The sequence below is a fragment of the Microcoleus sp. D3_18_C2 genome, assembly GCF_036702395.1.
GTDB lineage: Bacteria > Cyanobacteriota > Cyanobacteriia > Cyanobacteriales > Microcoleaceae > Microcoleus.
This window is the reverse complement of the sequence record NZ_JAUBTG010000007.1, coordinates 77709-135379: the sequence shown is the minus strand read 5'-3', so window position 1 is coordinate 135379 and position 57671 is coordinate 77709. Positions and strand designations below refer to the sequence as shown.

At 46.9% G+C, this 57671-nt stretch carries 42 protein-coding genes and 2 pseudogenes (1 of these 44 only partly in view); 21 read left to right on the top strand and 23 right to left on the bottom strand.

The genetic code is table 11. The features are described 5' to 3' along the window. Positions 1–58: 58 nt before the first annotated feature. Positions 59–1138: a M23 family metallopeptidase gene (locus QUA88_RS07495; RefSeq protein ID WP_333057699.1), complete on the bottom strand. Its 1080-nt coding sequence runs from the start codon at positions 1136–1138 to the stop codon at positions 59–61. Between the two features lie 160 nt (positions 1139–1298). Between QUA88_RS07495 and QUA88_RS07490 the strand changes: the two genes are divergently transcribed. After that, positions 1299–2000 carry a phosphatase PAP2 family protein gene (locus QUA88_RS07490; RefSeq protein ID WP_333271057.1) on the top strand — a complete coding sequence of 234 codons (702 nt, stop codon included), beginning with the start codon at positions 1299–1301 and terminating at the stop codon, positions 1998–2000. An 11-nt stretch (positions 2001–2011) separates the two neighbouring features. Here QUA88_RS07490 and QUA88_RS07485 read toward each other — a convergent pair whose 3' ends face one another. Further along, on the bottom strand, positions 2012–2896 hold the full coding sequence (locus QUA88_RS07485; protein WP_333057695.1) for an aspartoacylase: 885 nt from the start codon (positions 2894–2896) through the stop codon (positions 2012–2014). Positions 2897–3022: 126 nt separating this feature from the next. Here QUA88_RS07485 and QUA88_RS07480 point away from each other — a divergent pair. The 4 genes and pseudogenes from QUA88_RS07480 to QUA88_RS07470 all read left to right on the top strand — a co-directional run. Continuing rightward, positions 3023–3424 (top strand): annotated as a pseudogene (locus QUA88_RS07480) (IS4 family transposase); the annotation flags it as partial. 944 nt (positions 3425–4368) lie between these two features. Then, positions 4369–4620, top strand: a pseudogene (locus tag QUA88_RS29475) (IS4 family transposase); the annotation flags it as partial. A 362-nt stretch (positions 4621–4982) separates the two neighbouring features. Then, positions 4983–5876, top strand: coding sequence for an isoaspartyl peptidase/L-asparaginase family protein (locus QUA88_RS07475; RefSeq protein WP_333208272.1), 894 nt, complete (start codon positions 4983–4985; stop codon positions 5874–5876). A gap of 329 nt (positions 5877–6205) precedes the next feature. Then, positions 6206–7534: a carbamoylphosphate synthase large subunit gene (locus tag QUA88_RS07470; protein ID WP_333208271.1), complete on the top strand. Its 1329-nt coding sequence runs from the start codon at positions 6206–6208 to the stop codon at positions 7532–7534. A gap of 439 nt (positions 7535–7973) precedes the next feature. On the opposite strand, the gene QUA88_RS07465 is transcribed toward QUA88_RS07470, so the two are convergent. The 3 genes from QUA88_RS07465 to hisD all read right to left on the bottom strand — a co-directional run bounded on the left by QUA88_RS07465 (position 7974) and on the right by hisD (position 13071). Further along, positions 7974–10013: an ATP-binding protein gene (locus tag QUA88_RS07465; RefSeq protein ID WP_333054825.1), complete on the bottom strand. Its 2040-nt coding sequence runs from the start codon at positions 10011–10013 to the stop codon at positions 7974–7976. A 991-nt stretch (positions 10014–11004) separates the two neighbouring features. Next, a complete protein-coding gene (locus tag QUA88_RS07460) occupies positions 11005–11433 on the bottom strand; it encodes a universal stress protein (protein ID WP_333054823.1) in 429 nt (142 codons plus the stop codon). Positions 11434–11757: 324 nt separating this feature from the next. Further along, a complete protein-coding gene (gene hisD, locus QUA88_RS07455) occupies positions 11758–13071 on the bottom strand; it encodes a histidinol dehydrogenase (RefSeq protein WP_333054821.1) in 1314 nt (437 codons plus the stop codon). Between the two features lie 921 nt (positions 13072–13992). On the opposite strand from hisD, the gene rpsT reads away from it, so the two are divergent. The 7 genes from rpsT to QUA88_RS07420 all read left to right on the top strand — a co-directional run bounded on the left by rpsT (position 13993) and on the right by QUA88_RS07420 (position 27047). Next, positions 13993–14295 (top strand): 30S ribosomal protein S20, encoded by a 303-nt coding sequence (gene rpsT, locus QUA88_RS07450; protein ID WP_333041544.1) that lies wholly within the window; start codon positions 13993–13995, stop codon positions 14293–14295. Between the two features lie 364 nt (positions 14296–14659). After that, positions 14660–15439 (top strand): TatD family hydrolase, encoded by a 780-nt coding sequence (locus tag QUA88_RS07445; RefSeq protein ID WP_333054820.1) that lies wholly within the window; start codon positions 14660–14662, stop codon positions 15437–15439. Next, positions 15408–15590 (top strand): hypothetical protein, encoded by a 183-nt coding sequence (locus tag QUA88_RS07440; RefSeq protein ID WP_333054818.1) that lies wholly within the window; start codon positions 15408–15410, stop codon positions 15588–15590. The genes QUA88_RS07445 and QUA88_RS07440 overlap by 32 nt, the downstream gene beginning before the upstream one ends. A 452-nt stretch (positions 15591–16042) precedes the next feature. Further along, positions 16043–19429 (top strand): DNA-directed RNA polymerase subunit beta, encoded by a 3387-nt coding sequence (gene rpoB, locus QUA88_RS07435; RefSeq protein ID WP_333054817.1) that lies wholly within the window; start codon positions 16043–16045, stop codon positions 19427–19429. A gap of 162 nt (positions 19430–19591) precedes the next feature. Beyond that, complete coding sequence (locus QUA88_RS07430; protein WP_333054816.1) at positions 19592–20680, top strand: HNH endonuclease; 1089 nt, start codon at positions 19592–19594, stop codon at positions 20678–20680. Positions 20681–20763: 83 nt separating this feature from the next. Continuing rightward, complete coding sequence (locus QUA88_RS07425) at positions 20764–22638, top strand: DNA-directed RNA polymerase subunit gamma (protein WP_333054814.1); 1875 nt, start codon at positions 20764–20766, stop codon at positions 22636–22638. A gap of 278 nt (positions 22639–22916) precedes the next feature. After that, on the top strand, positions 22917–27047 hold the full coding sequence (locus tag QUA88_RS07420; RefSeq protein ID WP_333054813.1) for a DNA-directed RNA polymerase subunit beta'': 4131 nt from the start codon (positions 22917–22919) through the stop codon (positions 27045–27047). 310 nt (positions 27048–27357) lie between these two features. Here QUA88_RS07420 and QUA88_RS07415 read toward each other — a convergent pair whose 3' ends face one another. Continuing rightward, positions 27358–27753, bottom strand: coding sequence for a response regulator (locus QUA88_RS07415; RefSeq protein WP_006632892.1), 396 nt, complete (start codon positions 27751–27753; stop codon positions 27358–27360). A gap of 2077 nt (positions 27754–29830) precedes the next feature. Between QUA88_RS07415 and QUA88_RS07410 the strand changes: the two genes are divergently transcribed. The 3 genes from QUA88_RS07410 to QUA88_RS07400 all read left to right on the top strand — a co-directional run bounded on the left by QUA88_RS07410 (position 29831) and on the right by QUA88_RS07400 (position 34301). Beyond that, positions 29831–32383: a DNA topoisomerase (ATP-hydrolyzing) gene (locus tag QUA88_RS07410; RefSeq protein ID WP_333054812.1), complete on the top strand. Its 2553-nt coding sequence runs from the start codon at positions 29831–29833 to the stop codon at positions 32381–32383. Positions 32384–32535: 152 nt separating this feature from the next. Beyond that, positions 32536–34023: an ATP-binding cassette domain-containing protein gene (locus QUA88_RS07405; RefSeq protein ID WP_333054811.1), complete on the top strand. Its 1488-nt coding sequence runs from the start codon at positions 32536–32538 to the stop codon at positions 34021–34023. Between the two features lie 125 nt (positions 34024–34148). After that, on the top strand, positions 34149–34301 hold the full coding sequence (locus QUA88_RS07400) for a chlorophyll A-B binding protein (RefSeq protein ID WP_333054810.1): 153 nt from the start codon (positions 34149–34151) through the stop codon (positions 34299–34301). A gap of 211 nt (positions 34302–34512) precedes the next feature. Here QUA88_RS07400 and rpoD read toward each other — a convergent pair whose 3' ends face one another. After that, on the bottom strand, positions 34513–35679 hold the full coding sequence (gene rpoD / locus QUA88_RS07395; protein ID WP_333054809.1) for an RNA polymerase sigma factor RpoD: 1167 nt from the start codon (positions 35677–35679) through the stop codon (positions 34513–34515). Between the two features lie 289 nt (positions 35680–35968). Between rpoD and QUA88_RS07390 the strand changes: the two genes are divergently transcribed. After that, positions 35969–36217, top strand: a complete 249-nt coding sequence (locus QUA88_RS07390) for a hypothetical protein (RefSeq protein ID WP_333054807.1) — start codon at positions 35969–35971, stop codon at positions 36215–36217. 148 nt (positions 36218–36365) lie between these two features. On the opposite strand, the gene QUA88_RS07385 is transcribed toward QUA88_RS07390, so the two are convergent. The 5 genes from QUA88_RS07385 to trxB all read right to left on the bottom strand — a co-directional run bounded on the left by QUA88_RS07385 (position 36366) and on the right by trxB (position 42025). Then, the gene (locus QUA88_RS07385) at positions 36366–36530 is read right to left on the bottom strand and encodes a hypothetical protein (protein ID WP_333054806.1); all 165 of its coding nucleotides are present in this window, start codon (positions 36528–36530) and stop codon (positions 36366–36368) included. Positions 36531–37328: 798 nt separating this feature from the next. Then, positions 37329–37934, bottom strand: a complete 606-nt coding sequence (locus tag QUA88_RS07380) for a DUF4276 family protein (protein WP_333054805.1) — start codon at positions 37932–37934, stop codon at positions 37329–37331. Positions 37935–37979: 45 nt separating this feature from the next. Then, positions 37980–39194, bottom strand: a complete 1215-nt coding sequence (locus QUA88_RS07375; RefSeq protein ID WP_333054803.1) for an AAA family ATPase — start codon at positions 39192–39194, stop codon at positions 37980–37982. A 169-nt stretch (positions 39195–39363) separates the two neighbouring features. After that, positions 39364–40248 (bottom strand): ABC transporter permease, encoded by an 885-nt coding sequence (locus tag QUA88_RS07370; protein ID WP_333054802.1) that lies wholly within the window; start codon positions 40246–40248, stop codon positions 39364–39366. Positions 40249–40654: 406 nt separating this feature from the next. Further along, positions 40655–42025 (bottom strand): thioredoxin-disulfide reductase, encoded by a 1371-nt coding sequence (trxB, locus tag QUA88_RS07365; protein WP_333054800.1) that lies wholly within the window; start codon positions 42023–42025, stop codon positions 40655–40657. 618 nt (positions 42026–42643) lie between these two features. On the opposite strand from trxB, the gene QUA88_RS07360 reads away from it, so the two are divergent. Continuing rightward, complete coding sequence (locus tag QUA88_RS07360; RefSeq protein WP_333271046.1) at positions 42644–43660, top strand: methyltransferase domain-containing protein; 1017 nt, start codon at positions 42644–42646, stop codon at positions 43658–43660. A gap of 43 nt (positions 43661–43703) precedes the next feature. On the opposite strand, the gene QUA88_RS07355 is transcribed toward QUA88_RS07360, so the two are convergent. The 3 genes from QUA88_RS07355 to QUA88_RS07345 all read right to left on the bottom strand — a co-directional run bounded on the left by QUA88_RS07355 (position 43704) and on the right by QUA88_RS07345 (position 44535). Then, positions 43704–44000 (bottom strand): type II toxin-antitoxin system RelE/ParE family toxin, encoded by a 297-nt coding sequence (locus QUA88_RS07355; protein ID WP_333054798.1) that lies wholly within the window; start codon positions 43998–44000, stop codon positions 43704–43706. Then, a complete protein-coding gene (locus QUA88_RS07350) occupies positions 43997–44227 on the bottom strand; it encodes an addiction module protein (RefSeq protein ID WP_333104998.1) in 231 nt (76 codons plus the stop codon). Before QUA88_RS07350 ends, QUA88_RS07355 begins: the two co-directional genes overlap by 4 nt. Before the next feature lie 128 nt (positions 44228–44355). Next, positions 44356–44535, bottom strand: a complete 180-nt coding sequence (locus tag QUA88_RS07345) for a hypothetical protein (protein WP_333203912.1) — start codon at positions 44533–44535, stop codon at positions 44356–44358. Between the two features lie 150 nt (positions 44536–44685). Between QUA88_RS07345 and QUA88_RS07340 the strand changes: the two genes are divergently transcribed. Continuing rightward, positions 44686–44925: a helix-turn-helix transcriptional regulator gene (locus QUA88_RS07340; RefSeq protein WP_172186452.1), complete on the top strand. Its 240-nt coding sequence runs from the start codon at positions 44686–44688 to the stop codon at positions 44923–44925. 59 nt (positions 44926–44984) lie between these two features. Here QUA88_RS07340 and QUA88_RS07335 read toward each other — a convergent pair whose 3' ends face one another. Both QUA88_RS07335 and QUA88_RS07330 read right to left on the bottom strand, forming a co-directional pair. After that, positions 44985–46094: a GGDEF domain-containing protein gene (locus QUA88_RS07335; protein WP_333208262.1), complete on the bottom strand. Its 1110-nt coding sequence runs from the start codon at positions 46092–46094 to the stop codon at positions 44985–44987. Positions 46095–46513: 419 nt separating this feature from the next. Continuing rightward, a complete protein-coding gene (locus QUA88_RS07330; protein WP_333203908.1) occupies positions 46514–47008 on the bottom strand; it encodes a DUF427 domain-containing protein in 495 nt (164 codons plus the stop codon). Positions 47009–47121: 113 nt separating this feature from the next. Between QUA88_RS07330 and QUA88_RS07325 the strand changes: the two genes are divergently transcribed. Continuing rightward, positions 47122–48402, top strand: a complete 1281-nt coding sequence (locus QUA88_RS07325) for a GH25 family lysozyme (RefSeq protein WP_333271041.1) — start codon at positions 47122–47124, stop codon at positions 48400–48402. 775 nt (positions 48403–49177) lie between these two features. Here the strand turns inward: QUA88_RS07325 and QUA88_RS07320 are convergent. Continuing rightward, positions 49178–49336 carry a hypothetical protein gene (locus QUA88_RS07320; protein WP_333234130.1) on the bottom strand — a complete coding sequence of 53 codons (159 nt, stop codon included), beginning with the start codon at positions 49334–49336 and terminating at the stop codon, positions 49178–49180. On the opposite strand from QUA88_RS07320, the gene QUA88_RS07315 reads away from it, so the two are divergent. Then, positions 49299–51257, top strand: a complete 1959-nt coding sequence (locus tag QUA88_RS07315; protein ID WP_333271038.1) for a cation:proton antiporter domain-containing protein — start codon at positions 49299–49301, stop codon at positions 51255–51257. The two genes, QUA88_RS07320 and QUA88_RS07315, sit on opposite strands and share 38 nt — an antisense overlap. 49 nt (positions 51258–51306) lie before the next feature. Here QUA88_RS07315 and QUA88_RS07310 read toward each other — a convergent pair whose 3' ends face one another. Then, positions 51307–53940 (bottom strand): CHAT domain-containing protein, encoded by a 2634-nt coding sequence (locus tag QUA88_RS07310; RefSeq protein WP_333271035.1) that lies wholly within the window; start codon positions 53938–53940, stop codon positions 51307–51309. Positions 53941–54045: 105 nt separating this feature from the next. Here QUA88_RS07310 and QUA88_RS07305 point away from each other — a divergent pair, with 105 nt between their 5' ends. After that, positions 54046–54183, top strand: a complete 138-nt coding sequence (locus QUA88_RS07305) for a hypothetical protein (protein WP_333054785.1) — start codon at positions 54046–54048, stop codon at positions 54181–54183. Between the two features lie 169 nt (positions 54184–54352). Here QUA88_RS07305 and QUA88_RS07300 read toward each other — a convergent pair whose 3' ends face one another. From QUA88_RS07300 to QUA88_RS07285, 4 genes are all read right to left on the bottom strand, one after another. Next, positions 54353–56074, bottom strand: coding sequence for a S8 family serine peptidase (locus tag QUA88_RS07300; RefSeq protein WP_333271032.1), 1722 nt, complete (start codon positions 56072–56074; stop codon positions 54353–54355). A 293-nt stretch (positions 56075–56367) separates the two neighbouring features. Then, complete coding sequence (locus QUA88_RS07295; protein WP_333271029.1) at positions 56368–56898, bottom strand: hypothetical protein; 531 nt, start codon at positions 56896–56898, stop codon at positions 56368–56370. A gap of 73 nt (positions 56899–56971) precedes the next feature. Then, complete coding sequence (locus QUA88_RS07290; protein ID WP_333271026.1) at positions 56972–57139, bottom strand: hypothetical protein; 168 nt, start codon at positions 57137–57139, stop codon at positions 56972–56974. Between the two features lie 398 nt (positions 57140–57537). Beyond that, positions 57538–57671: the 3' portion of a tetratricopeptide repeat protein gene (locus QUA88_RS07285; protein ID WP_333208254.1), read on the bottom strand. The gene runs 2686 nt beyond the window's last position; only the last 134 of its 2820 coding nucleotides appear in the window; its start codon lies beyond the right edge, outside the window; the stop codon is at positions 57538–57540.

Sequence of the window (57671 nt, the reverse complement as noted above, 5' to 3'; positions counted from 1 at the left end):
TATTTTTTACTTTTCCCTAGTGACAACAGTCAACAGTCAACAGTCAACAGTCAACGGACTAACGCAACTCAACTTCTCGCTTGACTTCTGTCAAAACTCGATCGCCTCGCATCAACCGGTATTCGGCCCGCCAAACTCCCGGAATCAGAGGAGAATTTGTACTGTTTCTTTTGCCGACATAACCCAACCAAGTACGGCTGGGGGCTTTAATTTCATTGGTCTGATCGGCGATGGTTGTGCCGTTGGGTGCAAATAATTTGTATTGTTCCCGATCGCCCTTGAGCACTCCGTAACTTTGCACCCAAAACAACAAAGCTGGACTGTTTACAGGGAGTTGAGTCTCTGAAAATTGTCCTTCCCAGACAGCGTTAATATCGGGTGGCTTATTGGCAAAACCAGCCCGAATTAAACCTGTGGAAATATAGTCTAGAGGCTTGTCCCAAATTGGATTGCGGGCGATGTTGCAGCCTACCTTCGCGTCGGGTCCGACAAAGGGATCTACGGCTTTGCCTTGATAGCGATAAGTTACGTGTACGTGGGGGAAAGATGCCATCCCAGAGTTTCCCACCATGCCCAAAACAGTGCCTTTTTCTACCTGCGTACCCGGTTTGACGGCAACGCTGCCTTGGCGGAGGTGGCAGTATTGGGCTTCCCAACCACCGCCGTGGTCAATTACCATGCCGTTGCCGCATTCTGTGCCTGCGAGATTGGCTTTTTCTGTATCGTTTTGTAAACGCCGATCGACCACACCATCTCGTGCTCGCAAAACTTTGCCTGCTGCGGAGGCAATAACTGGAACTCCTTTTGCCATTGCTTTGGCGTCGGGAATGGCAAAATCTGTGCCGTCGTGGCCGTCGTAGGTTTGGCGCCCGCAGCCAAAATCGACGGCGGTGGGGCCGGGTTCTCGATCGAAATACAGCAATACAAAACAGTCTTTGCCGAGGGTACAGTCGATCGGCTGACCGAATTGCGGGTTGTTGGGCTTTTGGGCGACTGCGGAAGAAACGAGACGCTGGGCGATCGTGTTGGCTTCGGCGATCGGGGCACTTACTCCGCTGTTAGTAGCACAGCTAGAAAGACTTGTCAACCCCAAGGTCAACAAAATTGCAGAAATGTATTTTGTGGAGAGTATAGTCATTCGCCGATTGGATGTAAAAGCTGAGGTGGGTAGTGAAAAATCAATTAATCATTCAGAATAGAGTTGCTCAAGAATCTAGACGATGGGTAAGGCGTTTTCGTTTCCTATCTTTGTTGTATTATTTTGAGTTAGAAATTTTAAAATTTTAATTAGTTCAAGAATGGGTTCTAAAATTCGATCGCTCATTTCGATAATTCGGCTGGCCGGGCTTGCGGTTGCGGCTTTGGCGATGTGGGGATTTGCCACTATTGCCGAAGAGGTGTTGGAAAAAGAAAGTTACGCTTTCGATACCTCTATTTTACTCGCTCTGAGGCAATTGCACACTCCCTTGCGCGATCAAATAATGCTGGGATTTACCTTTTTGGGCGAACCGAATTTGCTGCTAGTGATTTGTCTGACGTTGGGTATTATTTTGCTAGCGCGCAATCACCGATCTGAATCTGCAACTATTGCGCTCGCGGGTGGTGGAGCCATCGGTTTAAATTTACTATTAAAAAAACTTTTTGCCCGCGATCGACCTCAACTTTGGGAGCGTGTTGTTAATGTCACATTTTACAGTTTTCCTAGCGGTCATGCAATGATTTCAATGGTTATTTACGGTTTGCTAGGATATTTTTTGGGTGTACGATTTCCCAAGCAGCGCTGGTCGATTTACAGTTTGACAGTTGTCTTAATTGCTGCTATTGGTTTGAGCCGGCTTTACCTAGGAGTTCATTGGCCTACCGATGTTATTGCTGGTTATACTGCTGGTTTGGTGTGGCTAATTACCTGTATTATCACTTTGGAAATATGGAAGGACTTGCGTTCTTTTACTAGGGCTTCTAAAGAGGAGTTTTTGTCACAGGAAAAAAATCAAGAATAATTTGAAATTTTCTACTCAAAACTGACTATTTGCTTCTGGGTAAAACACATGGCAATTCCTTTTTCGTAGTAAGCAGCCTCGTTAATGAAAATGGGATATACGGTTGATTTACCTTCATACAAGACCGACTTACCATCAAAGGTCAAAAACATCGGTTCGCCGGGATTTAGGGCTTGATAATCTCTGGATTGCAGATGAGGATGAATCATTGCCTGAATTTCTCTGTTCTCGTTTCTGGGATAGTCGATCGCCCCAATGGTGTGATAAATAGTCAGGGGATTCTTGACCGCAGGCACTGTGCCTTGATTGTAGGCTTCTACGCAGTCTAATATCGTACCGACAACTTGCTCAGTTTCCTGAAATAAAGACGCATCTAATACGCTTTGTGGCACTGCACCAACTTCCAGCGTCCCGCCTAATTCCGAAAGCGATCGCAGCACAGGACTATCATGATTCTTGGTTGTAGAAGTGAGTACCTTGATGCGGGGATACACAGAGGTTAAATAAGCTGCTAGTTGCAGGTTAAATGGATGATGGCTGGCGAGAATAAATGTTAGCCCCATGTTGGATGTGGTGCTGTGCAAATCGATAATTACGTTGGGATGATGTGTGTTTTTTGAGCTAAAAATGCCGTAGATTTCTTTCGCCCGCTGGGCTTCATAGCTGGAGAGATGGGGATTTTCTAAATCTTGCTTTCTAAAGCAGCGGTTGAGGTCGATATCGATGTAGCGTGTCCCGATTTCGCAAGCTTTGGGATTGGCTAGCAGGGTGATAGTTTCAAAAGTCGATCGCCCCATTAACTCTGGCGCGCGATCGAATTTCTTCACGAGGTAAATTCCTGTGAGTTCGTTTCCGTGGGTTCCTCCCACTATGGCAACACGTTTAATTTGATTCATAAACAAATAATTTCCTATCCCAAGCCTGAGAGGTGAGAACCGAGGGAAAACCCAGAGGGGGCAATTGTTTGAGATAATGGAGAAGTCATAAAAAAGCGGGTGACTTTTGGAACGACCCCACAAAAAATGCTAAAGACATTATACCAAAAGTTATTAAGCATCCACTTGAGCGAGAGTCAACCACCCATCTTATAACTCTTAGTTCAGATGCTTCAAAGCCATCGACAACTCCGATGATCGAGATGAGCTAACATTTTTCCACAACCGATTCAATACAATAGTCGCGTCCGAAGTCTCCAGCTATTTCTTAATCTCCCCCAGCTTTCGACGCAGTGGCTGTGGTTTCCTATAACCCAAGCGGCTTTAAAGTCTGAATTTAGAGACCAAAGATTTAATATAGCACAACGGAGAAACAGTTCATAATTAACCTTAAAAACTAAAAAATATGTAGAATTTGCTCTCAACAGAACTCAATGGCGAGATCGAAATCTGCTGATAGTCACGATAATTTTTGGGAGTCAATCGATTTTAGATTTTAGATTTTAGATTAAAGAATTGACTTGCGCGAGATAAATGCTCTTTCTTGAGGATTTTCGATTTTCGATTTTGGATTGATTCCACGGATAAATCCGGGGGCTTGATACCACCTTTGAAATTCGTGGTCACGCTTTGCCAATATATTGGCAGTGAATGTCGAAATTGTCGAGGAGTTATTTCCCTGAAAAAAACTGGTAACGATCCCGATTTTGACACTTGAAAATCCTTATCCTGTCGTAGTAACCGGAGACCTAGAGTTTCATAGCGGGAAGCTCGCAAACTGTCTCATGACCGAAAGCATCCAGGATACAAGCCCCCGGATTCATCCGTGGAGAAATAAAAAACCTGTAAGCTGTTGCGGCATTTAAATTGTATGTCAAAAAATAATCAAACTATTGTGGGGAGTAGGGGCCCTAGCGTCCCGCCCGCCCTGAACCTACAATTTAAATGCGCGACAGCTTATCCGATAAACTTGCCCCCGAATTTATCCGTGGGGTCCATGCTTCAATCTAAAATCTAAAATCTAAAATCTAAAATCTAAAATCTAAAATCGATAGACTAAGGGTTAAGACCTAGCTTTGAATCAAGAAAAGAGTGTTTCTGTCGCGACTTCTGACCAGTCTAGCCAGCTTTTTACAAAACAATAATTTAAATCGAAATAATCTCATTTATTCAAAAATATAACCATTCATATATCTGCATTTGTTATTGACTACAATTAAAGTTATAATTAAAAATTTTGATTCAAATAGTAATTAAAATTTAAAATCAACTGATTTATTTTCAATATTTAAGCAAAACTATGAACTTGTTTAATCGCTATTTAGCACAACTTGATGATTATAAAATAGTAAAATAGAGGCTCTTATTCGGAAGAAAAGTTCGGTAACTTCACCCGATTTTTAGCTGGAGTTTTGTAGATTAGTTCTGCTTAGTGGCTAGCGACTATCGCCGGGAAGGAGTTCCAATATAACCACTTCGTAGCTTAGCTCGATCGCTCGGAAAAAACCCCTAATAATTTTCCCCATCACAGTATTTTTGGCCTCGGATTATCTGGTTGTGCTTGGAGTCAGTCCCTAGTTTTATGGCGAGATCAGATGTTAGCACTGATAGCCCTAAAGCCCCATAAAGCTCAGAACTTTCGCCAAGGACTAAATGCTCTATCCCTTTTACAGCAATCGGTCTAGCTCTCTTGTCACCCTCTCCGCAAAGTCTCATTCTTCAGGTTTAGCCATTTTGCCTGTTAATGTGTAGCGCATCGCCTTAAGTTTTACCCCATCTTTACTCCCTAAATATTTAAAACTCCTTAACTAAATCGAAGCCAAATTTACTCACACTATTGACATAATTTTGCCAAGTTTTTATTAAAAATAATTAAATACCTAGGTCGGTAGGAACACAAATATCGGCAGAACTAATTACATCTGAAGATAGAGGAACCCTCAATCAAACACCGCTAATCTATAAATTTATGAGAGATAAAAAACTACTTAAAAATTTATTAATCTAAGAAATGTTTAAGTAGTTATTAATGTAAAAAAGGAGATTTATGGTAATAAGCATTATTGTCCACGGTGGAGCAAAAACCATCACAGAAGAGAAAGTTGCAGCCAACAATGCAGGCTGTACCGCAGCAGCAGAAGCTGGTTGGGCAGTGCTCGCAAGCGGGGGTACCGCAGCAGAAGCTGTTGAGGCAGCTATCCGGGTTCTGGAAGCTGATCAGACATTTAACGCAGGCTTTGGATCGGTTCTCAACAATCAGGGAGAGGTAGAGCTAGACGCAGCGATGATGGAAGGCCGTTCATTAGCTTGGGGAGCGATCGCAAATGTTCAAGGCGTGCGCCATCCCATCTCAGTGGCGCGAAAGATTATGGATAAAAAACCCATGTTCTTAGTAGCGGATCATGCAGAACATTTTGCTGCAGAAAGTGGAGCCGAGATGTGTACAAAAGAAGACTTAATCGCGGATGAGCAACAGGAAGAGTGGGAGGAGGAAAAAGAAGTTCTTGACCGCCCCAATACCGTTGGTTGTGTAGCTTTGGATAGTAGTGGCACCTTAGTTGCCGGTACCTCAACAGGCGGCACTATGAATAAGCCCGCCGGTCGCGTCGGCGACAGCGCCATTATTGGCTCAGGCTTGTTTGCTGAAAATGAACAGGGCGGTTGCTCGACCACAGGCGATGGCGAGTCCATTATGCCAGTAGTTCTAGCTAAGAGGGCGATCGACATTCTAGCGTCCGGCAAGCACCCAGACGAAGCAGCGCAGATGGCCATTGAGACTCTGGCATCTAAGGTGGCAGGAGAAGCTGGGTGCGTCATCATAGACCCTCAAGGGCGGGTTGGCTGGGCGCATAATTCAACGGACATGGCTTGTGCTTATAGAACCTCAGAAATGGACAAGGTGGCTGCGTTCACTAAGAAAAAACAACTCGCCCATCGTTGAAATTATTGAGGTTAAAGTCTCTCTAGTTGGAGAGAGTTAAAATTCCGCAACTAATCTCTTTTTTCCTAGTTATTAAGTAGCTTGACATCAATTAATATCCCGGTCGGGGTGGGTTTTTGAGATTGTCAATTATGGGCAGATATTGTTGGTGAACCCACCCCTACAAAAATCGCGGTCGCTCGACCGGACATGATGTCAGTTGGTAGTTCCATTGCCTTCCAGGCTTGAAACCCTTATTCTACGGTTGGTAATCAAAAACAGTCCGAAGTATTGATCGATAAACACTTTGTCAATTTGTAGGGCGGGCATTGCCCACCCTACTTTTAATTATGTCGAGCTACTTAGTGGCAGGGAAAACAGTTCAATTCAAACTCGACTTGGATGTTTCTATGAACTCAACATACGACTTTCCTTACTTTCAAGGCAACTCTCTTTCCGATTTGTTTGCTCCAGACATCACAGATGCACGTTATGCGTTCATCCTAAATTACCCTGCCACCGCCAGTTGGGCTGCTTATCCCAACAGGAAAAAATACTTTATTCAAGACGGCAGCAGTGAAGCCACCAAAACTTCTTTCGACAAGATTGGTCAGAAGGAACCTTGGAAAAATCTGGCAGTGTTAGGTGATGCCATCCCAGGGATTGTAATTAATGAGCCGCCGAAGTCGCTGATTGACTATTGGCGGGAGCATTTGGGCTTCAGCAACAGCAGTATGGAGATGATAGACTGCTCAACTTATCTCGAAGATATCAGCATGAGCGATCGCTTTGACAAACTCCTGACTCTATTTCCCTTCGACAATCTCAAACCCGAAAAACACGCCGTTCATCCCGACATCCACTACCACTTACTCAGCAAAGCAACGCTAGCAGAATTAGGCGTGCAATGTCCGAAATACGAAACCTACAATCTGCACGAAGTCAATCTCGAAAGCATTCAGTTACCAGAGCAATTCCCCTACTTGATTAAAACATCTCACGGACTTTCTGGAGAAGGCACTTATATTATCAAAAGCGCCAGCGATATGAACTACTGCTTGCAGGAAGTGAGGAAATATCTCGATATTAAGTTGCTGGATACGATTATTGTCTCGGAATTCGTCAAGAATGAAGTGCAGAACTATTGCGTGCAGTTTTATGTAAGCAAAACGGGAAATATCACGCTTATCGGCACTACCGGCCAACTTGTCACTCCAGAGGGCAACTATTTAGGGGGACTGATTCACTACCGCGAAACCGACATGAGTAGGTTTTTTGAGATGATTGCCGCTATTGGTAAATATGCTCATCAACAGGGTTATTTCGGCGTTATTGGCTTCGACGTGCTGGAAGACTCGGAGGGACTGTTGTATGCTATTGATGCCAATTTCCGAGTTAATGGCTCGACTCCGCTTTGCTTACAGCGCCATACCTTACTGGGGCGGGGAAAGGAGGTGGCTAAATATTCCAGTGATTGGCGAATGGATGGGACTTTGGAGTCGATTCTTGTCACGCTGAAACCAGAACTCGATCGCAAGGACTTGATAATCCTGTCAGCTTTAGAGAAGGTTAAATACGGGAAAATCTACACGGAAATTTACGGGATAGTTGCGGGTGAGGATATGAAGGAAATGCAGCACATCGAGGAGAATTTGCACAGTAAGGGATTGCAGCAATAGGGTTAATATCTACTCTACCGATTGCAGCGGTTATGCGGTTTTCCCCCTCATCTCGCCCGCATGGTTCGGTGATATCGGGAAACGGGTCATCAAAAATCAAAATTGAATGTTCCACAGCTTTGAAGTAACCGAAAGCATCGAGGATACAAGCCCCCGGATTCATCCGTGGAGAAATAAAAAACCTGTAAGCTGTTGCGGCATTTAAATTGTATGTCAAAAAATAATCAAACTATTGTGGGGAGTAGGGGCCCTAGCGTCCCGCCCGCCCTGAACCTACAATTTAAATGCGCGACAGCTTATCCGATAAACTTGCCCCCGAATTTATCCGTGGGGTCCATGCTTCAATCTAAAATCTAAAATCTAAAATCTAAAATCTAAAATCGATAGACCGGATTCATGGGTTCGGCAAGATAATACCACAGTTCGCGAATATCCTCAACTAAATAACACTTTGAGTTAGGGGAATTTCGATCCAAAACTCTGTTCTTTCTCCGGGTTCTGATGTACACCACAGTTTCCCTTTATGCTTTTGGATCACAATTTGATAACTTATAGACATCCCCATTCCCGTACCTTTTCCTACCGGTTTGGTTGTAAAGAATGGGTCGAATAGCCGTTTTTTGACTTCCTCTGTGATGCCACACCCATTATCAGCAATACAAATTCTGACCAATTCTGAGTTATACAGACTCGTACTAATCCGAATTGTCTTTTTCTCCACCCGATGCTCATCTAAAGCATCCAGAGCATTTGTCAGAATATTCATAAATACCTGGTTAAGCTGTCCTGCATAACACTCGATCGGTGGCAGATTACCGTACTCTTTGATCACTTCAATCTCTGGATGTGTGTGTCTGGGCTTGAGACGATTTTGCAGAATCATCAGGGTGCTTTCAATGCCTTCATGGATATCGACAGCTTTGAAATCTGCTTCGTCCAATCGAGAAAAATTCCGTAGAGATTTAACAATATCGCGGATACGTTCTGAACCTACTTTCATAGAGTTGAGCAGTTTTGATAAGTCTTCGCTCAAAAATTCGATCTCAATATCTTCCGACTTGGCTTGAATCTCCGATACCGGCTGGGGATAATACTTTTGATAAAGCTGTACTAGCTCTAGTAAATCTTGGGTATATTGGCTAAGATGAGATAAATTACCGTGAATAAAATTCGCGGGATTATTCACTTCATGGGCAATCCCGGCTACCAGTTGCCCCAGAGATGACATTTTCTCACTTTGGATGAGTTGGGCTTGAGTCTCCCGTAGTTCTTGAGTGCGTTCTTCTACTTTTTGTTCAAGGGTGTGGTAAGAGTTCTTTAATTCGTGACTCATTTGATTAAAAGATACTGATAAACTTACCAATTCCTCTACGAGAGTGTCGGGAACATTTTGCTCGAAATTTCCACTGGCGATCGCCTGACTGGCTTGACTCAATCGCCGAATAGGTTTAGCTATCCATTGTGAAGTGATAATTGCTAATCCTGTTGCGATTACCAGTGATAACAGACAAAGGATAATCGTCGTATTTCTATTATAATTTATTTGCTCCATAAAATCAGATTCAGGCACGACGAGTACAATTAGCCAATCGATGCCTCTACCATCATTCAGCGGTAGCAACTGAACAAACTGCCGCTCACTTTTGAGGGTAAATTCTAACTGTTCTGATTTATGAATTTGGTCAAAGTTACCAAAATATTTCAGCAAATATTTGGCTGTCTCCCGCACAAATGGTTCCCTACTTTCCACGGCGTCAATCATTTTCTGAGCTTTACCTTGTCCTTTGATTAGTGGCTCTGTTGTGGAACTAGAAATCATTGAACCCGATCGCTCCATCACAAAAGCCTTACCTGTTTTACCAATAGACAAACTTCCCAGAAATTCCCTTAAATTTTCTGAGAGGACAACAAGAGTGGCACAGACACCCAGAAGTTTACCTTCTGAGTCATAGACAGGTTCGCTGGCAGTAATTGCAGGCTTACCATTGTTGACAATATTCACAAAAATATTGCTCCAAGTAGGCCTCCCTGCTTTCACAGCAGAAAGATACCAGGGGCGTTGGCGAGGATCGTAAGGGGCGTTTACCTTTTCTAGGAATTTTTGCCGATCGCCCCAATTATTCATTTCATAAAAATAAAAATTATAGTTTGTTTCTTGATTACTCGCAGTCATCGCGATTTTTGACTCTCGACGAGTCGCACCCAGATAATATCCTTGAGCATCGCCACAATAGGATGAAAAAACAAAAGGGGATATCTGCACTTGGGTTAAAAATTGCTTAGCGTTGCGGCCATTCACCATGTCCATGTGGCCCTGTGCAAAAGCGGCTGAATTCACACGATTGATATCATGAGGTTTGTTGATATATTGCTTGAGTTCTCCTTCAATGCGTGCTATTAGTTCCTGACGAAGTTGAGCCGCCACATCGTTAACCGCTTTTTGTCCATTGCGTAAGGAAAGCCAACCTGTTAAGCTCACTGCTGTAAAGATTTGTAGAACAAATGGAACAACAAGAACACCGCGCAGAGGAATTTTTAGGCACTTCGCAGTTGGAGGCATAGATGATAATGCTTAGCCATTGGTTCTTTGTCTATCATAATATCAATTCATCAAATGAGCCTGAAGCGGAGCTATCCCGATCGTGAATCGCTCTTTTTGTAGCCCCGTTACTTTGCGGTTAAAAGCGATCGCTTACTGGAAGTTTTTTATTTATTCGTTGGTCGGTAAATTGACAAAAAGCATATATTTGATAGGTCGTTAATTTTTACATTCAACTAACCAATGATATTATACCAAATCTGGGCTACCAAGAAATTGGGTCTAAAGCCCCGTCATAAGCTTGACGGCTTTAATTAATTATCAACTTTTGTTAAGTGTTTTCTTGAACATTCTTGCATTGTGTTCATTGTAGAGTACAATAACTATACTACAGGTAGAATAACCGCCGATACATAAGAGACACCACGCTCAAACGACTGGTCGGAAAACAATAATGGTTAGTGGGTGGCGAAAACCACGAAAAACATAGCTGGGCTAACTAATGTAAGCCAAAATCAGAGACTAAACTTTTTATTTCTAAAATGTACTGTGTGCCCCACAGAAACAAGAGAAGCAATTCTCGAAAGCTTGGGGAGACAAACCCTCGCGAGGCTATCTAAATTAAGCTCGATATTTGGTTCTTTTGAACGGATACCTGGTTTAAACACTGCCGCAAGGATAGATAGTTTTAAGGTATGTCGCAGAACCAAGAATCCCCTCGCCTTCAGGCAGGGGAGTGTCAATAAACATCAAGGGGGTACGATACCCGGATTTGGTATTAATAGCTATCTTGGTTTATGTAAATGCAATAGTCGATCGCATGGGAGCATCTCAGTTTTGTAAAAAGCATTTTTTTTATTGTAGTGCGAGCGGGGACGCTCGCACTGTAAATGCAAAACTGAGATGCTCCCGATCGCATTTACCAGCCTACTTACTTCGCCCGCACCACCAACACCGAACAAGGAGCCTCAGCCACAACCTCCGCACTCACCGAACCCTCCAAAATCCGCTTTAAACCAGTCAAACCCCGACAGCCGATCGCAATTAAATCCGCCTTATAGATATGAGCCAAACGGACAATTTCTTCTGCAGGTTGTCCCGATACAATTTCCAATTCACTCTGGCAAGGCAACTTTTCCTGATAAGATTGCAGCAACTTCTCTACCTCTCGGTAAGCAATCTCATCTCCCTGAGCGTGAGGTCGATCGACAACCGCGTCAAAATCCGACCTACCAGAACTCACAACATGAACTAGAATCACCTTGGCCGTCGATTCTAGCTGAAATTGTCCTACAACTTGCAAAACCCGTTCTGCAAGCTCTGAATTGTCGATCGCTACCAAAACAGTATTCAATACCATGCACCTTTAAATTTCCGATATTTAGACTTTAAATTTTTCGATGATTCTCGCCTACTGTCCACAATTTCGCGCTTCCCACCAACATAATTATTACCTACCCATAAACCCGGTTTCTTAACATAATTGCGTCTTTTCAGCAAGATTCTTGAAGAAACCGGGTTTCTTAAACCCGCAGTGCGTAAGTAAGTAGGTGCAAATAAACTGGGTCGATTGTCACAGAATGTAAAGCTACCATAATCGCAAGAGAATTGCTTCCTTTCATTGCATTTCAATCGCTTTTGACTACCTATGTATTTTGCCGATCGCCCATCTCAAATTTACCATCTAAAACTCACCCTTTCCCTCATTTTCAGTCCGCAGCCGCACCGAATCAGCGTGAGAAGGAAGCCCCTCTGCTTCGGCCAAAACATTAATCGCCCTACTCACCTTCTTAAGTGCAGCCGGCGAATATTGAATCAAACTCGAATGCTTCATAAAAGTTTCGACACCCAGCGGCGACGCATAGCGCGGAGCCCCAGAAGTCGGCAAAGTGTGATTCGGGCCAGCCAAATAATCACCTACAGCTTCCGGCGTCGAGCATCCCAAGAAAATCGCCCCAGCGTGGCGAATTTGGTCGAGCAAAGCCCAAGGATCTGCAACTTGCAATTCCAAGTGTTCGGGCGCAAACTCGTTAGAGAGTTCCGCCGCCGCTTTGAGCGAGTCAACTACCACGACTAAACCATAGTTGACGATCGCCTTTTCTGTTAAAGTTCGGCGCGGGTGATTTGCCAACTGTCTGTCTACCTCAGCCACCACCTTCCTAGCCAGCACCGAATCCGCCGTCAGCAAAATTGCCGACGCCATCGAATCGTGCTCAGCTTGAGCCAACATATCCGCAGCCACGTGTACAGGATTCGCCGAACCATCCGCAATAATCAACACCTCCGACGGGCCAGCCAGAGAATCGATCCCCACAGTCCCGTAAACCAGTTTTTTAGCCAGGGTGACGTAAATATTCCCCGGCCCAGTAATTAAATCCACCTTCGGAATAGTTTCCGTACCGTAGGCTAAAGCTGCGATCGCCTGCGCCCCGCCTACCCGATAAATCTCATCAACTCCCGCTTCCTGAGCCGCTACCAGCACCGCAGGATTCATTTTCTTCTCCTGTCCGGGGGGAGTACACATCACCAGTCTCGGCACCTTGGCGACCTTCGCAGGAACCGCATTCATGATCACCGAGCTTGGATAGGACGCCTGACCGCCAGGAATGTAGATTCCCGCTCGATCGACCGGCGTGTAGCGCTTGCCCAAAACAATCTCGTCATCACCAAACTGCACCCAAGACTTGGGTACGCGCTGTCGGTGAAACGCCTCTACCTGTTTGCAAGCTGTGCGGATTGCATTTAATAATTCTTTAGACACCTGCTGATAAGCAGCATCCAATTCGGCGCCACTCACCCGTAAATCTTCCACATTTAGGGTCATGCGGTCAAATTCAGCAGTGTAGTGCAGCACAGCCTGATCGCCTCTGCGCCTTACAGCTTGCAGCACCTCCCGCACGGTGGCTTCTTTGTGAACGACAAGTTCGTCATGGGTGCGATCGCAGATCCGTCGCAGTTCAGCTTGTGCCTCAACCCACTGAGTAATGATTCGCAGCATGGAGATTAGGAATGCCGTCTATAACTTCACTAACATTTGCTTGACAATTTGGGATTTTTGTGGCTATCTCCTAGAGAAGTAGGTCACCACCAGTCCACAAGCTTAAACCGCGAGAGTCGCGGCATTTTCCAAGGCTTCAGTGCAGCATTTAAATCTCTGTCGAGGATTTTGCAACACTGAGGACAAGTCACAACCTTCTCTCTTGAATTGCCCGCCAGAGAACCGGTTGCGGAGGGAGAGGGTGGGAACGCAGAGGGGAGAGTGTCCGACCCCGATAATATCCGAGAGGGAGAGTGTTCGAGGGGGAGAATTTTGATTCTGCCTTCTACCTTCTACCTTCAGATCCGGCTGTCTTCTACCTTCTACCTTCAGCTTTTTACCTTCTACCTTCGGTAAGTGCTTCTTGCCGAAGCCCAAATAACCCGTATTCTTTCTTATAGCTTAACTTGGATTTTTCAGAGAATTGGATTTTCAGCAAAATAGGTGCTATATTAGTTTTTCCAACACCTGATAATTTTTTTATAAAAAAACGCCAAATTATTGTATACTTGAAAATTGCGCGCAAGAAACCGTGACTTTAACTCGTGACGGTGGAAACACCGCAAAACGCCTCTGTAAAACCCGTGTCATACCTTTGGGTATTGTCAGGGGTAAAGAACAGGCAGTTAAATGAGTCAATAAAAAATTATTGCGCGGGCGTCGCCAAAAAGTAGCCACAGACTCAGCTCAATCTGAAGCTCAATCTGAAGCTCAATTTGAAGCTCAATCTGAGCAAATGGAGAGTGGCTTTCTCACTCCGCCCTTAAAAATCAAGCTTTTTGCGGATTGCTCCCGAAAAGGTTGTCCTTCAAAATCCCCCTGTCTTGGGACTGTCTTGAGACTAGGGTGTATCAATGAATACCTACTTCCAGCAACTGAACTATGGCAAATATTAAGTCCGCCGTCAAACGAGTCAAAATCGCCGAACGTAACCGCTTGTACAACAAATCTTACAAGTCAGCGGTCAAAACTTTGATGAAGAAGTATTTCGCTGCGGTAGACAAGTACGCCGCAGCTCCGAGCCCGGAATTAATGCAAGAAGTCCAGCAGCGAATGTCTGAGGCATACAGCAAAATTGACAAAGCTGTCAAAAAAGGTGTACTCCACCGCAACAACGGCGCTCGCAAAAAGTCCCGCTTGGCAAGAACCCTCAAGCCACACGAAGCATCCTCGGTAGCATCTTAAGGAAGCAGAAAGTTCGGCAACGAAGCAGTGTACAAGATTGAAGGGATGGATGTTGAGGGAAGAAGTCAATCGATTTTCGATTTTCGATTTTCGATTTTCGATTTTCGATTGAAGCATTGACTTGCGCGAGATAAATACGTTCGGCAAGTTTCATCGGATACAGGTTTTTTATTTCTGGACGGATGAATCACGTGGCGGGTATCCTGGATGCGGGAATTGTCAAGCGTGAAGCAGGAAGAAGGAAGAAAGAAGACGGAAGATTTTTCCCACACACTCTCTCCCACTCCCACTCCCCGACTCTCTCACTCCCCCCTCGCCCTATCCCACCAAGACTCTCCCGTATCACCTCTAATCTGCTTCCCCCATGCAGCTCATCGACACTCACGTTCATATCAACTTTGAAATCTACAAATCTGAGTTAGAAGCCATTCGAGAACGCTGGCGCGAAGCTGGTGTAGTTCGGCTGGTTCATTCTTGTGTAGAGCCAGAAGAGTTTGCCGGCATTCAAGCAATCGCCAATCAGTTTGCAGAAGTCTCGTTTGCGGTTGGACTTCACCCCCTAGATGCGGACAAGTGGAAAGACGAGACTGCGAGCCAGATTAGGGAATTAGCAAGTTCGGACTCTAGGGTAGTAGCGATCGGCGAAACCGGACTGGACTTTTATAAAGCTGACGATCGAGAACACCAGTTTAAAGTGTTTGAGGCACAGCTTGCAATCGCCCAGGAACTTGACAAACCAGTCATTATCCACTGTCGCGACGCCGCCGCCCCAATGGCCGAAATGCTGAGGAACTTTTGGCAAACACGCGGGCCCGTGCGCGGGGTCATGCACTGCTGGGGAGGCACACCCGAAGAAACCCAGTGGTTTTTAGACCTAGGTTTCTACATTAGTTTTAGCGGAACAGTCACCTTTAAAAAAGCCTTGCAAATACAAGAATCAGCTTGTATGGTAAATAGCGATCGCATCCTAGTCGAGACAGATTGCCCTTTTCTCGCCCCCGTACCCCAGCGGGGAAAACGCAACGAACCAGCCTATGTCTACTACGTAGCCGAGCAAGTTGCTAAATTGAGAGGAGTTTCTCTCTTAACTTTGTCCCAGCAGACAACCGAAAATGCCTGTCAGCTATTCGGCTTTTCTGTTTAGTTATAGCAGAGCACAGAAAGGAGAAAAACAGGTTGATTTAGGAGCCAGCGATCGGGATAATCCCATTTCTATCCTGCCAGAAAAACCGGATTCATCCTTTATTGGAGATTCTTTTGGCGTTGCCTGTTGCGATCGGATTTGCGTCCTATAATAAAAAGAACCGACCGATCGGGCGTTGGCTTAGTATCCGATCCTGCGAGGTCGCCCAGGAACTACCAACACAACGCGAGTACGCTAAACTTCGGGATCGGTCAAAACTTCAGGCAATACCTCAAACTTACACACTCAAACTTACACATCAGAAGAAACTTGGAACCTCAGCAATTTGGCAATAGCTGTCAAGTCAATTTTAGGAGTCAAAAGTGTAGGGAATTCACCCCGGGATACCACGAGATCAGAGCTAAAAGCATCTCGATCGAAACTAAAATCCGCACAAAAATACTGCGAGCCCCAAGCAATAATAACCGTTGCAGCAGTTGGCAGGCGATCGAAAACATCATATAAATTCTCTCACACAATCCATCAAAAAAACGCAACAAGGTAAAAAAAACCCAGCCTTGGCGCCATGTAAAAAGCTAGAGCCACTGCGGAAAAAGGACACCCATGACCACTAAAGATTACACAGAATTCGCCTTCACCTTGCCCGATTTGATCGAAATCCAGCGGGCAAGTTTTCGCTGGTTTCTAGAAGCCGGGCTGATCGAAGAACTCGACAGCTTCTCCCCGATTACAGACTACACGGGCAAGCTGGAACTCCACTTCATGGGCAAAGACTTCAAACTCAAGCGCCCCAAATATGATGTGGACGAAGCCAAGCGCCGGGACAGCACCTACTCGGTGCAAATGTACGTCCCCACCCGCCTGATTAACAAAGAAACAGGGGAAATCAAAGAACAAGAAGTCTTCATCGGCGATTTACCCTTGATGACCGAGCGCGGCACATTCATCATCAACGGCGCGGAACGGGTGATTGTCAACCAAATCGTGCGTTCCCCCGGCGTGTACTACAAATCGGAAACCGACAAAAACGGTCGGCGTTCCTATAACGCCTCGCTCATCCCTAACCGGGGCGCGTGGCTCAAGTTCGAGACAGACAAAAACGATTTAGTCTGGGTCAGAATCGACAAAACCCGCAAACTATCGGCTCAGGTGCTGCTCAAAGCCCTCGGACTTACAGACGGCGAAATCTACGACTCACTCCGCCACCCGGAATACTTCCAAAAAACGATCGAGAAAGAAGGACAATTCGGCGAAGAAGAAGCTTTGATGGAGCTCTATCGCAAACTCCGTCCAGGCGAACCCCCCACCGTGGCGGGCGGCGAACAGCTCCTCAACTCGCGCTTTTTCGACCCCAAACGCTACGATTTGGGCCGAGTCGGCCGCTACAAACTCAACAAAAAATTGCGATTGACAGTCCCCGATACCACGCGGGTGCTGACATCGCAAGATATCTTGACCGCGATCGACTACTTAATTAACCTCGAATTCGACATCGGTTCCACCGACGACATCGACCACTTAGGCAACCGTCGCGTCCGCAGTGTCGGAGAACTGCTGCAAAACCAAGTCCGAGTCGGCCTCAACCGCTTAGAACGGATCATCCGCGAAAGAATGACCGTCTCGGATGCCGACTCCCTCAGCCCCGCCTCTCTGGTCAACCCCAAACCGCTGGTAGCAGCAATCAAGGAATTCTTCGGTTCCTCCCAGCTATCCCAGTTCATGGATCAAACCAACCCTCTGGCAGAACTGACTCACAAACGTCGGCTTTCCGCCTTGGGCCCTGGAGGTTTGACTCGCGAACGCGCCGGGTTTGCAGTACGGGACATTCACCCGTCCCACTACGGCCGGATTTGCCCGATCGAAACACCAGAAGGCCCCAACGCCGGTCTGATCGGTTCCTTAGCAACCCACGCCCGCGTCAACCCCTACGGCTTCATCGAAACTCCTTTTTATCCAGTAGAAAAAGGACGGGTGCTGCGCGACAAAGCCCCTGTTTACATGACAGCCGACGAAGAAGACGATTTGCGCGTCGCCCCCGGAGACATCAGCCTCGACGAAAACAACAACCTCTTGGGCGAAACCGTAGCCGTCCGCTACCGCCAAGAGTTTACTACCACCACTCCCATGCAGGTGGACTACATGGCGATTTCGCCCGTGCAAATCGTCTCCGTCGCGACATCGCTGATTCCGTTCTTGGAACACGACGACGCCAACCGAGCTCTGATGGGATCGAATATGCAGCGGCAAGCTGTGCCGCTACTGAAACCAGAACGGCCCCTCGTCGGTACGGGCTTGGAAGCTCAGGCGGCGCGAGATTCGGGGATGGTTGTGGTTTCCCGGATCGACGGCGAGGTGATATACATCGACGCTACCCGGATTATTGTCAAACCCCTGGCTGTAGATGCCGAATCGAATTCCAGCGAAGAACATTTCCTGATTAAGGAATACGACGATCTCAAAGTCAAACAGCCCTCGGTTTGGAAGCAAAAATATGCTGGCTGCATCGAACACGAACTGCAAAAATATCAGCGTTCTAACCAGGATACTTGTTTAAACCAGCGTCCGCTGATTTATGAGGGCGATCGCGTCGTAGCAGGTCAAGTGCTCGCCGATGGTTCCTCTACCGAAGGGGCAGAACTCGCTCTGGGCCACAACATCCTCGTAGCTTATATGCCTTGGGAAGGCTACAACTACGAAGACGCGATGCTAATTAGCGAGCGTTTGGTGTACGAAGATGTCTACACTTCGATCCACATTGAAAAATACGAAATCGAAGCCCGTCAAACTAAACTCGGCCCCGAAGAAATCACTCGTGAAATTCCTAACGTCGGCGAAGACGCGCTGCGCCAGCTAGACGAACAAGGAATTATCCGCAAAGGTGCTTGGGTAGAAGCCAGCGACATCCTAGTCGGCAAAGTCACCCCCAAAGGCGAATCCGACCAACCGCCGGAAGAAAAACTGCTGAGGGCAATCTTCGGCGAAAAAGCCCGCGACGTGCGCGACAATTCCCTCCGCGTCCCTAACGGCGAAAAAGGCCGCGTGGTGGACGTGCGGGTGTTTACCCGCGAACAGGGCGATGAACTGCCCCCCGGCGCCAACATGGTCGTCCGCGTCTACGTGGCTCAAAAGCGGAAGATTCAAGTCGGCGACAAAATGGCCGGCCGCCACGGAAATAAGGGTATTGTGTCCCGGATTCTGCCGATGGAGGATATGCCTTATTTGCCCGACGGGACTCCGGTTGACATAGTGCTCAATCCCTTGGGCGTACCGTCGCGGATGAACGTAGGTCAGATTTTTGAGTGCTTGCTGGGATGGGCGGGCGAAAATCTGTCGATGCGGTTCAAGATGGTGCCTTTTGATGAAATGCACGGGGCTGAAAAGTCGCGGGAAACCGTACACGGTAAGCTACAGGAGGCACGGGAAAAAACCGGTAAGCCTTGGGTGTTTAATGAAAAGCACCCCGGCAAGACTATTGTCTACGATGGCAGAACTGGGGAACCGTTCGATCGCCCGATCACAGTCGGCATCGCTTATATGCTGAAGCTGGTTCACTTGGTAGACGATAAGATCCACGCCCGTAGCACAGGCCCTTACTCGCTGGTAACGCAGCAGCCTTTGGGCGGCAAAGCGCAGCAGGGGGGTCAGCGGTTCGGAGAAATGGAAGTCTGGGCTCTGGAAGCGTTCGGCGCCGCTTATACTTTGCAAGAGTTGCTGACTGTCAAGTCGGACGATATGCAGGGGCGGAATGAAGCGCTGAATGCGATCGTCAAAGGCAAAGCTATCCCGCGCCCCGGTACGCCGGAATCTTTCAAGGTGCTGATGCGGGAGTTGCAGTCTTTGTGCTTGGATATTGCTGTGCACAAGGTGAATACGTCCGACGAGGGCAGCGAGCACGTTGAGGTGGATTTGATGGCAGATGCTGGGGGCAAGCGATCGCCCTCCCGGCCTACTTACGAATCGCTTTCTCGTGACGAACTTGACGAGGATTAGGGATTTTAGATTTTAGATTTTAGATTTTAGATTGAAGAATTGTTTGACAGCATTCAATCTTACATCTCACATCTAAAATCGAGAAGTCCCAATTAAAATGCCTCAGCAGTGGTACGAACACTGGTGAGGCGAATCAACGCTCTTAAGAGGAGAGACGCTGACATGACTATTGTAACAGTTGTCCCAGGAATAGAAGGAGAATTTGACCGGGCGACAGGCTGTATTAACTGGCAAGGGAGCAAGTTTGGCAACGGTTACGGGCGCAAGTGGCTCGATGGCAAAACGGTATTAGTCCACCGATTAGTCCTCGAATCAAAAATAGCAGGATTCCTTGGTTCCGGTTATTTTGCTTGCCACACCTGCGACAATCGAAGCTGCATCAACCCAGCACATCTCGTAGCGGGAACTGCGGCTGAAAATACCGGGCAGATGATGGGGCGCGATCGCAAAACTCCCAGACGCAAAAGTATTCCCGGTATTGGCATATTGTCGATCGCACAACTACGGGAAATTCAGACTAAATATTTATCTGGAACCATCAAGAACCACCTAGCAAAAGAGTATGGAGTACAACATGAAACTATTATTAAGATACTTCAGACAAATATTCCCGATAACTTCACTACAGTTTCACCCAATTTTTTAGGAGAAATTCAAGACAGCGGCTGCATCATTTTCTCAGGTGGAAAGGATGGTCAAGGTTATGGCAGATACTGGAAAAATGGGAAATTAAAATCAGTTACCCGTGCTGTTTTAGCCGAGAAATTAGGATATGAACTTCCGACTTCGATGGATGCTTGTCATACCTGCGACAATCCCAGTTGCATCAATCCAGAACACCTTTGGGCTGGTACTCGCACTCAAAATTTGTTAGATGCTTCTAAGAAAGGACGCACTCAAGGCAAAAGTCATCCTCTTTCCAATGCCAAATTAGATTGGGAAAAGGTGCGAGAAATTCGACAAAAGCTAGCAGCAGGAGAGAGGATGAAGGATGTAGCACAGGAATACAGTGTCGGCCGCAAAACCATACACGATATTAAATATCACGTCACTTGGAAAGAAGCAGGTCAACAGGTTCCACTTCCTCGCATGGGTGGACATCTCGATCGCAAATTTACTTTTGCTCAAGCTCTTGAAATCAGAGAACGAATTCAAGCCGGAGAATCCATTGCTAAAATTGCTCAGGAATTTGAGGTGTCCAGAAATGTCATTTCTGATATCAAAAGGAATGTCACATATAGAGGAGAATAAAATTGATTTAAGCCGCAAAACAAGCAAACAAAAAAGATAAATTACCACAAATAATCGACTGTAAATCATCAATTGGAGTCAAAATGGCTAAGATAGAACAACGCTTTGATTACGTCAAGATAGGGTTAGCTTCACCAGAAAGAATTCGACAGTGGGGAGAGAGAACTTTACCCAACGGTCAGATAACCGGCGAGGTGACAAAACCCGAAACAATTAATTATAGGACATTAAAACCTGAAATGGATGGCTTGTTTTGCGAGCGCATTTTTGGGCCTGCCAAAGATTGGGAATGTCATTGTGGGAAGTACAAACGAGTTCGCCATAGAGGCATTGTTTGCGAAAGATGCGGTGTTGAAGTCACTGAATCTCGCGTCCGCCGCCATCGCATGGGCTTTATCAAATTAGCAGCTCCAGTCGCTCACGTTTGGTATCTCAAAGGCATTCCGAGTTACATGGCAATTCTGTTAGATATGCCGCTGCGAGATGTCGAACAAATCGTGTATTTCAATGCCTACGTTGTCCTCAATGCAGGTAATGCAGAGAAGCTGCAATACAAGCAATTGCTTACAGAAGATGCTTGGCTGGAAATAGAAGACGAACTTTACAGCGAAGATTCCACACTCACAGGTGTAGAAGTAGGGATTGGTGCTGAAGCTTTGCAAGTTTTGCTGCAAAATATTCCGCTAGAAAGTGAAGCGGAAAAGTTGCGGGAAGATATTGCTAATGCTAAAGGTCAAAAACGGGCGAAGTTAATTAAACGCTTGCGGGTTATTGACAACTTCATCGCTACGGGATCTCAACCCGATTGGATGGTGCTCAATGTGATTCCGGTGATTCCCCCGGACTTGCGGCCGATGGTGCAGTTAGACGGCGGGCGTTTTGCAACCAGCGACCTCAACGACCTTTATCGGAGAGTCATCAACCGCAATAACCGCTTGGCGAGACTGCAAGAAATTCTGGCGCCGGAGATTATCATCCGCAACGAAAAGCGGATGCTACAAGAAGCTGTGGATGCGCTGATTGACAACGGTCGCCGGGGCCGGACTGTGGTGGGCGCAAACAACCGCCCGCTGAAGTCGCTGTCGGACATCATTGAAGGGAAACAAGGGCGCTTCCGGCAAAACTTGCTCGGGAAACGAGTTGATTACTCCGGGCGTTCGGTGATTGTGGTGGGGCCGAAACTGAAGATTCATCAGTGCGGTTTGCCGAGGGAAATGGCGATCGAACTTTTCCAGCCTTTCGTCATCCACCGCTTGATCCGCCAAGGATTGGTCAACAACATCAAAGCTGCCAAAAAACTGATCCAGCGCAACGATCCCAGCGTTTGGGACGTGCTTCAGGAGGTGATTGAAGGACACCCGGTCATGCTAAACCGGGCGCCGACCCTCCACCGTTTGGGGATTCAAGCCTTTGAGCCGATTTTGGTGGACGGGAGGGCAATTCAGCTTCACCCGCTAGTCTGTCCGGCTTTTAACGCTGACTTTGACGGCGACCAAATGGCCGTGCACGTGCCTTTGTCTTTGGAATCTCAGGCGGAAGCGCGCTTGCTGATGCTGGCTTCTAACAACATCATGTCGCCGGCAACCGGAAGACCGATCGTTACTCCTTCTCAAGATATGGTGCTCGGTTGCTATTACTTAACAGCCGAAAATCCTGACGCTCAAAAAGGAGCCGGTCACTATTTCTCCAACCTTACCGACGCGGTTGTAGCTTACGAACAAGGAGTCGTTGACTTGCACTCCTATGTGTGGGTGAGGTTTCAAGGCGCTATCGAAAACATAGAACCTGAAGGAGAACCACTGAAGGTAGAACGCTCTACCGACGGTATCGTGACGAAAGAATACAAGTTCCGCCGAGTTCGGGAAGACGGAGACGGCAAGGTGCTCAATCAGTTCATTCGCACTACTCCGGGCCGGATTATTTATCACCAAACTATTGAGTCGGTGATAAATAATTAGGAGGTAATGGGTAAGGGGTGGTGGGTAATTACTAATAAGTAATCGCTAATAAATAATGGTGATTTAAGTTAGGAAATTTACCCATTACTGCTTACTAATTACTAATCAATACGGTTGGGTTAATGTTGGGTGGGTGAAATGTTGGGTGGGTGAAATGTTGGGTTTCGTTCCTCAACCCAACCTACTTACTACTGCCCTCTGCCTCGCAGCAAGAGAGCCTCCTGCGTCAATACTCCAATTACCAATTACTACTACTACTACTACTACTACTCAGAAAAATGACAGAAAATAAGGAAATTGTTTTTCGCAATCGAGTTGTTGACAAAGGTCAGCTCAAAAAATTAATCTCTTGGTCTTTCATGCACTACGGAACGGCCCGTACAGCGCAAATGGCAGATAAACTCAAAGACTTGGGTTTCCGCTTTGCGACACGGGCCGGAGTTTCGATTAGCGTAGATGACTTGCAGGTGCCGCCATCAAAACGATCGCTCCTAGATGCAGCCGAAGAAGAAATCCGCATCACCGAACAAAAATACACCAGAGGCGAAATCACCGAAGTCGAACGGTTCCAAAAAGTAATCGACACCTGGAACAGCACCTCAGAAGACCTCAAAGACGAAGTAGTCAAAAACTTCCGAGCCACAGACCCCCTAAACTCCGTCTACATGATGGCCTTCTCCGGGGCGCGGGGAAACATTTCTCAAGTGCGGCAGCTAGTCGGAATGCGCGGATTGATGGCAGACCCGCAGGGGGAAATTATTGACTTGCCAATTAAAACCAACTTCCGCGAAGGACTCACCGTCACCGAATACATTATTTCTTCCTACGGCGCGCGCAAAGGCTTGGTAGATACAGCCTTGCGGACAGCAGACTCTGGCTATCTTACTCGCCGTTTGGTGGATGTGTCCCAGGATGTAATTGTGCGCGAAGTAGACTGCGGCACCCAGCGGGGAATTCGAGTCCGGCCGATGACGGACGGAGCAACAGTGCTGATTCCCCTCAAGGACAGGCTGCTAGGGCGCGTGTTGGCGAGGGATGCGGTGCACCCCAAAACCGGGGAAATCGTGACTTACGGCAGCGAAAAAGCCGTCCGAAATCAGCCAATTACCGATGAGTTGGCCACAGAAATTGGTAAAGCTGGGGTGGCAGAAGTGTATTTACGATCGCCCCTGACTTGTGAATCAACCAGATCGGTTTGTCAGCACTGCTATGGCTGGAGTCTAGCCCACTTGAAAATGGTGGACATGGGAGAAGCGATCGGGATTATTGCGGCTCAGTCGATCGGGGAACCGGGAACCCAGCTCACCATGCGTACCTTCCACACCGGCGGCGTATTCACCGGAGAAGTCGCCAAACAAGAACGCGCCCCCTTCCCCGGCGTAGTGAAATTCAAGAACCTGCGTACTCGCTCCTTCCGCACCAGACACGGCGAAGAAGCACTGGTAGCCGAAAACAACGGCAAACTCGTATTTGAAGGCGACGGATTTGAAGAAGGAAAATCCGGTGCCAAAAATCAAAAACTGAAAATCGAATTGGCGATCGTCCAGGGTTCTACTCTGATGGTCAAAGACGGACAGCGCGCCATTCCCGGTCAAGTTTTGGCAGAAGTGCCGATCGTCGGTCGCGCCGCCCGCAAAACTACGGAAAAAGTGACTACAGACGTAGCTTCCGACTTAGCCGGAGAAGCCAAATTTGCTGATTTGGTGCCAGAAGAAAAAACCGACCGCCAAGGGAACACAACCCGCACAGCCAGCAAAGGCGGGCTGATTTGGATTCTCTCAGGAGAAGTCTACAACTTACCCCCCGGCGCCGAACCAGCAGTGAAAAATGGCGATCGCATTCCAGCAGAAAGCGTGATTGCCGAAACTAAACTCGTCTCCGAACACGGTGGCGTAGTCCGCATCGCTGACCCCAGAGAAATCGAAATTATCACCGCCCAAGTCCTGCTCGACCAAGCAGTCGTGCGGGCCGAAAGTGCAGGCGGCCGCGACCACTACACGATCGAAACATCTTCCAAACAGCGGTTTTCCCTCAAGACAGCCCCAGGAAGCAAAGTCATCAACGGAGAAGTCGTCGCCGAACTGCTCGACGACAGCTACCGCACAGCTACAGGAGGCATCGTCAAGTACGGCGGAGTCGAAGTCCACAAGCGCGGCAAAGCTAAACTTGGCTACGAAGTCGTGAAGGGGGGGACTCTGCTCTGGATACCGGAAGAGTGCCACGAGGTCAATAAGGATATTTCTCTACTGCTGGTGGAAGATGGCCAGTACGTAGAGGCCGGTACAGAAGTCGTTAAGGATATTTTCTGCCAAACCAGCGGGGCAGTGGAAATCACTCAGAAAAATGACATCCTCCGGGAAATTGTGATCAAGCCGGGCACACTCCATGTAGTTGACCGCCCGCCGCTAACTTTCGGGGAAGGTCAAATCGTCAATGCCGGTCAAGAGATTTCCCCAGGCTTGATTGCCGAAGAGTTGGGCTATGCGGAGTATATCGAAACTCCCGAAGGCCCCGCTTTGCTGCTGCGGCCGGTGGTGGAGTTCCCGGTGCCGGATAAGCCACCAGTGCCTTCTCAGACGGCGCTGAATGAGTCGATCTCTTTGAAAGCAGTGCAGCGACTCCCTTATAAGGATGGGGAGCGCGTCAAATCTGTCGAGGGATTGGAACTGCTGCGGACTCAGCTTATTTTGGAAATTGGTTCGGGAGCTCCGCAACTGGCGGCGGATATCGAGCTGCTGCCGGATGAGGACGATGCTATGGCTTTTGGAGCCGACGGTTCGGGCCCGGCTTGGGGTTCGCCTGAAGACGTTAGTGCGTCGCAAGAGTTGGCCATGGCTGTGGCTGATGGGGGCGATCGAGTTTCCAAGACTTTCCGCTTGCAGCTAGTCATTTTGGAATCGCTAGTAATTCGGCGGGATGTGTCTGCTGATCCGACTCAGGGCAGCACTCACACGCGGCTGTTGGTGGAGGATGGGCAGTCGATCGCGCCCGGGGCAGTAGTCGCCCGCACAGAGATTCTCTGCAAAGAAGCGGGTATCGTGCGGGGCATCCGTGAGGGCCAGGGCGAACCAGTGCGCCGACTGTTGGTGATGCGAGATGCGGATTCTATTTCCATCTCTGTCGCCAGCACGCCGGATGTAAGTCCGGGTCAACTGCTGGTAGCTGGTACCGAAATAGCTCCAGGCGTCGTTCTCGAAGAATCCGGCCAAGTTGTGAAGGTTGTCCCTGCCTCAGAGACAGAACCGGCCAAACTCTTGCTCAGAATAGCTCGTCCTTACCGAGTTTCCGCCGGTGCCGTGCTGCACGTAGACGACGGCGACTTGGTGCAGCGGGGTGACAACTTGGTGATTCTGGTGTTTGAGCGGGCAAAGACTGGGGATATCATCCAAGGTTTGCCACGGATTGAGGAACTTCTGGAAGGACGGAAGCCCAAGGAAGCCTGTATTTTAGCCAAGCGGCCGGGGACGGCTCGCGTGGTTACGGATGACGACGTTGTGGAACTTGCGGTGATTGAGGATGATGGCCGGATTGAGGAGTATCCTTTGTTGCCCGGTCAAAACCCGATCGTTTCCGACGGACAGCGCGTAGGCGTCGCCGAAGCTTTGACCGATGGGCCTGCTAACCCCCACGAAATTCTGGAGGTGTTCTTCCACGTGCTTAAGGAGCGGCAGTCTACTTTTGAGGCGGCTTTGGAGAGTTTCCAACAGGTGCAGACGTTTTTGGTGAATGAGGTGCAGTCGGTTTATCAGTCTCAGGGCGTGGATATTTCCGACAAGCACATCGAGGTAATCGTCCGCCAGATGACCAACAAAGTCAGGATGGAGGATGGTGGCGATACTACCATGCTCCCCGGCGAGTTGGTGGAGTTGCGGCAGGTTGAGCAGGTGAATGAGGCGATGTCAATTACTGGTGGAGCACCGGCGGATTATACTCCGGTGTTGCTGGGGATTACTAAGGCTTCGCTGAATACTGATAGCTTTATTTCCGCTGCTTCGTTCCAGGAGACTACGCGGGTGTTGACTGAGGCTGCGATCGAGGGTAAATCCGACTGGCTGCGGGGCCTGAAGGAAAATGTGATTATCGGCCGCCTGATTCCTGCGGGTACTGGGTTCAATGCCTATGAGGATGCTGGGGTGCAGGATGCGGGTTTTGATGGTGCTGTTTTTGATGACGATATCCACGATTTGCAGGAGGATGTGGTGCTTGACGATCGCACTGCGCGTCGTGCTTATACGATCGAGAGCGGTTATGAGATTGGGCGTCCGTCCGATCTTGAGCCTGATGAGGATTTTGAGGAAGTTGAGGTTGATGAGGACGATTTTGTCGCTGAGACTGAGGATGATGCTTTGGGCTCGGATGTTGATGATGAGGATGATATTGGTTTTGATTTTGATGAGGATGAGGATTAATCGCAGTTTTGAGGCTGCATGAAGTGAGTGAATGGTGTTGCGATCGCTGAGGATAATTTGGTTCCACGGGCGCCGCACACTTCGATTTCATGACTTGAAAAATCTCAAATTATCCTCACTAATTAACAGTCCGAACTCATAGCATTGTGCGATGAGACATCCAAAGGAAGAAGGAAGAAGAAAGATTCAGAGTTTAAACAAACTTTGTAAATAAGAGAGTTTTAATTGTTTGTTGGTTTAAACAAACAATTCTTTCTTCCTTCTTCCTTTTTCCTTTTTCCTTCTTATTCCTTTTTCATGTATGGTTCACTCAATCAGGTAGCAAAGCCTTGATTTGATTCACAAACTCTTGATGGTCTACCACAGGCTTAGAGATGTAACCGTCGGCACCGCTTTGATCTAGAAATGTTTCTTTATCACCAGCCATCGCGTGAGCAGTCACCAAAATAATCGGCAGCGAGGCTGTTTGCGGGTCAGCTTTGAGCAGTTGAGTAATCTTAATGCCGTCAACAGATTTGCCCTGGTACACGCTGCGGGAAAGAGACACATCCATTAAAATCAAATCAGCTTCGCCGTTGGCAGCAATCTGCATCACCTCTTCAACATTTTCCGTGTGTTTCACGGCTAAGCCCCCCCGCTTAGTCAGAATTTTGGAAAAAACCCGAGCATTAACCAAATCGTCCTCTACAATCAGAACGGTTTTCATAAATAAATATGGGAAGTATAGAAACTTTGTGACTTTAGTCCAAAGAGGAACACGACACGGGGACTACATTCCCCGTCAAAAATGCAGAGTTTTTAGCGCCATCAGCCGGGAACCCTGCAAAACCCGTATGTATATCCTTGAGCCACTAGCTGTCAGAGGGTTTACAGATGCCTAGAAGCATCCAGTACCATCATTTAGACTACTATACACAGACAGTTTAGTTCTTTTTTATAACTAGACCTGCTACTGGTGACAGTCTCAAGATTCTCAGGTAGCAGGTTTCTAGTACAATCCTGGACGCATGGACGACGCCTCGCAACCAGGTTTTTGCTAGTTTTGGCGGGCTATAACGAACTATTGCTATGAAAAAACCCGGTTTGTGACTACCCGTGAGTCCTGCACTTATAGTACCCTCTCTTTCGGTCAAGCCTCCAGCTTCTACCATTTTAGATTTTAGATTTTAGATTTTAGATTTTAGATTTTAGATTTTAGATTTTAGATTTTAGATTTTAGATTTTAGATGGGAACTGATTGACTGGATATCAGTTTGGATCACGGATATACAGTTTCACTATTTTTTGAACTGGTATTAGATTCGGGAATGTGTGATAATTATTTTCCTTCTTCCTGATTAGAATCAAGCCATGTTTATTCACATACTCCCGTCGCCACCGCATTCAAAGTAGCGAATCTAGCGGGGATTGTTGGAGATTTTTAATTCTCAGTTTTAACCCCTCAAAACGGCTGAAAATATCGACGCTTCCGTTCATCTAGTGGATGTCAGACTAGGAGATAGCGCCAGGAGAGCTTTTGACTGATGAATTATATTAATATGGCATTTTTGACACTCTCAGCGAGTCACGACCACGCTCTATGGTTGAATAAGCCCAAAAATGGGAGTTCACTCATCAGAAAAAATGGGTAGAAACCCCGTGCTTCTAGCACGGCTTTATATTTTTGATTTACTACCGCCTTGGGATTGGTTAACGGGAGTGTACTTTTGTATTGCACTTTCAACGGGACAATTACCGCTTCCAATCTTCCAATCCTGTACGCATAGTATTTTGCACGGGTTGTACCTCCCATGAATGGGGTAATGTTAGCTTCGACAATGTTTCGAGAGCTTGTTAGACCTGCAACACTGTTCCTGTTACCTTAGAACTGTTTAATTGCTTCGGACAGAGCAGGGGACTAGCTACGCATCCACAGGGTGTCGTGACTCTCAAAACGTAGGCAATTAAGCCTTAGTCTGGTCAGTACGGCTTGCCAGATTTCTCTTGCAAGCCCCGTGTCTTTAGACCGGGGTTACTGACAGTCCAGTCGCCTCTACACGATCGGAACAAGTACCAGTCCCAGAGATATTCCAATTCTGCTTACTTTTCTTTTTTAATACTTTCGGAGTCCATCACGCTTCCAAAATACGGTAGGTAAGCTCGATCGTCTACCATTGCTGCTTGATCCACGCTACGGCTGTACCGAGACGAGCTCAATCTGGGGTTTCTCCTGAAGAGAATATTTCTTCGTGTAGATGGTTATTCCTAATTGCAATTAAATTCTATCATAGATTGACGGGGACTCAAGTCCCTCGTGACCGAAAGCATCGAGGATACCCGCCACGTGATTCATCCGTCCAGAAATAAAAAACCTGTATCCGATCAAGGAGCCCCCGAATTTATCTCGCGCAAGTCAATGCTTCAATTCTTTAATCTAAAATCTAAAATCGCGCAATCGATTGACGCTTTCCTAGGAAGAGCTAAAGCCTCACTAGGTTCTGAGTTTATGGCCTTCCGTGTACTCCTGTGAATCAACCTTCTCACGGCAGAAGGTAAATAGACAGGTAGGCGCAAATGAAGGCAACATAGAGGTTAGGGTAAGAGTGGAGAGTAAGAGGCAAGTGTTGCCCGTCTTCGGGACTCTGATTCTGCTTTCACAAGTTAAGTTTATTTTTATTCTTCAACTGGCCGCTTTGGTCGAACTTTCGGTTCGTCTGGGGCAAAGGCTTTTCAATCGAGACAGGAAACCTCGGCATTATTGACAGAGGCTGTTTTCACTCAGGAATTAACGGACACAAGGACTCATGGCTAAACAACTCAACCTACTTTCCGGGCAAGTAATTTCTACGCCTCTGCACGCCGAGATGCAGCAATCGTACCTCGAATATGCCATGAGTGTGATCGTCGGGCGAGCTTTGCCTGATGTCCGCGACGGTTTAAAACCAGTTCACCGTCGAATTTTATATGCGATGCACGAACTCGGTCTGACGCCAGACCGACCTTACCGTAAGTGTGCCCGGGTAGTTGGAGATGTTTTGGGAAAATATCACCCCCACGGCGACCAATCGGTTTACGACGCTCTGGTACGCATGGTTCAGGAGTTTTCGAGCCGCTATCCTTTACTGGCGGGTCACGGCAATTTCGGTTCGGTGGACAATGATCCGGCGGCTGCTATGCGGTATACGGAAACGAGGCTGGCACCGATCGCCCACGAAGCTATGCTAACCCAAGTCGGCGATGCAACTGTTGATTTTACTGGTAATTTTGACAATTCCCAGCAGGAACCGACGGCGCTGCCTGCTCAGTTGCCGTTTCTGTTACTCAACGGCTGTACGGGCATTGCTGTGGGGATGGCAACTAATATCCCGCCGCACAATTTGGGGGAGGTGGTAGACGGTTTAATTGCTTTGATTGAAAACCCGGAACTATCCGATGAGAAGTTGATAGAACTGATTCCAGGCCCGGATTTTCCAACCGGGGGGGAAATCGTCGCTACAGAGGGCATTGTTGACGCCTACACTAAGGGTCGAGGCAGCATTGCGGTCAGGGGTGTGGCCGGAGTGGAAGAGGTGCCTGGTAATCGCAAGGTGCGTACTAAAACGGCGATCGTGGTGACGGAGTTTCCGTTTCAGGTAAATAAGGCGGCTTGGATTGAAAAGGTGGCGGAGTTGGTTAATGCTGGCCGCCTCGACGGTATTTCTGATTTGCGTGACGAGAGCGATCGCGAAGGGATTCGAGTGGTGATTGAACTCAAGCGGGAATTTACTCCAGAAGCGGTTCTCGCTCGCCTTTACCAACAAACTGACCTGCAAACAAATTTTGGGGCGATTTTGCTGGCAATTGTCAACGGTCAACCGCGACAGTTGACGCTGAGACAATTGTTGCAGGAATTTCTGGATTTCCGGGAAGTGACTCTTACCCGCCGCTACAATTACGAGTTGCAGGCTGCGGAACGCCGGTGTCACATTGTCGAAGGCTTAATGTTGGCTTTGACAAATCTCGATACAGCGATCGACATTCTCAGAAATTCTCCTGACGGCTCTACTGCTAAGCAAACTTTCCAAGTTCGCCTAAATTTGAGCGAAAGTCAAGCTGATGCGATTTTGGCGATGCCGATGCGTAGGCTGACTGGTTTGGAAAGGCAAAATTTGCAGTCTGAGTTTGATGAGTTGATGGCTAATATTCAAGAATTGCAGCGGTTGTTGAGCGACAGGCGCGAGCTTTTGAAGGCTTTAAAGAAGGAATTTCGATCGCTCAAACGCAAGTACGCTGACCCCCGCCGCACTAAATTCGCCAATGGAACTGCACGCGCAGCAAACGCCGAATCACAATTTGCTGGTAAGAAAAATTCTGGGGTGAAGCAGTTGTCGCCGGCAACGATTCAGCCGAACTTATTGCCCGTTCTAGAGCCAGAGGAAACTATTGTTGAATTTTCGCACAAGCAGTACGTGCGACGCTTGCCTGCTGGGGAAAAGCCACGCTCGAAAAGTCGCGAAAAATCGGTTTCAGCTTTAGAAAAAAATGAAGATTTTATTGTGACGGCAAATCTGACGAAAACCGATCGCACTTTGGTCGTCTTAACTCCTAACGGCAAAGCTTACCCGCTGAAAGTGGCGGATATTCCTAGTAGTAGCGCCAAAGACCGGGGAAGGCCGATCGTTAGTTTGTTGTCGCCGAGTGCTACTAAAGACAGTGCCGATCGCGCTTTGTCGGAAATCACAGTTGCACACTTTATTTTGCCGGAAAATTCGGAGGCGGCGGATTTAGTAACTCTGACTCAGCAAGGAAAAATTAAGCGCTTGGCGATGCAGGAATTTGCTGATTTGACTAATCGTGGCGTTACTGTTGTTAAACTCAAGGAGGACGATCGGCTGCGCTGTGCGAGTCTGGCTAAAGTCGGCGAGCAAGTGGCGATCGCAACTTCAGGAGGCCGAGTCCTCCGGTTTGAGATTGATGATGAACAACTGCCGCCAATGGGCCGCGCGGCCCAGGGTTCTCAAGTAACCAGGTTGCGGAAGCAGGAACAGTTGGTGGGCTGCATCACTCTCGACCCGAACGACAGTCTGGTGCTATTTTCCGAGTTGGGTTGGGCAAAACGAATGCCGGCAGGTTCTGTCAGACTTACTAACCGGGGCGAAATTGGCACTCAAGCTTTTCGCTTCTCAGAGCCTAAAGATGCTTTAGTTGGCTTGCTGCAGGCTGTTCCGGGTACGGATGTCAAACTTTTTACTAATTCTGGCCGCCTGCTGCGATCGACTATTGATGCTATAGCTTTTTGGGGGAAAGATGCTGCGGGCGATCGAGTTTTTGACCTGAATCCAGGTGAAAAAATTATCAAAGTTATCAGCAGTCAGTAGTCATTAGTCATGGGTCATTGGTAATGGGGAATTATTCTTCTTGCAGGACTTCTTAAGCCTTGTTCCCAGGCTATGCCTGGGAATACATACTCGGAGGCTCTGCCTCCAATTCCCCAATCTAAAATCTAAAATCTAAAATCTAAAATTGTTTAATGGCGCAAGTTGTATTAGAAAATATCTACAAAAGCTTTCCTCTCCGCCAAGGAGAACAGGAAAAAGAAGCAAACACCGTCGCAGAAAGTGTCTCGCATCTAGCCGAGCGCCCTGCGTCTAACAGCGTTTTGCGGCGCATTAACCTGACGGTCGAAGACGGGGAGTTCATGGTGCTGGTGGGCCCTTCTGGCTGCGGAAAAAGCACTTTGCTGCGATCGATCGCCGGTTTGGAAGTTTTGACGGCCGGCAATATTTGGGTTGGCGATCGACTCCTTAACGATTTGCCTCCTAAAGACCGAGATATCGCTATGGTATTTCAAAATTATGCTCTCTATCCTCACTTAACAGTTTACGATAATCTCGCCTTTGGATTGCGCCGCTCGGAAAGGGAGAAGGAAGAAGGAAGTTCGGCAACGGATTCTGTAACGGATGTAACGGATGTAACTGATAGAAGGAACAAGGAACAAGGAACAAGGGAAAAGGGAGCAGCTAGAAGGAAGCAGCTAGAAGGGAGCAGAGAGAAGGGAGAAGAGACAGAAAAAGAAAAAGGAAGCAGGGAGAAGGCAGAAAAAATCAGGAATCAGGTAAAAGAGCTTATTAATTATTTAGCTTCTAATACTTTAAACAACGAGCGAATATATGCTTTATGGGAGGATTTTTTGGTAGGAGCTACTCGCAAGTTGCCTCCAGGTTTGCGCTATTTGTCGGAACGGGAAAAGGCTGTAGGGAAACGAGTGCGGGAGGTAGCTGAATTATTGCAAATAGAATCTCTTTTAAATCGCTTGCCGAAACAACTTTCGGGAGGGCAAAAGCAGCGGGTAGCTTTGGGTAGGGCGATGGCTAGGAATCCTGAAGTTTTTTTGATGGACGAACCGCTATCGAATCTGGATGCAAAATTGAGGGCCCAAACGAGATCGCAAATTGTGCAGTTGCAGCGACAGTTGGGAACTACAACTATTTATGTAACTCACGACCAAACTGAGGCGATGACTATGGGCGATCGCATTGCTATTATGAAGGTCGGCCAGATTCAGCAAGTAGCTCAACCTCTAGAGCTTTACAACAAGCCGGCTAATCTGTTTGTGGCTGAGTTTATCGGTTCTCCGCCGATGAATTTTTTGTCTGTGGAATTTAGTGCTCCGCTGTTGATTTCTCACCCGCAATTTCGCTTTACTTTACCCGATATTTGGGCAAAAAGTCTACAACAATATGACGGGCGAAGGCTGATTTTGGGCATTCGGCCGGAACATCTGAGCATTAACCCTCCGGCTACCAAAAATCTTTCGGTACAAGTGGAAATTGTAGAGGCTTTGGGACACGAAACTTATTTGGGGGTTTGTTTGACGGATGCTCCGGCGGTGAGGATGCAAGTGCGGGTTCCTCCTGAGCGATCGATCCGAGTTGGCGAAGAGCTTTGGTTGGCTATCGCCCATGACAAGATTCACTTGTTCGACCCTGATACCGAGTTGGCTATTTTTCCTAGTTAGGCAAAATCCTCAAGGTCGATCGACCGTTGTGACCGATATCACCAATCACAAGCTTGCATTTTTATCAAGGAATGTTATATTTATTTACATAAGCCTTACAAAAGTTAACGAAGGGAGTTCGCACTATGCAAGAACAAAAACGCAATGCTTGGAACTGGGGCTTCACCGAAGGCGCCGAAAATTGGAACGGTCGTTTGGCGATGATTGGTTTCTCTGTCGCTGTCATCATCGAATTGGTTTCCGGTCAAGGTCTGCTTCACTTTTGGGGCGTGATGTAATTTTCTAGTTAAGACTTTTTTGACAATGCAAAGCTTGGGAGTTCCGTTACGGACTCCCAAAATTTTGACAGCGCGATTTGGGCCACAAATAGGCAATTGCTCCCGGCAGTTAGCAGCACAAAATTTAACAGCTATAGCTCAAACCGGGTCGGGGGGTTCCCCCCCCCAAAAGAGTGATAATCACTCTTTCGGGTGATGCTAGCAAATTACTCTAGCGGATATATTCTTTCAAGATGCTGTTCCGGTTGGGATGGCGCAACTTCCGCAAAGCTTTAGCCTCGATTTGGCGAATCCGCTCGCGGGTGACGTTAAAGATTTGACCAATTTCCTCCAAGGTCTTCATCCGTCCGTCATCTAAGCCGTAACGCAGCCGCAGTACATCCCGTTCGCGGGGGCTGAGAGTATCCAAAACGCTTTCCAAGTCTTCCCTGAGCAGGTTTTTGGAGACTTGATCTTCTGGTGTTTCCCCGTCAGATTCAATAAAGTCTCCCAGACGTGAGTCTTCCTCTTTGCCGATCGGAGTTTCTAGAGAGATTGGCAATTGTGCGGACTTAGCAATGAACCGCAACTTCTCGATCGTCATTTCCATGCGGGTAGCAATTTCTTCTTCCGTAGGCTTGCGACCCATTTCCTGAGACAGGAGTTTAGTAGTTTTCTTGATCCGCGAAATGGTTTCGTAAAGGTGAACAGGTAGGCGGATAGTGCGCGATTGGTCGGCAATTGCTCGGGTGATAGCCTGACGTATCCACCAAGTTGCGTAGGTAGAAAACTTGTAGCCTTTTTCGTGATCGAATTTTTCAGCGGCCCGGATCAGACCCAAAGAGCCTTCCTGAATCAAATCTTGGAAAGACAAACCGCGATTCATGTATTTTTTGGCGATCGACACCACCAAACGCAGGTTTGATTGCACCATTTTTTCCTTGGCCCGACGGCCGACGTGAAGTCGGTGACGGAATGCAGGAAGTGCCATATCTACAGCATTCGCCCATTCGCTGTCTTTGGGTTCGCGGTTATACTCTTCGAGCAGTTGTTCTCGAACTCGCTCTAATTCCAGCAAATCTGCAATCTTGCGCGCTAGTTCAATCTCTTCGTCAGCTCGCAGCAGTCGAATCCGACCGATTTCTTGCAGGTAAAGACGAATAGAGTCTTCAGTATAATGCTTTTTCTTTGCCTGTGCCCGACGGCGGGCTTTGGCGCCTTTGCCAGCTTTAGTGTCGTCCTCAGATTGAGAGTCTAAGAATTCTTCTCGATCGTCTTCTTCGTCGATAAAGAGTTCCAACTCGCTCTCAGGTAGAACGCTTTCGGCGCCCCGAAGCAACTCGAGTGTTTCCATTTCCGGTGTAATTGTGGTTGCGAGTACGGTGTTAGCCTGGATCATGCCGTCTTCCTCATGCTCCTGAATTAAAGAATAAATAACAGTGGAATAGTGTCTGTTTGTAGTTTAGACAAGTTAGCCAGTATTGACATTCCCGCAGGAAAAAATAGTGGGATTTTCGGTTTGCTAGCTGAATCTGTTACCGAAACTGCACCTGTTTTATGAGTCACGGTTCGAGTTCTGGTTTGAAGCAGGCAGCGCATTCAATCGATCGCAAATTTTAACATCGCGACCTTGAATTGAGCTAGCGGCTTTTTCTTTCGGAACGAGTTACCACATCACCTGCGATACCTTGCCCACAGAAGCAAACCATGAAGTGCGATCGATCGCACTTCCAAAAATACTGGCTTTTTTACTCGGTACTTCGAGCTTTTACCCGTACAAGTTTTCCCGCACGGAACCCTCTAACTTTTGTATTGGAGGTATCGAACTTTTGATTCGCCTTGCTTTCACTCTGGTTGTCAGACATGACAGTTGCACGGCAAATTTTCGCCACCTTGGATGTCGGTCTGCTGCCTCAAATGCAACAGCAGAGGGTTGAAGCACCAAAAGGGGAGAATCGGATCTTGCCAAGACCTTCCCGATTGTAGCCTTTCTCACAAAAAATGGAAGTTGTTTTCCATTGTTTGTCAAGAACTAGGAAAACTCTGTCAGCTTAGCTTGACAATACTAACTCATGTCCAGCTCTGCTAAATCCTGAGAACGGCCCGCAAAAACTTTGGCACGATCGAACGGCGCTGTTTTCTGCGTATATCTGGGTGAACGGCTGCGGCGTAGTTGGCCAGACAGTTAGCAGACAATTTTTGAGTTGCCCAAATTGGAACCAATACCATCCGTGTAGATACACCCATCATTACCCTGTTTCCCTGAATTGAATCATACGCAATCTGCGATTGAATAAAGCTCGTAGCTTTAGTTTTAAGCCGGCCACTCTGGATTAGAGACCGACTCTGACCCCCTATGAAGCGTTGCGGGTTGAGTAGTGCAACAGGGGCTTTCATTGTTAAGTTAGCTCAAATCTCAGAAATTGGCTTTAATTTTGACGTTAAATCACATTAAGTTCTTAACGTCACATTCTTATTTAAGCAGTTCGACACGAGTTTGTCGCGTCCGTGGCAAAAACCACCCGGATAAATTCTACTGAGAGTTAACCCGCCGCGCAACTCTCGGCTGTGGACTTCTCTAAAATTTTTGGCTTTCGGTTCGCACTTACGCGATCGCACTGTCTCACAAACAATACAATTCGACATCTCCCGGAAGTATAACTTCACGATTCCTTTAAATACATTGTGACAGTGTGAAGATTCAATAAACTCCTTCCATCAATTTTAGGTAGGATTCCCGAATTGTCTTGATAATTTCAAGCAGACGGAAAAAAATCCCCAGCGGACGTTGATGCAACTACCTGCAGATGATAACTCCGCCAGGGAAGGAAAATTTACCCAGTTAGCGATGTGCTTGCTATTGTTGGAGAAGGCATAAGCTGCAGGATGCGCTTAAAGAAATGGAACGGTAGGACGTTGGTGCGATGCTCAAAGTTTTGTTATTATTTACAGCGTGTCATCAGAAAGCGCTGATCTAGGTTTGATCTCTAAATCATTCCTGGCTCCTAGCTCAGCAATGACGAGAGCGAAAATTGTCTATAAAGTTGATTATACCTGCTTACTATTGATGATTTCTAATAAACCTTGATAAAAGACTTTGAAGCTTTTAGAGAGATTTGATTCAGGATTCATATATTTAGAAATTTCGCTAGAGGCTTTATATTTTTCTAGTCCTCCCTGATGGTATCCAGCGTTCCGTAATACTCTTTCTAAAGCCTCCCAGGTGCCTCCTTTGATAGCATCAGGCTCTCGATATTTTTTTTGAGTAGCTAAATTGGGAGAGGCTTTAGGGTAAGCTTGGCGAATTGCTTCAACATCGCCGAAAAACCACGCTTCTAATTCTTCAACTACAATTCGATTTAAGACTTGGAATGATTTATCTTTTTGACAGGAAGATTTAGTGATTAATCCCGATGATATTGCCATTATTTCTAGTTGTTGTTTTAATTTGAGACAATCTTCTCGATCTTCATCTATTAAAATAACAATTTTCCAATCAGGCGGAAGCCATGCTTGATAACCTTTCAAACGGTTAGGCAATTTAGCCAGTAAATCTGTTTTCCCTCGAAAAGCATGAATTTTATAGGTAACAGTCGATGGCAATATTTTGGGTAAAATCTGGGTTAAAGCTGATTCTAGTGATGCTTCTTCCACTAAAAACTCAAGATGCAAAATCCTCACCTACTCTTAATTTTAAAGTTAAAATCTTTGCGGTGCACCCGCATTTTTAAGCGGATTTCCCACATCAAAGAAATCTTCCATCCACAGCGAACCCAGTAAGGCACCGTGTTCCATAAATTGTTTTACTCCCTGCATATCTGCGGTTCTTTTTGCTTGAGTAAAACCTTTCTCATCTCGATATAATACCCATAATTCCTCTGGTTTCAAACTATCCACAAAAAAGGGAGAATGCGTTGTCACCATTAATTGAGTATTCGCAGAAGCAGAACGACATTCTTCTGCAAGCTGAGGTAATAATCTCGGATGTAAATGATTTTCTGGTTCTTCTATCCCCACTAACTGCGGGGGATTAGGGTCAAATAATACTATCAAATAAGCTAAGAGCTTTAAGGTACCATCGGAGGCAAATTTTGCCAGAATTGGATGAGAAAAAGGAGCATCTTTAATTTCCAACAAAAGTCTGCCATCCTGCATGATTGATGCTTCGACTTTTTCGAGGCGTGGAATACGAACGGAAAGGGTTTTTAATATTTCTTCTAACCGTTGGGGATGTTGTTCCTTGAGGTATTGGATAACATTTGGTAAATTATCCCCCGTGGCGGACAATCTTTCCTGTGCACCTGCTTCGGTAAGGCTGCGGGTATGATCTGCGGTTAAATATGATAAATACCAGCCTGTAATAAAACGTCTTAATGCACTAACACGGGGATGTTTGGCAAATTGTCCTAATGTATTTACTGCTAAAAATTCAGAGGATTCTAGTTTTTCGGTTATCCTTTCACCTTCTTCATCAGGACTTTCACCACTAATGACTTGTCCTTCCCCTTTTTTGAAGTCTAAAAAACGAAAGGGTTTTCCTTTTCCCGATTGTCCGCGTCGCCAATGCAACCATTCTTCAGCAATGAAGGGACGATTATTTTCTTCATCTATAGCGAGATGATAGGTAATTAAAGGCGATGCGGATGTCTCTCGATATTTTAATTCAATGATAATGCAGCCTTCGCTGTCTCTGGTGCGTAATTCTCGAAATCTGCCCCGTCTATCCCAGGCTTTTCTTAGGCTTTCGGTAAAACATTCGGATAGGAAAGCGAAAACATCGAAAATAGTTGACTTTCCGCTACCGTTTGGGCCTAAGAAGACTGTTAAGGGGGTGAGATTTTTGAGTTCGAGATTGTTCAAAGCACGGTAATTTTGGACTTTGAGATATTCAATACGGGGAATATTTTTCATCATTTCACCTCCTCAATTATAATCTGGGTTTTTTTCCTCCTAATTTCTCCTTTAACGAACCGCGAAGACGCGTTAGGCGAAGCCGCGCGTAAGCGCTAGGGCGCGAAGGAAGAAAAGAGAAGAAGAAAAAACTCAAGTCCTGACTGTGAACTTAATTTAAGCGCGAGACTGATTACTGCTGATTCCGCAGGCGAGGGTTAACAAACTCGTTTAATCCTTCCCCCACCAAAGATAGTCCCACTACCATTAAAGTCATCGCCAAACCGGGAAACAAAGCTGTCCACCAAATACCAGTAGGTAGCGCATCTAAAGCTAAACGCAAGTCGTGTCCCCATTCGGGAGTTGCTTCGGGAAGTCCTAATCCGAGAAATCCCAAACCTCCTAATGTTAAAATTGCATCGGCCGCGTTGAGCGCAAACAGCACCGGTACGCTCTGAATCACATTCAGAAACAGGTAGCGCGAAAGCACTGTCCAAGTGTCAGCACCCATTGCTCGCGCGGCTTCGACAAATAATTCGGTTTTGACGCTGACGGTGTGATTCCTGACGACGCGGTAGTATTGAGGGATGTAGGAAATGCTCAGGGCGATCGCAGCATTCAAAACTCCTTTTCCCACTACAAACGCTAGCGTCAGAGAAAGTAGCAGCCCCGGCAAAGTATAAATTGTATCCATTAAAAATAACAACACTCGATCGAGCTTGCCACCCAAATAACCGCTAACCAAACCCAGCGGCACACCGATAAACAAACTCAAAGCAGTGGCTAAAATTACCACTTGCCAAGCCGCGCGAGAAGCAAACAGCGTGCGCGAAAACACATCGTAGCCACTGCGGCTAGTACCAAACCAATAATTCGCCGACGGCGGTTCGTGGATGGGGTTACTCAAAGCCTCGGTAGGATTTTGCAGCCATCCCCAAGCTTGCATAGCTGGAGACAAGGTTGCTACCAATATAAACACGGCAGTTATTGTCAAACCTGCCCACATCATTTTCATTGACAGGCTTGACGGTGAGGCACTGTTGAGAAATCGCGGTAGTCGGAGGCGGCTTTGAGCCATAATGACGATCGACCTATATAAGACTTTTCGATTTTAGTAGCACTCAGGCGAAAAAACCCGGAACAGTCAATCGATTTTAGATTTTAGATTTTAGATTTTCGATTGACTTGCGCGAGATAAATGCTCTTTCTTGAGGATTTTCGATTTTCGATTTGGGATTGATTCCACGGATAAATCACGTGGCGGGTACCACCTTTGAAATTCCTGGTCAAAAATCCTCTTTCTCATTCGCCAAACACTCGCGACAAACCGGGTTTTTTCGCGCGATGGGGCTAAAAAAACCCGGTTTCTCCCCTGCACGAGACTGGCGCGCAGGGGAGAAACCGGGTTTTTGGCAGGTGGGACACAAGTTGAGTTTAGGAAAAATCTCTCTTGGCACACCTCCAATCTAAAATCGATCGAATTCCTACAAATTACTGGCAATTAACTCGCGGTACTGGCTTTTCGGCTTAACTCCTTTGAGCTCAGCCACCAAATCTTTGTCTTTGAAATACTGAATCGTCGGCGTACCCATCACGCCAGCATTTTCAGCAATTTCAGGATCTTCTTCGATGTCAATTTCCACGTAGTGGATTTTGCCATCGAACTCATCTACTACTTTGCTCAAAATCGGCTTGAGGCTGTGGCAAGGCCCACAACTCGGAGAGGCATATTTGACCACAATCAGTCGATCGCTATCGTGGAACAACTTCCGCAAAGCATAACCTCCTTCGTGGCGCGTCTCTTGGATATCAAAGTTCTCGCTGGTTTTGCGTACTTTTGGAGTTTCTGGCGCTGCTAGGGGTTGCTCGGATTCCTCAGTTTGATGGAATTCCTGCGTTAAACCGTTAACTGACAGCCAACGTTCTGCCAGCATCGCACCCATACAGCCGCTGCCGGCTGCGGTGATTGCTTGGCGAAACTCGTGGTCTTGCACGTCGCCGACGGCGTAAACTCCCTCGACGCTGGTTTCTACCGAACCGTGTTTGGTGGCGATATAGCCTACTTCGTCGAGTTCTAGCTGACCTTGGAACAGTTGAGTGTTGGGAGTGTGACCGATCGCGTAAAACAATCCTTTCACCAGCAAATCGCTCTCGGCGCCGGTCTCGATATTTCTAATTCTCACCCCGTCCATTTTGCCCCCTGGCTCTCCCAAGATATCCACTGCTTCGGTGTTCCAGTGCACGGTAATTTTGGGATTGCTCAGCACTCGGTCTTGCATGGCTTTGCTGGCGCGCATTCGATCGCGCCGCACCAGCATATGTACATGAGAGCCGTATTTTGTCAAATAAATAGATTCTTCCGCTGCGGTGTCGCCCGCGCCGATGACAGCTAAGTCTACTCCTTTAAAAATTGGGGTAGCGCCGTCGCAAATCGCACAGGCCGAAATGCCGTGACTCCAAAATACGTGTTCGCTAGGTAGCCCCAGCCGTTTCGCCGTCGCGCCTGTAGCGATTACTATCGTGTGGGTTTTGATTTCTCTGTCTTCCGATCGCACTGTAAACGGACGCTTGGTCAAATCCACCGAAATTACATCTTCTGTGTATAATTCGGCACCCCAGCGCACTGCTTGAGCTTTCATCCGATCCATCAGTTGCGGCCCGGTGATGCCTTCGGGAAAGCCGGGAAAGTTTTCGACTTCTGTGGTGGTCATCAGTTGACCGCCGGGGATGCCTCCCATTTGGTAGCCTTCAAAGACTACGGGTTTCAGGTTTGCCCTCCCCGCGTAGATGGCTGCTGTGTAGCCTGCTGGGCCTGAGCCGATAATTACTAGGTTTTCTACGGTTTCGTCGGTCATAGCTATTTAATTAAACTCATAACGACTTCGTTTTACTAATTCTAGCAGAGTTCGATCGAGTTTGGTGGGATGCCATTGTGCGATCGAGGATCTGTATCTATATCTTGAGGGTCGATCGGTCTTCGGGGCAACTCCAGCTACTTTGATAAGCAAAAACAATCTAAAAGTCGATTTAGTTTTAAATGTTCGATCTATTTTAAGGGCTGAAATCTTAAGAAAATCTAAAGACGACCAAAATTATTGACTTCATTCTCAATTATTTTACCTATTTACTTGTTTTGAGGCTTGTGGTACGATTTTCATAATCCAGGGGCATTATGACTAATTTTACTTTTTGACGCTGCAAGCTTTTAAAATCGTAAAATTAACGAATTCGCAAATGTAATAAGTACAATTATTTATGCAAAATCCGCATTTGATGGTTTAAGAATTGTAACGCAGATTTTGCCATTTTTGACAAAATACAGTATTTGTGGTATGCAAGGTGCGATCGGGGGAAATTAGAAGGAAATTTTTAACCGCTTCGGAAGCACAGGCGGGACGCCCGTGCCACGATAAACGAAGCACAGGCGGGACGCCCGTGCCACGATAAACATAGAATTTTATAATTGTGTCTGAATGGATAAAATCAAGATATTGTTTGTGTGCAGTCAGAATAAGTGGAGAAGTTTGACTGCCGAGAAGATATACCAGAAGGTTAGTGGCTACAGCGTGCGATCGGCGGGAACGGAAAAAGGTGCAAGAATTAGAGTAACTGAGGGTTTGCTGGGCTGGGCGGATTGGATATTTGTGATGGAGAAGAAGCATGGCGATCGACTTCGCAGCAAATTTCCGCAAAGTCTCGAAGGCAAGAAAGTTATTTGCCTGCAAATCCCGGACAATTACGAATATATGGAACCGGAGTTAGTCGAGCTTTTGCAGGCGAAACTGAATCCCTATATGGAAATGCCAGAGAACGAGATAAATTTTATGCAGCGAGTTTTGGAACCGGAAGTGATGGATTCCTTGGAAGAGGCGATCGAATACGATTCGATGGACTTTACTGAGGTTAATGCTGCTTTTGCTCAGAGTGCTGCGGCGTTGGGGCCGGTTTTTGGAAACGTTTTGGATGCGGGGACGGGTACGGCGAGAATTCCGATCGCACTTTGTCAACTCCGGCCAGCATGGAAATTGACTTGCATTGATTTGTCGGCAAATATGCTGAAAGTTGGGGCCCAAAATGTGGAAAAGGCCGGCGTGCGATCGCAAATTAGTCTCGAATTAATCGATGCTAAGGCCATGCCGTATCCAGACAGTTATTTTGACATGGTGATTTCCAACAGCATTATCCACCATTTGCCCGATCCGCTGCCGTTTTTGCAGGAAGTCAAGCGGGTGTTGAAGCCGCAGGGAGCAATTTTTTTGCGGGATTTGCTGCGGCCGGAAAAAGCGGAAATCAGGGATAATTTAGTCAATCTGTATGCGGGAGATTGCAACGCGCATCAGAAACAGTTATTCAGCGATTCGTTGCAAGCAGCATTTACCCTGGATGAAGTTGAGGAAATGATCCAAAATGCCGGGTTGGATGGGTTGAGGATTTATGAATCTTCTGACAGACACTGGACGGCAGAACGTGCTTGGTGCGAGTCTTTGTAGGCACGGGGCGATCGATTTGATATATCTCCTATCTCTAAAATTCTTAGACTCGTGACTGCCAAGTTTTCGGCTCTCGCTTACTGTGAAAAATCGCCAGAACTACAATTTGCTCCGGTTCAACACGGTAGAAAATTAAGTAGGGAAACTTTCGCACGACAATCCGCCTCATTTCTTGGAAAACAATTGAGCAAGCTTCTGGCGTCGCGCTAATTCGATCGAGTGCTTCTTCTACACGATTGAGAAACTCTACTCCAAGTCCTGCACTTTGTTGCTCGTACCAATCAACAGCCTCATCAAACTCTTCCTGTGCAGCCGGACGCAGGACAATAGAAAGGCTCACTGTTGCAACCTCGCCATTGTTCTAGCTTTTACTTCTTGCCAAGAAATAACCGCATTGGGGTTTGTTTCGTGGTCTAGCAGGCGGCGAGATAGCTCTATCCTTTGAGATTCAGTTAATTCAAGATGTTCGGGATCTGCGCTTATGCTGTCCCATATCGCTTGTACTAAGCGAATTCTGTCATTAACGCTCAAACTAATAATTTCTGCAAGAGTACCAGCGAGATCCATAGCTTAAAAATGCGTCACAGCTAAATACTTTTCCACATTTTATCGCAAAGATTGCTGGAAAGGAGCGATCGCACCTCCCCAGCTATTCGCCGTACTGTTGCGCGATCGCTTCCAAACTCAAAACTAATTTACGAGCGATCGCCCGGATCGAACACGACTATTAGGCGAGCTTCCGGCAACAACTGTCGCAAAATGCGGATCTGACCGTCTGCATCCGACCAACTACGAAACCGACCCACAACGCTTCTTTGTAAATTGGGAAGCAAGCGAACAATAATCCAGGAATTCAGACGCTGTTTGTAAGGCATAATCGATTCATGCTCCTTTCCAAAGGGGTATTAGAGCCAGTCCTTGTACTTTCCACGGTTCTGGACTGGCTATTAAACATATTGTCTAATCAATTTATTGTTTAGTCAAGATGCTTAAGCATCTTATAGAAAAAATGTGCGATCAAAGTTATGCCGAAAAAGCCCGTTCCGCGACCTGAAGATGAAGAGTCGCACTTAAAGAAGCTCAGGGAAGAACTGGAGATGAGTCAGGAAGATTTGGCGCGAGAGCTTGGCGTTTCGTCGCAAACCATCAGCCGTTGGGAGTTGGGGAAGAATGTGCCGACGTTCACCGTCAAGCAGATGAAAGCTTTGGAGAAATTGCTGGCTAGCATCGGGAGGTCGATCGGAGATTTGCCAGACAATCTGTGATGGAAACCATTAAACCAGCCCACGGATAAATCCCTGGATCGCTTTTTCCAATCTAAAATCTAAAATCTAAAATCTAAAATTACTCGATCGCGCCCTAGGTCTTTAGCATGATAAAGCGCGCGGTCTGCCGCTGCAAGTAGGTTTTCCTGAGAAGTTTCGGGCTGAGGAAACGTGCTCGCTACCCCCAAACTCAGCGTCACGAAAGAACACACCGCTGAATTAAGGTGTTCGATTTCTAGTTCTTTGACGCAAACTCGAATTCGCTCTGCAATCCAAACAGCTATTTCAGACGAAGTGCGGGGTAAAATTACCGCAAATTCTTCACCTCCGTAACGAGCCACCAGAGTCTCCCCGGAAACTGCGCCTGCTGAGTAATGTACAGCCTCAACAATAGTTTTGGCTACCTGTTGCAAACAAGCATCTCCCGCCTGATGCCCGTACGTATCGTTGTATTTCTTAAAAAAGTCAACATCGCATAAAATCAAAGATATTTCTGCCGCAGCTTCTCCCAATTCTTGCCATTCTTTTTGTAAGTATTCGTTAAAACAGTGGCGGTTGGCAATCTGAGTTAAGCCATCTAAGTTAGCAAGGCGATACAATTCTGAATTAGCTGCTTTTAATTGAGAATTAGCTGCTTCTAGCTCGGATTGCGTGACTGATAAATTGTAATAAAGTTCGCTCATAGACCAAGTAGCTTCTTGGTGAATTTGGGATAAAGCTACCCAGAGTTGATGCACGTCTAAAAGTCGGTAAACTTGAGGTTCTAACTGCACAACAATCGGCTCGTAAAGCAGTTCCGGCGGTCGCTGCACGGAGCGCTGAGCTGCCATGACAATTAAGGCTACTCCTGGTAAAATCAAACTATCGGTTTGAGCTATTTGATACAAGGCTATAATCGGTCTGCAAGCAAATATATCTACTCCGTAAGGGCGGCTCATGCGTTCCATAAATCGCCGACGCGATATCATCCCTAAAAATTCTCCATTTACGGTTAAGATAACTCCCGGAAGCAGCGGGTGAGATTGAAAAAACCGGGCTACTTCTTTGGCTAGATATGAGGAGTCAACCTGAAAATTGAATAGAGCCAGATCCTTAAGAGTAGACTCTAAAGATAAATTTTTGGGTGAGTTTTCTGGCGAGTTGGACGGCTCAATAAATTCAACAGACACAGCACAGATCCGAATAAATAAATAATAAAGAAGCAACAAAGCTAGTGTCAGATATTAACTTATACTAACATTTATTTATGAACAGTCACTGTATTCTTGACTACACTGTTTATTTCAAGGGATAAGCTGCTGCGTTAGCTTCTGCCTTGCCTGCATTGCATTACATTGATTCATCCTCACTCAATTAGAAAGCTATTGAATTAATTATTATTCATTTTTTTACTGTTGGCTTTTTGCGTCGTAAGAAAAAGATTTCAGAGCCATTCCTTAACTCATTCAAGGCGCTCACACACTCAAGAAACCTGGTTTTTATTTAAACCTGGGTCAAAGCTGTAACAATGTTTAAATAAAAAGACGTGGTTTCTGTCGCTGTTCTCAACTCAAAACTGAAAACTGAAAACTGAAAACTCAAAACTCCCTCACCACCCCCAAGTTCCTGGCCCTCCCTTAAACGGGCCGACAATATCTTTGGTAATCCAGCCGCCGTAAAAATCCCCTGGTTGAGATTGCACTAATTCCCCATCCACATAACAGGCATCCATCTTGCTCGGATAAAAAGCCACATAATCTTTAATAGCTGCAAAAACCTGATTAGGATTGGGATAAAACCAAGCAGCATTTACTACTTCTTTCGACTCTACCGTCACAGTGTAATAACCGGCTTGTCCCTTCCACTCGCACCAAGAGCCTCGTAAAGTTTTGTGCAAATATTCCATTTTGATGTCATCGGGGCAGATATAGTAGGCAGGAGGGTGACTGGTCTCCAATACCCGCTGAGGACGGCGCGTGTCGGCGATCGTCACTCCATTAAAAATTATCTGTACGTGTTTGGTCGATTCCTCAAGCCGAGGGGGACGCGGGTAATCCCAAACAGACTCTTGACCAGGGCCGGGCTCTATTCGATCGAAGTTCATTCGCACCATCTCCCCTGTAAAAAAACAATTAGCGACTTAGCATTACAATTTTAATGTACCCTTAATCGAGTCGCTGCTTCAGAGCAAACCAGCTTTTCTCAACTCTTCGTCATATGAGTATTCGCGGTATAGATGTTTCCGACTACCAGCCCAATGTCAATTGGCCAGCAGTTGCCCGGGATGGTATCACCTTCAGTTTTGTCAAATCGACCGAAGGTGCAACGTTCGTTGCCCAAACTTTCGCTCGCAATTGGGCGGCGATGAAAGCGGCGGGGATTCAACGCGGTGCTTACCACTTTTTTCAACCTGCAAGCAGCATTCAAGGACAAATAGATTTGTTCTTGAAAACTGTAAAACTCGAACCGGGGGATTTGCCGCCAGTCTTGGATATCGAAACTACAGGCGGTTTGACTGCGACTCAATTGTGCGATCGAGCCGCAATTTGGCTAGAAGCAGTCGAAAAAGCCACCTTGATGCGGCCGATTATCTACACGTACCCCGGTTTCTGGGACAACCTGGGGACAACACGGTTTGCCGATTACCCACTGTGGATTGCTCACTATACCACTGCTGAGAAACCTTGGGTTCCCGGCGGCTGGAAAACTTGGACTTTTTGGCAATACAGCGACAGCGGCAGCGTGTCGGGCGTATCGGGCAATGTAGACACCAATATTTATGAAAGCGTCCGAGAAGGCGCCCAAAGTTATAAAGTTGCAGACATCCAAAGGGAATTAAGAATTAAAGGTTTCTATCAAGGCGCGATGGACGCTAAATTTGGAGCTACCACCACAGCGGCGCTCATCTCGTTTCAGAAATCTCAAGGCCTCAAGGCAGACGGCATTGCCAGCCTCAAAACCTGGGCCGCTTTGATGCGAAAATCTCCCAAAGTAATTGTCCCTCCTCCAGCGCCGACACCCGTCCCGCAGCCGACTCCTGCTCCGACTCCCACTCCCATCTCAGACGTGCGGCTGACTCAGGTATTCTCGTCTTATCAAGCTAAGGCTAGCCAAGATACTGCCTTAATTTGGCTGCAAAGTCAAGTTTCTACCTCTGTTTTAGGGGAATTTGCTCAAAAATGGCGGGCAACTACCTTACCTCAAGACAGTAATTTGCGATTGATAGATGTGGGCAAATTTTATCGCGGTTTGGCACAACAAGACCAAGCTTTAGATTGGCTGCAAAAACAACTTTCTCCGGCTATTATTACTGAGTTTGCACAAAAATGGCGATCTCAACCTACGGGCACTAATTCTCCGATTCGGCTGATAGATGCGTGCAAATTTTATCGGGCCGCACCCCAGCAAAACCAGGCTTTAGATTGGCTGGAAGGGCGAATTTCGCCGGCCATTTTATCGGATTTTTTTCGCAGGTGGCAGAATGCGAGTCGATTATAGATTATAGATTTTAGATTGACTCTACAGATGAATCTTGTGATGTAAAATTTTAGATGGGAACTCTACTCTAAAGATGAGTGTGGGAACGATAGATTAGATTATAGATTTTAGATTTACTCTACAGATGAATCTTGGGATTTTAGAGTTTTTTAGATGGAAACTCTACTCTAAAGATGAGTCTGGGGGCGATCGATTTGAGATGTGAGCTTTTTAATTGGAGATTGACCGAAAGCATCCAGGATACAAGCCCCCGGATTTATTCCGAAAGCAGACTCAGGACCGGTGAAATAAAAAACCTGTAAGCTGTCGCGCATTTAAATTGTAGATTGAGGGCGGGCGGGACGCTAGGGCCCCTACTCCCCACAAGACTTTAAAAATTTTTGACATACCATTTAAATGCCGCAACAGCTTATCCGATGAAACTTGCCCCCCGAATTTATCCGTGGGGTCAATACTTCAATTCTAAAATCTAAAATCTAAAATCTAAAATCGATTGACTCCCCATCAAAATTCGTCAAATCCTCTCCCTCTGTGCCCGCATCCCCATCGGCATCGGAGTCTCGAACATAACAGACAATCTCTGGCTTAAGCTGTCGCGCATTTAAATTGTATATTCAGGGCGGGCGGGACGCTAGGGCCCCTACTCCCCACAAGACTTTAATTTTTTTTGACATACCCTTTAAATGCCGCAACAGCTTAGCTACAGCTTACTCGCATCTTTGACGCCAAGAGAATTATCTGATAAAGTTATAGCGACTATCAAGGTTTTTTAATCTTATTGGGAAAAATCCAGGGCCGTGCCGAGTTTGTAAGCTGCGCCGAAAATAGCGCCTGCACTCAAATTACCCGCGATCGAACATTTAAAACTGAGCGGGCTGCCTGTAACAATTATATCTATGGAAATCCCCTTTAACATCACCCAGTTGATGGTCATGACCGTCATCTGTGGCATCAGCGCTCAAGTTATCGCCGCTTATCTGAAAGTTCCGGCGATCGTCTTTTTGCTGTTGTTTGGCATTTTAGCCGGCCCAGACTGCTTGGGAGTGCTGCACCCGAATCTGCTGGGAAGCGGTTTGGAAGTTATGGTATCCCTTTGCGTAGCTTTAATTCTGTTTGAAGGCGGCTTGAATTTGGAATTGCGAGATTTAGGCAAACTTTCCGGCAGCATCCGCAATTTAGTTACCGTAGGCACTTTAATTACGCTCATAGGCGGCGGAATGGCCGCACACTGGTTGGGAGAATTTCCCTGGCCGATCGCATTTTTGTATGCTTCTCTAGTAGTCGTCACAGGCCCGACAGTAATCGGCCCTTTGCTCAAACAAGTATCCGTTGACAAAAAAGTTGCCGCCTTGCTAGAAGCAGAAGGCGTTTTAATCGATCCTGTCGGGGCAATTCTGGCAGTATTGGTGCTGAATATTATTTTGAACGGCAATGCTGATTTGCTGGTTTTGTTCCGAGATTTAATCGTGCGACTCTTCGTTGGCGCACTCGTCGGAGTTGCGGGAGGTTGGCTGCTGGGATTCATTCTCAAGCGATCGCAATTTCTCTCAGAAGACCTCAAAAACTTAGTAGTATTAGCTGGTTTGTGGGGATTTTTCGGCTTAGCAGAAGAAATCCGCAGCGAATCGGGACTGATGGCAACAGTGGTATCCGGCATCGTCCTCAGAGCCGCTGCTGTGCCAGAAGAAAGGCTGCTGAGGAGGTTTAAAGGGCAACTCACAGTCCTGGCTATTTCCATGCTGTTCGTGCTGCTGGCGGCCGATTTATCCCTCGCTAGTGTGGTCGCCCTCGGTTGGGGAAGTTTGTTTACAGTTTTAGCTTTAATGTGGGTAGTGCGCCCGATCAACGTTTGGCTGTGTACTTGGAACAGCGGACTGAATTGGCGGCAGAAATTATTTGTTTGTTGGGTAGCGCCGAGGGGAATTGTCTCAGCGTCGATCGCATCTTTATTTGCAATTTTGCTCACCCAGCGGGGAATCAACGGCGGCGACTCGATTAAAGCCTTAGTTTTCCTAACAATTATTATGACAGTTTTCGTCCAGGGACTAACAGCCGGACGGATGGCTCAACTTTTGGGAATTACCTCAAAATCCGCAACCGGTGCAGCAATTGTCGGGTCAAATCCTTTGAGCAGATTAATTGCTCGCTTGTTTCAAGAACGCGGAGAATCGGTGGCAATTATCGACACGAACCCGGAAGCTTGTGCACAAGCAGAACGAGAAGGTTTGCGGGTGTTTTTGAGCAGTGCTCTGGATCACAGCGTGTTAGAAGAAGCCGGACTGGATTCGATGGGAACTTTTTTGGCAATGACTAACAACGGTGAGGTAAACTTAGTGTTAGCTCAGCGAGCAGCCGAAGAGTTTGCACCGCCGAGAGTTTTGGCAATATTTCCCAAAGATCCGCAAGCAAATACACCTGTAAATCAGAGTAAAATCAATCAAGCCTTTGTCTCAGATTTGTCGCTGAAGGATTGGAACGAATATTTGATCGACGGCGAAGTGAAATTGGGGGAAACTGAGTTAAAAACAGAGGGATTGCAGTTTCAGATTGCTCACTTACAAGCTTTAGTTAAAGCCGGGGAGTTGGCGCCGTTGCTGGTGGAAAGGCAGGGGTACTTGCAAGTAGTGTCGGCGACTCAGATTTGGCAAGCAGGCGATCGAATTATTTATTTGCTGTACGATCCGACACCGAAATTGTTGAAAAGATTGTCTGGTGCGTCGCAGTCTCGCTTGACTTTGGAAAAGCATCAGGTAGTTGAGGAAGTGCCGATTCCTTCTCCGGTTTTAGAGGAGGTTTTGGAGTCAGCAAAAATAGTTCCAGAGGATGAAATTTTGCAGCCGCCTGTTTCGCGATAAGGGTTTGTATCCCCGATCGTACTCTGTAATCTGCTTGTCGCGATCGTCCTTACTCTGCCTCCCCAATCAAAGTAAATGCCGCCCAATTTCGCGGCTGGGGATGAGTTTTCATCGTAGTTAACATTGCTTGCCGAAGTGCCTGTGCTTTGTCGGGATTATTTTGCAAGTTTTGGTAAAACGACTGCATCAATTCCGATGTCGGCGCATCAGGAACCGCCCATAAAGAAACAATCACACTCGGCACTCCGGCCGAAATCAAAGCGCGCGACAAGCCAATCACCCCATCCCCGGTAATTCTGCCTTCTCCAGTGTTGCAGGCACTCAAAACGACTAAGCTTGCTTGCAGTTTCATGTCGAAAATCTCTTCTGCGGTCAATAAGCCGTCATCGCTACCAGAAGGAGCCATAGCGATCGCACTTCCCAATCCGCGCACATCATCCAGCAATCCATGCGTTGCTAAGTGAATAATCGATGCTTGGGGCATTTTTTGGACGATCGCAGCTTTTGTCCCTTGTGCGCCTGTGATGGCTTGGGTATTGAGCAGAGGCGCGATCGCTCTAGCTTCAGCTTCGGCTCCAGGTAGAGGAGACAATTGCTGTTTGGGTTCTCCGGGAGACAAAGATACCTGTGGCATCGTGGGATTACCGAGCACCAGAGCATTTCCGCGACCGTTGGCTGGCTGATTGCCTAACTTCTGTCGTTGTTGTCGAGTCAAATCCAATACTTGAATCGAGGGGGCGGTGAGAATGGTGTGTTTTTCGATTAAGTAAGTGCCGCTGGCATCTTGCAGGGCGGGAAAAGGCACCTGGAACAGGGAACCTTGGGGAATGAAGATGACGTGGGCATCGGGATCTTTGGGTAGCAGGCTGGCAATGGGATCGATCAGCAGTTGATGCAGCGTCGGTAAGTTGGGTTGGGGTTGAGTGGAGCCAAAACTGCTGCGACTGCGGACAGCCAGAAATTCTTGATTGCCAACGATCAAGCTGGCTAGAGAGGCGTTGTGCTGCCGCCAGAGGGGTTTGAGGTCTACCTCGCGGAAGGTGATTTCGCCTGTGGGTTGAATCACCCAGATGTAGAGCGCAGATTCACGCGGTTCGCTTTTTCCCTGAATTAGGAAGTTGTTATAGACGATCGAATATTGCACCGAAGTATAGACGATCGAATATTGCACCAAAGTGGCGTTCTGTGATTTCGCGATTTGGCGAATTTGCTCCTGGTTGGGAGCGGCGATGACCGAATTGGCATCACCTGACGATAAGCCCTGTGTCAGGAGATCGACAAAGGCACGAGCACGTCCCCGTTCGGCAATTTCTAACGCGGCGATCGGGTTATTCTGAGCCACCCGAACTTGTTGTAAAGTCCTATAGGTGTGAGCTTGTCCTTCAAAGATGGAGACTTTATTCGCGTCGTTGGAGCCGAGCATTTGTCGCATCGATTCCCAAACTTGAATGGCATTGAGGAGCATTTTCTCAGCTTCTGTTGCGTTGCCAGCTTTCAAGAAGGCCGCTCCGAGGTTGTTGAGTGCCAGACCCTCCCCCTGGCGGTCTTGAATTTCGCGGGCGATCGCTAACTGTTGCTGTGAATACTCAAGGGCTTTGGTATAGTTGCCCAGATTGATGTAAGCGATTCCCAAATTGCCCAGTGCTGAACCTTCTCCTCCGCGGTCTTGAATTTCGCGGGCGATGGCTAAACTCTGCTCTGCATACTCGATGGCTTTGGCATAGTTGCCCAAATTGATGTAAGCTGCTCCCAAATTGCCCAGTGCTGTCCCTTCCTTTTCGCGGTGTTTGATTTCGCGGGCGATGGCTAAACTCTGCTGTGTATACTCAATGCCTTTGGCATAGTTGCCCAAATCGATGTAAGCACCTCCCAAAATGTTCAGTGCCAGACATTCCCCTTCGCGGTGTTTGATTTCGCGGGCGATGGCTAAACTCTGCTGCCCATAATCAATTGCTTTAGCATAGTTTCCCAAATATTTGTAAGCGACTCCCAAAATGCCCAGTGCTCTCCCTTCCCCTTCGAGGTTTTTGATTTCGCGGGCGATGGCTAAACTCTGCTGTGTATACTCAATGCTTTTGGCATAGTTCCCCAGATAGTTATAAGCACCTCCCAAATTACCCAGTGCTACAACCTCACTGTGGCGGTTTTTGATTTCGCGGGCGATGGCTAAACTCTGCTGTGTATACTCAATGCTTTTGGCATAGTTCCCCAGATAGTTATAAGCGAGTCCCAAATGGACCAGTACCAGACATTCCCCTTCGCGGTGTTTGATTTCGCGGGCGATCACTAAACTCTGCTGTCCATAATCAATGGCTTTGGCATAGTTGCCCATATAGAGGTTAGCGATTCCCAAATTGAGCACTGCTGCCCCTTCTCCTTCGCGGTTTTTGATTTCGCGGGCGATGGCTAAACTCTGCTGTCCATAATCAATGGCTTTGGCATAATTGCCCAAATTGATGTAAGCACCTCCCAAATTGCTTAGTGCCCAACCCTCCCCTGCACGATTTTTGAGGGCGCGATAAATTTGCAGGGCCTGTTGCCAGGAATTCAACGCTGCTGGGGATTGGCTAGTCTGAAACTGTTGAAGCCCCTGCTGTATTAGCCGATCGGCCTCTAGTTGACGAGCATCCGTAGTTTGAGCGATCGCTCCGAAGAGAGAGTCAGGAGTATTTAATAGGGACATAGTGGCAAGCAGGAACAGGGAAATGGAACCTAGGAAAACATTAGTGAGCCTAGAGTGGGTTGATTTGAGTCGCTTAAATGGGGAATACAGCATAGGATTCTAGAGTTGGAATTTAGAGAATTAGCCCGATCGCTCTTTCTGCTGTCGTCGTGCGATCGCCTCAATCTGCCACAGGCGATCGACCTTCCTAGAAGTTTACTCTGCCTCCCCAATCTCGCCGCCGGGATGAGGACTCAAATCTGAATTAGACGACAATTTTAGCGATCGGGCGATCGGTTTGAATCAAACCATTATCCACTGGCATAGTCAAATCCAACCTCAAAACCTGGCGTGTTTGGAGCGTTCATATCCAGAGCCGTCTGCTAAATATGCTCTATTAATGTCCGCTGGACTTAAGTGAGGATTTGCAATGCTATCCTGTTAACCCATTTCTATTAGCTGTTGTCGTCAAAATGTGCTCAACTTGAGCCGGAGTTAAAGTCGGATTGGCACTCAAAACTAAAGCCGCTACACCCGCTACCTGTGGCGTTGCAAAAGACGTACCAGTTCTGAGTTCATAATCCTCATCAGGAGTAGTAGAAACTATCTCTACTCCCGGAGCAACTAAGTAATCTAAAGGTCTGGAACCCGCCCGGTTAGAGCTATCAGCCATGCGGCCTCTTACATCAATGCTGCCCACTGCAATTCCCAAGCTATCGGCATTACGAGCTGGATAAGCTGGTTGGATGTCACCCGTATTTCCGGCTGCTATCACCACAACAGAGCCTTTGTTATTTGCATACTGAATTGCGTTATTTACTACGTTGGAAGGGACAAACTCATTTCCCAAGCTGAGGTTAATTACATTGGCTCCATTATCAGCAGCATAGCGGATTCCAGCAGCAATATTATTCACCGAGCCCCTACCAAAGGCGGGCAACACTCTGACAGGCATAATCTTAGCATTGGGCGCAACTCCTGTGATGCCAAAATCATTTCGTTCCGCCGCGATCGCACCTGCTATGTGAGTCCCGTGACCGTTGAAACTCATATCCATTGGGTTGTTGTCGCTTCCCACAAAATCCCAACCCCGAATATCATCAATATATCCGTTGCCATCGTCATCAATGCCGTTTCCAGCAATTTCACCAGGGTTCCGCCAAATATTGTCATCCAAGTCAGGATGGGTGTAGTCAACACCACTATCCACAACAGCTACAACAATCCCATTTCCTGTAATGTTCTGATTCCAAACTTCCGGTGCATTTATGACATCTAGCGCCCAATTATTCCCGCCCAAATTGGGGAGAGCAGGGAAAGGATTTGAACTGTTCAAGGTGCTGGAAACTGCTGCATTTGCATTCACCAAACCGTAGCCGTAATTACTATTAAAAGGGCCGCTAGGTGTGGGAATATTTAGTTCAGGAATAGAGGTGGCAGAAAGATTCAGGTTGTAATTAGTAGAGTTGCTTAAGAAGCTATAAACTTGGACATAGTATGTCCCTGCCTCCAGATTGGATACATTAATGACATCGGGGACAGTGCCACTCTCAAGAGAGTAGTCAATAATTTCCCCTAAATCAACTCTACCGTTGCCGTTTCTATCTTGAATTAACCGTACATCAGCATCCGCTCTCAAACCGTCTAGACGCAGGCTAAAATTGCTCCTAGTGTTGAGCTCGAATCGGTAGAAATCGTCCCGATCGCCTAGGCCCACAAAATCAGTTAAACTGATGCTACCATTCTGAACGCCAACAACATTACGAGCTGTCAAAAGAGTGTTACCTGGATCGGCGAAATTCAACTGGGAAGCAGAAATCATTCCTGTTAGCGGATCTGCGTTTGCGATCGCCGATTCTGACTGCGGTTTGAGTTGATCATCGGCGACATCGCCAGTAACTCGATCGCTCGCAGGGAAACTGAAGCCTTCGCCTGCATTAGCTACAATAAAATCTGCTATCTGTGTCTGTTGGTCGAAGCTGGATGCTGTGGGATTAGTCAAGCTAGATTCAGCACTATAACCAGGAATATTCAATGGATCGATCGCTGAGTTGAGCAAGTCGCTGTTAGCCGGAAATGTTGATGGGGCGAGATCCTTTGGCTGTTGATTGAAATAAAGGCGATCGTTAGGATTGGTTGTGGTGATGTCTAACATAATTTTAAAACCCCGATATTTTGATTCATTCTTGAGTTAAATCTTAAGCCGCCCAGATGGGAAAATCATTCGTTCTACCCACAGACTTGATTAAGTATGAGTGCAAAATAGATTGCGGGAAAGTGCAAAGTATGTGAATATGTAGAGTAGATGGTTCACTTCCATCAGTTTTGAGATTGAGACGCGATCGCGAATAAAGATTCATTCCACAGTCCTTAGCGGGAATTAATTCCCTGTCTCATAGTGCAAGTCCTCTCAAAGAGGACTGAAGAAGATAACTCATTAGTCCTATTTCAGATATAAATGAATTCAACTATCAAATAGAAATATTGATCTTCCTGAAAGCGAGCTAACAGTTCCGGTATGCGATCGGGCATATCTTCATATTCCGCAAGATAAGTATCGCTAAACTCGGTACTTACCAAATGTTCGGTAATTCGGTAACACATTCGCAGTTTGCTGTCCAGCATCGGATCTGGCGGTACGGGGGGTTGACTTTTTTGTACAGATTCCGACTGCACGCTTTGCTGTGCCACTCTAATCGCGGACTCCCACAAATTTTTGTTGCGGACTCTTTCGTCCGGGTCGATAATTCCTGCATCTTTCAATACCTCTGTCAGCAATTTCCACAAATGATAAGCAACGTATCGCGCTAAGTAGCATATTTCATAGTTCCGCGCGATCGCATAATTATTCTTGATTTCTTGGTATGTCAAACCATCTAACACTCCTTGAATAATTGCTCGCTGTAAGCCGTTCAATGGTTCGCCTCTCTTTTTCTGTACCAGGTTATCTAGAATGTTTGTAGCTGATTCTGCATTCATAAAGTTACGCAGTAAGTTGACAGTTGACAGTTGACTTAAATTTTAAGCAACCCAGATGGGAAAATCATTCGTTCTACCCACAGACTTGATTAAGTATGAGGTGCAAAATAGATTGCGGGAAAGTGCAAAGTATGTGAATATGCAGAGTAGATGGTTCACTGCCATCGGTTTTGAGATTGAAGCGCGATCGCGAATAAAGATTCATTCCACAGTCCGCCAGGGAATGAATTCCCTGTCTCATAGTGCAAGTCCTCTCAAAGAGGACTGAAGAATATAACTCATCAGTCATCTTTCAGACAGGATTTACGCACTCAGACCAAAGAAACCGGGTTTTTTACCGAATCTGCGGGTCACAACGCGTCTTCTCGAAAAAACCCGGTTTCTGGGCCCCATGCGTAAGTCCTAGAGATATAAATGTCGCTTTTAGGCGAAGTCTAGACCCCCCTAAATACCCCTGGTTGTTGGGGAGTAGGGGTTGACTTTGAATGTTCTTGTTCCCCCTTCTTAGGTCGGGGAACTTTGACAACTTCTTGTCCCCCCCTTCTTAAGGGGGGCTAGGGGGGATCGGGATTTAATAGTTAAACAGCAGTCCCCGATCGCGATAAAAATATCGATATCCAATCCACTATTAATAAAAACTTACTCTGCCTCCCCAATTAAAGTAAATGCCGCCCAATTTCGCGGCTGGGGATGAGTTTTCATTGTGGCTAACATTGCTTGCCGCAAGGCCTGTGCTTTGTCGGGATTATTTTGCAAATTTTGATAAAACGACT

Bases quoted from the DNA above. Each gene is read 5' to 3' on its own strand.
- QUA88_RS07495 (WP_333057699.1), bottom strand. From the start codon at position 1,138: ATGACTATACTCTCCACAAAATACATTTCTGCAATTTTGTTGACCTTG.
- QUA88_RS07490 (WP_333271057.1), top strand. From the start codon at position 1,299: ATGGGTTCTAAAATTCGATCGCTCATTTCGATAATTCGGCTGGCCGGG.
- QUA88_RS07485 (WP_333057695.1), bottom strand. From the start codon at position 2,896: ATGAATCAAATTAAACGTGTTGCCATAGTGGGAGGAACCCACGGAAAC.
- QUA88_RS07475 (WP_333208272.1), top strand. From the start codon at position 4,983: ATGGTAATAAGCATTATTGTCCACGGTGGAGCAAAAACCATCACAGAA.
- QUA88_RS07470 (WP_333208271.1), top strand. From the start codon at position 6,206: ATGTCGAGCTACTTAGTGGCAGGGAAAACAGTTCAATTCAAACTCGAC.
- QUA88_RS07460 (WP_333054823.1), bottom strand. From the start codon at position 11,433: ATGGTATTGAATACTGTTTTGGTAGCGATCGACAATTCAGAGCTTGCA.
- hisD (WP_333054821.1), bottom strand. From the start codon at position 13,071: ATGCTGCGAATCATTACTCAGTGGGTTGAGGCACAAGCTGAACTGCGA.
- rpsT (WP_333041544.1), top strand. From the start codon at position 13,993: ATGGCAAATATTAAGTCCGCCGTCAAACGAGTCAAAATCGCCGAACGT.
- QUA88_RS07445 (WP_333054820.1), top strand. From the start codon at position 14,660: ATGCAGCTCATCGACACTCACGTTCATATCAACTTTGAAATCTACAAA.
- QUA88_RS07440 (WP_333054818.1), top strand. From the start codon at position 15,408: ATGCCTGTCAGCTATTCGGCTTTTCTGTTTAGTTATAGCAGAGCACAG.
- rpoB (WP_333054817.1), top strand. From the start codon at position 16,043: ATGACCACTAAAGATTACACAGAATTCGCCTTCACCTTGCCCGATTTG.
- QUA88_RS07430 (WP_333054816.1), top strand. From the start codon at position 19,592: ATGACTATTGTAACAGTTGTCCCAGGAATAGAAGGAGAATTTGACCGG.
- QUA88_RS07425 (WP_333054814.1), top strand. From the start codon at position 20,764: ATGGCTAAGATAGAACAACGCTTTGATTACGTCAAGATAGGGTTAGCT.
- QUA88_RS07420 (WP_333054813.1), top strand. From the start codon at position 22,917: ATGACAGAAAATAAGGAAATTGTTTTTCGCAATCGAGTTGTTGACAAA.
- QUA88_RS07415 (WP_006632892.1), bottom strand. From the start codon at position 27,753: ATGAAAACCGTTCTGATTGTAGAGGACGATTTGGTTAATGCTCGGGTT.
- QUA88_RS07410 (WP_333054812.1), top strand. From the start codon at position 29,831: ATGGCTAAACAACTCAACCTACTTTCCGGGCAAGTAATTTCTACGCCT.
- QUA88_RS07405 (WP_333054811.1), top strand. From the start codon at position 32,536: ATGGCGCAAGTTGTATTAGAAAATATCTACAAAAGCTTTCCTCTCCGC.
- QUA88_RS07400 (WP_333054810.1), top strand. From the start codon at position 34,149: ATGCAAGAACAAAAACGCAATGCTTGGAACTGGGGCTTCACCGAAGGC.
- rpoD (WP_333054809.1), bottom strand. From the start codon at position 35,679: ATGATCCAGGCTAACACCGTACTCGCAACCACAATTACACCGGAAATG.
- QUA88_RS07385 (WP_333054806.1), bottom strand. From the start codon at position 36,530: ATGATGGGTGTATCTACACGGATGGTATTGGTTCCAATTTGGGCAACT.
- QUA88_RS07375 (WP_333054803.1), bottom strand. From the start codon at position 39,194: ATGATGAAAAATATTCCCCGTATTGAATATCTCAAAGTCCAAAATTAC.
- QUA88_RS07370 (WP_333054802.1), bottom strand. From the start codon at position 40,248: ATGGCTCAAAGCCGCCTCCGACTACCGCGATTTCTCAACAGTGCCTCA.
- trxB (WP_333054800.1), bottom strand. From the start codon at position 42,025: ATGACCGACGAAACCGTAGAAAACCTAGTAATTATCGGCTCAGGCCCA.
- QUA88_RS07360 (WP_333271046.1), top strand. From the start codon at position 42,644: ATGGATAAAATCAAGATATTGTTTGTGTGCAGTCAGAATAAGTGGAGA.
- QUA88_RS07350 (WP_333104998.1), bottom strand. From the start codon at position 44,227: ATGGATCTCGCTGGTACTCTTGCAGAAATTATTAGTTTGAGCGTTAAT.
- QUA88_RS07345 (WP_333203912.1), bottom strand. From the start codon at position 44,535: ATGCCTTACAAACAGCGTCTGAATTCCTGGATTATTGTTCGCTTGCTT.
- QUA88_RS07340 (WP_172186452.1), top strand. From the start codon at position 44,686: ATGCCGAAAAAGCCCGTTCCGCGACCTGAAGATGAAGAGTCGCACTTA.
- QUA88_RS07330 (WP_333203908.1), bottom strand. From the start codon at position 47,008: ATGAACTTCGATCGAATAGAGCCCGGCCCTGGTCAAGAGTCTGTTTGG.
- QUA88_RS07325 (WP_333271041.1), top strand. From the start codon at position 47,122: ATGAGTATTCGCGGTATAGATGTTTCCGACTACCAGCCCAATGTCAAT.
- QUA88_RS07315 (WP_333271038.1), top strand. From the start codon at position 49,299: ATGGAAATCCCCTTTAACATCACCCAGTTGATGGTCATGACCGTCATC.
- QUA88_RS07320 (WP_333234130.1), bottom strand. From the start codon at position 49,336: ATGACCATCAACTGGGTGATGTTAAAGGGGATTTCCATAGATATAATT.
- QUA88_RS07310 (WP_333271035.1), bottom strand. From the start codon at position 53,940: ATGTCCCTATTAAATACTCCTGACTCTCTCTTCGGAGCGATCGCTCAA.
- QUA88_RS07300 (WP_333271032.1), bottom strand. From the start codon at position 56,074: ATGTTAGACATCACCACAACCAATCCTAACGATCGCCTTTATTTCAAT.
- QUA88_RS07295 (WP_333271029.1), bottom strand. From the start codon at position 56,898: ATGAATGCAGAATCAGCTACAAACATTCTAGATAACCTGGTACAGAAA.
- QUA88_RS07290 (WP_333271026.1), bottom strand. From the start codon at position 57,139: ATGAGACAGGGAATTCATTCCCTGGCGGACTGTGGAATGAATCTTTAT.